This is a genomic window from Actinacidiphila rubida (assembly GCF_900110255.1).
In the GTDB taxonomy this organism is placed as follows: Bacteria; Actinomycetota; Actinomycetes; order Streptomycetales; family Streptomycetaceae; genus Actinacidiphila; species Actinacidiphila rubida.
Window position 1 is genome coordinate 288,358 of record NZ_FODD01000004.1, and the last position, 57,671, is coordinate 346,028.

Annotated in this window: 46 protein-coding genes (2 of these 46 only partly in view); 12 read left to right on the forward strand and 34 right to left on the reverse strand. The window is 73.5% G+C overall.

Annotated elements, in window-relative coordinates; genetic code table 11:
* The 5 genes from BMW99_RS39115 to BMW99_RS05805 form a co-directional block, all read right to left on the reverse strand.
* A protein-coding gene (locus BMW99_RS39115; RefSeq protein WP_141726075.1) for an FHA domain-containing protein crosses the window boundary here: on the reverse strand, positions 1-167 show its start. It extends 541 nt beyond the left edge of the window; only the first 167 of its 708 coding nucleotides appear in the window; its start codon is at positions 165-167; its stop codon lies beyond the left edge, outside the window.
* A 30-nt stretch (positions 168-197) separates the two neighbouring features.
* Complete coding sequence (locus BMW99_RS05790; RefSeq protein WP_069462961.1) at positions 198-1,931, reverse strand: IucA/IucC family protein; 1,734 nt, start codon at positions 1,929-1,931, stop codon at positions 198-200.
* Positions 1,932-2,063: 132 nt separating this feature from the next.
* Positions 2,064-2,777 (reverse strand): GNAT family N-acetyltransferase, encoded by a 714-nt coding sequence (locus tag BMW99_RS05795; protein ID WP_322899590.1) that lies wholly within the window; start codon positions 2,775-2,777, stop codon positions 2,064-2,066.
* 32 nt (positions 2,778-2,809) lie between these two features.
* Positions 2,810-4,915 (reverse strand): IucA/IucC family protein, encoded by a 2,106-nt coding sequence (locus BMW99_RS05800; RefSeq protein ID WP_079175944.1) that lies wholly within the window; start codon positions 4,913-4,915, stop codon positions 2,810-2,812.
* Positions 4,916-4,971: 56 nt separating this feature from the next.
* Positions 4,972-6,408: a diaminobutyrate--2-oxoglutarate transaminase family protein gene (locus BMW99_RS05805; protein ID WP_079175945.1), complete on the reverse strand. Its 1,437-nt coding sequence runs from the start codon at positions 6,406-6,408 to the stop codon at positions 4,972-4,974.
* 170 nt (positions 6,409-6,578) lie between these two features.
* On the opposite strand from BMW99_RS05805, the gene BMW99_RS05810 reads away from it, so the two are divergent.
* A complete protein-coding gene (locus BMW99_RS05810; RefSeq protein ID WP_069464782.1) occupies positions 6,579-7,751 on the forward strand; it encodes a trypsin-like serine peptidase in 1,173 nt (390 codons plus the stop codon).
* A 134-nt stretch (positions 7,752-7,885) separates the two neighbouring features.
* Here BMW99_RS05810 and hflX read toward each other — a convergent pair whose 3' ends face one another.
* The 5 genes from hflX to miaA form a co-directional block, all read right to left on the reverse strand.
* Positions 7,886-9,382 carry a GTPase HflX gene (gene hflX, locus BMW99_RS05815; protein WP_069464783.1) on the reverse strand — a complete coding sequence of 499 codons (1,497 nt, stop codon included), beginning with the start codon at positions 9,380-9,382 and terminating at the stop codon, positions 7,886-7,888.
* A 308-nt stretch (positions 9,383-9,690) separates the two neighbouring features.
* A complete protein-coding gene (locus tag BMW99_RS05820; RefSeq protein WP_075016341.1) occupies positions 9,691-11,883 on the reverse strand; it encodes a RelA/SpoT family protein in 2,193 nt (730 codons plus the stop codon).
* Between the two features lie 284 nt (positions 11,884-12,167).
* Entirely contained in the window at positions 12,168-13,082 is a 915-nt protein-coding gene (gene dapF, locus BMW99_RS05825; protein ID WP_069464784.1) for a diaminopimelate epimerase, read from the reverse strand.
* A 109-nt stretch (positions 13,083-13,191) separates the two neighbouring features.
* Positions 13,192-13,755 carry a hypothetical protein gene (locus BMW99_RS05830; RefSeq protein WP_075016376.1) on the reverse strand — a complete coding sequence of 188 codons (564 nt, stop codon included), beginning with the start codon at positions 13,753-13,755 and terminating at the stop codon, positions 13,192-13,194.
* Positions 13,756-13,859: 104 nt separating this feature from the next.
* Positions 13,860-14,774, reverse strand: a complete 915-nt coding sequence (gene miaA / locus BMW99_RS05835) for a tRNA (adenosine(37)-N6)-dimethylallyltransferase MiaA (RefSeq protein ID WP_069464786.1) — start codon at positions 14,772-14,774, stop codon at positions 13,860-13,862.
* A 253-nt stretch (positions 14,775-15,027) separates the two neighbouring features.
* On the opposite strand from miaA, the gene BMW99_RS05840 reads away from it, so the two are divergent.
* The gene (locus tag BMW99_RS05840) at positions 15,028-15,255 is read left to right on the forward strand and encodes an antitoxin (protein WP_069464787.1); all 228 of its coding nucleotides are present in this window, start codon (positions 15,028-15,030) and stop codon (positions 15,253-15,255) included.
* 172 nt (positions 15,256-15,427) lie between these two features.
* Here the strand turns inward: BMW99_RS05840 and BMW99_RS05845 are convergent, their stop codons facing one another.
* The 3 genes from BMW99_RS05845 to BMW99_RS05855 all read right to left on the reverse strand — a co-directional run bounded on the left by BMW99_RS05845 (position 15,428) and on the right by BMW99_RS05855 (position 18,700).
* Complete coding sequence (locus tag BMW99_RS05845) at positions 15,428-16,147, reverse strand: class III extradiol dioxygenase subunit B-like domain-containing protein (RefSeq protein WP_069464788.1); 720 nt, start codon at positions 16,145-16,147, stop codon at positions 15,428-15,430.
* 146 nt (positions 16,148-16,293) lie between these two features.
* Positions 16,294-17,790: a tRNA (N6-isopentenyl adenosine(37)-C2)-methylthiotransferase MiaB gene (gene miaB / locus BMW99_RS05850; protein WP_075016342.1), complete on the reverse strand. Its 1,497-nt coding sequence runs from the start codon at positions 17,788-17,790 to the stop codon at positions 16,294-16,296.
* A gap of 82 nt (positions 17,791-17,872) precedes the next feature.
* Positions 17,873-18,700, reverse strand: coding sequence for a slipin family protein (locus BMW99_RS05855; protein ID WP_079139024.1), 828 nt, complete (start codon positions 18,698-18,700; stop codon positions 17,873-17,875).
* An 86-nt stretch (positions 18,701-18,786) separates the two neighbouring features.
* Between BMW99_RS05855 and BMW99_RS05860 the strand changes: the two genes are divergently transcribed.
* A complete protein-coding gene (locus tag BMW99_RS05860) occupies positions 18,787-19,821 on the forward strand; it encodes a TAXI family TRAP transporter solute-binding subunit (RefSeq protein WP_079139025.1) in 1,035 nt (344 codons plus the stop codon).
* A gap of 49 nt (positions 19,822-19,870) precedes the next feature.
* On the opposite strand, the gene BMW99_RS05865 is transcribed toward BMW99_RS05860, so the two are convergent.
* Positions 19,871-21,298 (reverse strand): sensor histidine kinase, encoded by a 1,428-nt coding sequence (locus tag BMW99_RS05865; RefSeq protein ID WP_069467072.1) that lies wholly within the window; start codon positions 21,296-21,298, stop codon positions 19,871-19,873.
* A gap of 24 nt (positions 21,299-21,322) precedes the next feature.
* Entirely contained in the window at positions 21,323-22,075 is a 753-nt protein-coding gene (locus tag BMW99_RS05870) for a response regulator transcription factor (protein ID WP_069467073.1), read from the reverse strand.
* Positions 22,076-22,402: 327 nt separating this feature from the next.
* On the opposite strand from BMW99_RS05870, the gene BMW99_RS05875 reads away from it, so the two are divergent.
* From BMW99_RS05875 to BMW99_RS05890, 4 genes are all read left to right on the forward strand, one after another.
* On the forward strand, positions 22,403-24,145 hold the full coding sequence (locus tag BMW99_RS05875) for an FAD-dependent oxidoreductase (protein WP_075016343.1): 1,743 nt from the start codon (positions 22,403-22,405) through the stop codon (positions 24,143-24,145).
* A 189-nt stretch (positions 24,146-24,334) separates the two neighbouring features.
* The gene (locus BMW99_RS05880; RefSeq protein ID WP_075016344.1) at positions 24,335-24,724 is read left to right on the forward strand and encodes a BlaI/MecI/CopY family transcriptional regulator; all 390 of its coding nucleotides are present in this window, start codon (positions 24,335-24,337) and stop codon (positions 24,722-24,724) included.
* 3 nt (positions 24,725-24,727) lie between these two features.
* Complete coding sequence (locus BMW99_RS05885; RefSeq protein ID WP_079139168.1) at positions 24,728-25,666, forward strand: M56 family metallopeptidase; 939 nt, start codon at positions 24,728-24,730, stop codon at positions 25,664-25,666.
* Between the two features lie 202 nt (positions 25,667-25,868).
* Entirely contained in the window at positions 25,869-26,513 is a 645-nt protein-coding gene (locus BMW99_RS05890) for a hypothetical protein (protein WP_075016345.1), read from the forward strand.
* A gap of 48 nt (positions 26,514-26,561) precedes the next feature.
* On the opposite strand, the gene BMW99_RS05895 is transcribed toward BMW99_RS05890, so the two are convergent.
* Positions 26,562-27,071, reverse strand: coding sequence for a hypothetical protein (locus BMW99_RS05895; RefSeq protein WP_069467352.1), 510 nt, complete (start codon positions 27,069-27,071; stop codon positions 26,562-26,564).
* Between the two features lie 400 nt (positions 27,072-27,471).
* Here BMW99_RS05895 and BMW99_RS05900 point away from each other — a divergent pair, with 400 nt between their 5' ends.
* Together BMW99_RS05900 and BMW99_RS05905 are read left to right on the forward strand one after the other, a co-directional pair.
* Entirely contained in the window at positions 27,472-28,833 is a 1,362-nt protein-coding gene (locus tag BMW99_RS05900) for an MGDG synthase family glycosyltransferase (RefSeq protein ID WP_075016346.1), read from the forward strand.
* Positions 28,830-29,573 (forward strand): polysaccharide deacetylase family protein, encoded by a 744-nt coding sequence (locus tag BMW99_RS05905; protein WP_069466482.1) that lies wholly within the window; start codon positions 28,830-28,832, stop codon positions 29,571-29,573. Before BMW99_RS05900 ends, BMW99_RS05905 begins: the two co-directional genes overlap by 4 nt.
* Before the next feature lie 591 nt (positions 29,574-30,164).
* On the opposite strand, the gene recX is transcribed toward BMW99_RS05905, so the two are convergent.
* From recX to BMW99_RS05920, 3 genes are all read right to left on the reverse strand, one after another.
* Positions 30,165-30,737 (reverse strand): recombination regulator RecX, encoded by a 573-nt coding sequence (recX, locus tag BMW99_RS05910; protein WP_075016347.1) that lies wholly within the window; start codon positions 30,735-30,737, stop codon positions 30,165-30,167.
* Between the two features lie 4 nt (positions 30,738-30,741).
* A complete protein-coding gene (gene recA, locus BMW99_RS05915) occupies positions 30,742-31,869 on the reverse strand; it encodes a recombinase RecA (protein ID WP_069466481.1) in 1,128 nt (375 codons plus the stop codon).
* A 249-nt stretch (positions 31,870-32,118) separates the two neighbouring features.
* The gene (locus BMW99_RS05920; protein ID WP_069466480.1) at positions 32,119-32,658 is read right to left on the reverse strand and encodes an ArsR/SmtB family transcription factor; all 540 of its coding nucleotides are present in this window, start codon (positions 32,656-32,658) and stop codon (positions 32,119-32,121) included.
* A gap of 58 nt (positions 32,659-32,716) precedes the next feature.
* On the opposite strand from BMW99_RS05920, the gene BMW99_RS05925 reads away from it, so the two are divergent.
* Positions 32,717-33,658, forward strand: a complete 942-nt coding sequence (locus BMW99_RS05925; protein ID WP_069466479.1) for a S41 family peptidase — start codon at positions 32,717-32,719, stop codon at positions 33,656-33,658.
* On the opposite strand, the gene BMW99_RS05930 is transcribed toward BMW99_RS05925, so the two are convergent.
* From BMW99_RS05930 to BMW99_RS05950, 5 genes are all read right to left on the reverse strand, one after another.
* Entirely contained in the window at positions 33,639-34,754 is a 1,116-nt protein-coding gene (locus tag BMW99_RS05930) for an AI-2E family transporter (RefSeq protein WP_069466478.1), read from the reverse strand. The two genes, BMW99_RS05925 and BMW99_RS05930, sit on opposite strands and share 20 nt — an antisense overlap.
* A 129-nt stretch (positions 34,755-34,883) precedes the next feature.
* Positions 34,884-35,078 carry a DUF3046 domain-containing protein gene (locus BMW99_RS05935; RefSeq protein WP_069466477.1) on the reverse strand — a complete coding sequence of 65 codons (195 nt, stop codon included), beginning with the start codon at positions 35,076-35,078 and terminating at the stop codon, positions 34,884-34,886.
* A 102-nt stretch (positions 35,079-35,180) separates the two neighbouring features.
* Positions 35,181-35,501 carry an AzlD domain-containing protein gene (locus BMW99_RS05940; protein ID WP_069466476.1) on the reverse strand — a complete coding sequence of 107 codons (321 nt, stop codon included), beginning with the start codon at positions 35,499-35,501 and terminating at the stop codon, positions 35,181-35,183.
* On the reverse strand, positions 35,485-36,246 hold the full coding sequence (locus BMW99_RS05945) for an AzlC family ABC transporter permease (RefSeq protein ID WP_069466475.1): 762 nt from the start codon (positions 36,244-36,246) through the stop codon (positions 35,485-35,487). The genes BMW99_RS05940 and BMW99_RS05945 overlap by 17 nt, the downstream gene beginning before the upstream one ends.
* A complete protein-coding gene (locus tag BMW99_RS05950; protein WP_069466474.1) occupies positions 36,243-37,118 on the reverse strand; it encodes an AraC family transcriptional regulator in 876 nt (291 codons plus the stop codon). The genes BMW99_RS05945 and BMW99_RS05950 overlap by 4 nt, the downstream gene beginning before the upstream one ends.
* A 102-nt stretch (positions 37,119-37,220) precedes the next feature.
* On the opposite strand from BMW99_RS05950, the gene BMW99_RS05955 reads away from it, so the two are divergent.
* On the forward strand, positions 37,221-41,879 hold the full coding sequence (locus BMW99_RS05955; protein WP_075016348.1) for an ATP-dependent helicase: 4,659 nt from the start codon (positions 37,221-37,223) through the stop codon (positions 41,877-41,879).
* A 147-nt stretch (positions 41,880-42,026) separates the two neighbouring features.
* Positions 42,027-42,830: a DNA-formamidopyrimidine glycosylase family protein gene (locus tag BMW99_RS05960; RefSeq protein WP_069464258.1), complete on the forward strand. Its 804-nt coding sequence runs from the start codon at positions 42,027-42,029 to the stop codon at positions 42,828-42,830.
* Here the strand turns inward: BMW99_RS05960 and BMW99_RS39925 are convergent.
* The 10 genes from BMW99_RS39925 to BMW99_RS06010 all read right to left on the reverse strand — a co-directional run.
* Positions 42,800-43,249 (reverse strand): hypothetical protein, encoded by a 450-nt coding sequence (locus BMW99_RS39925; RefSeq protein ID WP_141726194.1) that lies wholly within the window; start codon positions 43,247-43,249, stop codon positions 42,800-42,802. The genes BMW99_RS05960 and BMW99_RS39925 overlap by 31 nt on opposite strands.
* A 95-nt stretch (positions 43,250-43,344) precedes the next feature.
* Positions 43,345-43,815: a Dps family protein gene (locus BMW99_RS05970; RefSeq protein ID WP_069464260.1), complete on the reverse strand. Its 471-nt coding sequence runs from the start codon at positions 43,813-43,815 to the stop codon at positions 43,345-43,347.
* A 288-nt stretch (positions 43,816-44,103) separates the two neighbouring features.
* The gene (locus BMW99_RS05975; protein ID WP_069464261.1) at positions 44,104-44,496 is read right to left on the reverse strand and encodes a helix-turn-helix domain-containing protein; all 393 of its coding nucleotides are present in this window, start codon (positions 44,494-44,496) and stop codon (positions 44,104-44,106) included.
* Positions 44,497-44,651: 155 nt separating this feature from the next.
* Complete coding sequence (locus BMW99_RS05980; RefSeq protein WP_069464262.1) at positions 44,652-45,188, reverse strand: CinA family protein; 537 nt, start codon at positions 45,186-45,188, stop codon at positions 44,652-44,654.
* Entirely contained in the window at positions 45,185-45,862 is a 678-nt protein-coding gene (gene pgsA / locus BMW99_RS05985) for a CDP-diacylglycerol--glycerol-3-phosphate 3-phosphatidyltransferase (RefSeq protein WP_069464263.1), read from the reverse strand. The genes BMW99_RS05980 and pgsA overlap by 4 nt, the downstream gene beginning before the upstream one ends.
* Complete coding sequence (rimO, locus tag BMW99_RS05990; protein WP_075016349.1) at positions 45,859-47,463, reverse strand: 30S ribosomal protein S12 methylthiotransferase RimO; 1,605 nt, start codon at positions 47,461-47,463, stop codon at positions 45,859-45,861. Before rimO ends, pgsA begins: the two co-directional genes overlap by 4 nt.
* A gap of 189 nt (positions 47,464-47,652) precedes the next feature.
* Entirely contained in the window at positions 47,653-48,471 is an 819-nt protein-coding gene (locus tag BMW99_RS05995; protein WP_069463111.1) for a helix-turn-helix domain-containing protein, read from the reverse strand.
* Positions 48,472-48,762: 291 nt separating this feature from the next.
* The gene (locus BMW99_RS06000) at positions 48,763-51,501 is read right to left on the reverse strand and encodes a DNA translocase FtsK (protein WP_069463114.1); all 2,739 of its coding nucleotides are present in this window, start codon (positions 51,499-51,501) and stop codon (positions 48,763-48,765) included.
* 169 nt (positions 51,502-51,670) lie between these two features.
* The gene (locus tag BMW99_RS06005) at positions 51,671-52,360 is read right to left on the reverse strand and encodes a response regulator (protein ID WP_069463110.1); all 690 of its coding nucleotides are present in this window, start codon (positions 52,358-52,360) and stop codon (positions 51,671-51,673) included.
* Positions 52,361-52,636: 276 nt separating this feature from the next.
* A protein-coding gene (locus tag BMW99_RS06010) for a HAMP domain-containing protein (RefSeq protein ID WP_176735453.1) crosses the window boundary here: on the reverse strand, positions 52,637-57,671 show its 3' portion. The gene runs 380 nt beyond the window's last position; only the last 5,035 of its 5,415 coding nucleotides appear in the window; its start codon lies beyond the right edge, outside the window — the gene reads right to left on this strand; its stop codon occupies positions 52,637-52,639.

Consider the following 57,671-nt stretch of genomic DNA (forward strand, 5'->3'; position numbering starts at 1 on the left):
TCGGCACCCCCGGTCGCGTGGCGCACCGGCCGCATGAGCGCGAACGGCACCAGGCAGCCCTGGCACACCAGTTGACCCGCGTGCGCACCCGTCGTGCCGCACTCGGGGCAGGGTCCTGCGCCCTCGTCCTCGCGCATCCCGCCCCGCACCTCTCCGTCGCCCGGCACTGGGGAGATCGTATCGGGGACGGCTCTGGATCAGGGCTGGTGCAGCGGGTTGGGGACGGTGCCGTGCACGGCGGCGTGCGGACGCTCGGCACGGTCGCGGTACCCGTCGAGGTGGAGGCGGTTGCGGTTCAGGCACAGCCGCTCGATCCGGGGGGTGAGCAGGTCGAACAGGGCGAAGCGTTCCTTGAGTTCGGGGAAGCGTTCCTGGTGGCGCAGGATCTCCTCCCGCACCAGCGTCCAGAAGTCGCCCTCGGGAACTCCGAGTTGCCGCTCGCAGATCGGGCCGAGATAGCGCAGCACTCCGACGAACAGGCCCGAGTGGATGAACTGCGTGAGGAATTCCGGCGGCTCGGTGAGCAGCACCTCGCGAACTTCGGCCGGCATGGAACGCAGTTCGGGCAGCGGTTCCGCGCTGACGTTGATGTCGTCGACGAAGTCCTTCACCGCGAGCCGCACCGGGATGTCGTTCTCGTCGAACACCACGATGGCGTTCTCGCCGTGCGGTGAGAAAACGGTTCCGTAGCGGTAGAGGAAATGCAGCAGCGGCGGCAGCAGGGCCGCGAACAGGTGGCGCAGCCAGATCCGCGGGGGCAGTCCGGACCGCTCGACGAGTTCGGCGGTGAACGCCCGCCCGGACGGGTCGGTGTGCAGCAGCGACGCCAGGGTGCGGGCCCGCTCGCCCGGGTCGAGGCACGGGCCGAGCGGCTCGCGCCAGATGCAGCCGAGCAGTTCGCGGTACTGGTACGGCACGGTCGGCAGGGCGTCGAACTGCGGGTGGGCGACGGTGACGGACGCGACCTCGCCCAGCAGGATGACCCGGGCCTCGTCCCGCAGGAAGCGGTCGTGGTCGCGCAGGCCGTGCACCCACGAGGTGACGGCGGGCGCCGCGAGGGTGCGCTCGGTGGGCAGACCGCGGTACACGAGGGTGTTCAGCACGGACAGCGGCAGCTTGACCGTCCGACGCTGCGGGCGGCTGCTGTTGAGAAAGGTGCGGATCGACTGCTGGGCCGTCCGCAGGTCGCTGTCGGTGGTCAGGTGGATGATGGTGGCGTCGGCGAGCGCGGGCGCGAACAGCGGGGCGACGATCTGCTCCCACTGCCAGGGGTGGACGGGCAGGAAGAGGTAGTCGTCGGGGTCGCGGTCCCGGTCGGCGACGGCGTGGCGGAACGCGTCGAGGGTGTCCGGGGCGAGCTCCTGCTCGTACAGGACCACGGGGGAGGCCAGTGTGGAGATGCCACGGTACGCGGCGAGGTCGCGGTGGACGGCGATCCAGGGCAGCCGGTGCTGTCTGCGGGCCTCGGGCGCCCAGCGGGCCGCGTCGGCGTCCGAGAACCCGATACGTCCCTTGTTGGCCACCAGCCAGGGGTGACCGGTCTGGTGCCCCTCCAGCTCGGCGTAGTCCAGGTCCGCCAGGGCGGCGGCCGGCAGCGCGCCGGCGTCCAGGCGCACGTCGGCGCGGAGCGTCGCGAGCAGTTCCCTGATCAGGTGCCCCGTGGTGTCCCCGCTCAGGCCGAGCACCGAGGCGTGGCCACGGGTGAGGAAGTCGAGTGGGTCACCGGTGGGGGTGATGCCCGCCGGGTCGACCTGCCAGCTGCCGTACGCACCGCGGCGGGCGCGGAAGCGGTAGACGGTGCCGTCGCCGAGGTCGACGCGGTAGGGGCGCGTGCCGTCGGCGGCCGTGCCGTCGGAGAGCGTGTCCTGCGGTTCCGGCTCGGGGGCGATCACCTCCTCGTACGCGAACTCGGCGAGCATCTTGGCGAGCATGCGGCGCGACGCGTGCTGCCAGGCGGCGGAGTCGTACGGGGGCGGGGCGATCACGGGGGCTCCTGCGAGGGGACGGGACGGGCGGTCAGGTGGGGAACCGGGTGGGCGCGCGTCGGAGGCCGGCGGCCCGGCTCACAGGCGCCGGCGCAGGGCGCGGTCGCGGATCATCAACGCGGCGCGCTTGTCCGGGAGTTCGAGTTCCAGGCTGAGACGGAAACCGGCGGCGAGGAACGCCGCCACCGAGGGGGTGTTGCGCAGGTCGGGCTCGGCGACGACCCGGGTGCAGCAGGGCCGGTTGTCCAGGACCAGGTCGGACACGGCGCGCAGCAGCGTGCCGCCCAGGCCGCGGGCGCGGTCGGCGACCGGGCCGATGAGCAGGTGCACGCCGGTGTCGTGCGGCCGGGCGGGGTAGTACCGCGCCAGCGGGTCGAGGTCGGCGCGGTAGATCTCCCAGTAGCTCATGGGGACGCCGTCGAGCACCCCGAGGCAGGGCACGCTCCGCCCGTCGCCCTCGAGTTGGGCGTCCAGGTGCTTGGCGGTGAGGTACGCCTCACCGGCCAGTTCCCAGAACTCCGCCACGGCCGGGTCGTTCATCCAGCGGGTGATCAGGTCCAGGTCCCTGTCCCGGTCGACGGGGAGGAGCTGGAAGCACCCGGCGGGGGTGTCGGCGGGCCGCCAGTCGCCGATGTGGTCGAGCAGCGCCGAGTGGTCGGCCGGATCGACGGCCCGCAGGCCGCCGCGGGCGTCGTCGGCGGAGCCGGCCGGCGCGGTCGCGAAGAGGGCGAGGACCTCGGCCGGCAGTTTCAGGTCGAGCGTGTCCTCGGTGCCGGGGTCTGCGGACGGCAACGGGTCTCCTTCCTCTCCAGGTCCGTTCGTGGTCAGCGGGCCAGCGGGTTGGGCACGGTGACGTACACCGACTGCGTGTCGACCGGCCCGACCAGCTCGTCCATGCCGTGCAGCCGGGTCAGCAGGTTGGCCTTGCAGCGCAGGTGCGTGCTGGTGAGCAGGCGTTCCGGCAGTCCGCTGCCGTGCCCGGTGGCCTGGCCGAGGAAGCGGCGGAACGCGGCGAGCAGCAGTTCCTCGTCGGCGAGCCCCTGGGCGCCGAACGCGCCGATCAGCCCGAAGACGTTGTTGATGCCGACGTAGTAGGCGAAGCGCTCGTCGGCGACGGCGTCGGGGACGAACGTGTCGCTGGCGGCGCCGATCCCGGGCAGCCGCCGGTTCAACTCTTCGCGCCGCGACTCCCGGTAGTAGTAGCCCTGGTTGTCGCGGTAGCGGCCGCCGCACGGCCAGCCCTCGGCGTCGAGCAGCACGAGGGTGTTCTGCTGGTGGGCCTCCAGCGCGATGCCGGCCTGCCCGTCGAGCCACAGCACCGGCCGGACCACCGCGTCGAGGTAGCGCAGGAACCACTCGGCGGCCACGGCGGCGGACGGTCGCCCGGTGCGCCGCGCGAGGCGCCCGACGGTGACGCCGAGCCGCGAGCGCAGCTCGGGCGCGGGCACTCCGGGCCACGGGCGCGGCGAGGTCAGCCCGGCCACGCAGTGCGCCTGGTCGCCGGGGCCGAACGGGCTGTGCCGGAGTACCGCGTCGAGCCCCTGCACGGGCGTGCCGTCCAGGTCGTCGACGCCGAGCCAGGCCGGGTCGCGCACGATGTCGAAGCCGGGGTGGGCGGCGCGCCACTCGGCGGCGAGGCCGGTGCGCAGCAGGCGGTGCACCTCGGTGCCGCGCACCAGCTCCTTGCGGAGGTTCTCCCGGCGGGAGTTGGTGATCCGCAGGCCGAGCGACAGCTTGAGCATCGCCGCCGTGCCGGGGCGGTGGACGGTGCGCACCGACGACGTCGGGAACCACGGCTCGCCCGCGGGTCCCAGGTCGTGCAGCAGCCCGGCGTCGAACAGCGCCCGCACGCCCGCGCGGTGGCGGATGTCCCTGGCCTGCCACGGATGAAGCGGCAGCGGCGCGGTGCCGTCCGGCAGCCGCAGGCCGGGTCCGGCGAACGCCGCGAGCAGGTCGGCGGCCGGCACGGCGCGGCCGCGGTCGGTCCAGGCGGAGTCGGTGGCGAGCACCCGGTGGTCGACGGCCAGCCAGTGCAGGGCGAAGGAGCCGCGCAGTTCGGGCGAGTAGGCGGCGCTCTCGCTCTCCGAGAGTCCCTCCCGGCCCTTGGGGGTGGGGTGCAGCGCGTGTCCGAGCAGCAGGGCCTGCTCGGAGTCGAGGAACGGCAGCTCGGGGTCGTCGGGCCCGGGGCGGTCGCGACGGTCGGCGAGGAAGACGGCGGTCCGCCGCACCGAGTCCGCCACGCGCGCGACCATGTCGGCGCCCTCCGCGGGCGCGGCGCCGTCGTCGCGGCCCTCCCGGGCCAGCAGCGCGGCGAGTTCGACGGAGGTCAGCGGACGCCCGGCGGGTCCGGTGGCGCCCGAGGCGCCGAAGTGCGCGGGACCGAAGCGATGCTGCCCGGTGGCCGACCAGTGCAGGACGACCGTCCGCAACTCGGCCCCTGATGCGGGAAGTTCGAGACGCAGCACCCCGTTCTCGGGGCGGCCCACGCCGGTCTCCCGCACCCAGCAGCGGAGCAGGTTCTCCGTCCCCGCGGCGTCCGCGAGCGCGTACGGCCCGGGGTCCGGGACCTGTCCACCGGCTGGGCCCGGAGCCGTCCCCTGCCCGGCCGCCGCGGCGCCGGACCGCTGCGGCGGCACACTGGGCTCGGCGTACGCGGTGGACTCGGCGTACGCGGCGGGCTCCGAGTATGCCGTGCACTCCGCGGGCTCCGCGCCGGACGGGCCGGCGGGGTCCGCCGCGTTCGCGTGCCGCGCCGACTCCGCAGCCGGGGACGCGACCTCCGGCGCGGATGAGGGCGAGGTCGCGGCCGGGGCAGGAGGGGCCGGGGGGTGCGCGGGAGCCGAGCCGGACGGCTGCACGGCGGGCTGCCCGTCGGCGCCCTCCGCCGGTCCGGTGGCGTCCGGGCGGGAGGGTGCTGCGGGTGTGGACATGCGGGGCGCTCCCCTGCTCGGTTCTGCGGAACGGCTGTTCTGGTCGGCCTCCGGGTTCACCCCGCACCTCCCGGGGCCTCGCGCGGCCCGGAGGCGGCGGCCGCCTCGATGGCCGCGCCCAGCCGGTCGAGCACGGCCTCGGCCTGCTCGTCGGTGATGGTCAGCGGCGGGAGCAGCCGCACCACGCTGGCGTGGCGCCCGCCGAGTTCGATGATCAGGCCCCGCCGCAGCGCCTCCTGCTGCACCCGGGCGGCGAGGAGCGGCGCGGCCGGGACAGCCCCGAACTCGTCGGGTTCGGCCGCGGTGTCGACGAGTTCGACGCCGATCATCAGACCGCGGCCGCGGACGTCGCCGACGCACGCGTGGTGTGCGGCCAGGCCGCGCAGCCGGCTCAGCATGCGCGCCCCGATCGTGGCGGCGCGCACCTGGAGCGCGTTCTCCCGGACGTGGCGCAGGGTCGCGGTGCCCGCGGCCATGGCCAGCTGGTTGCCGCGGAACGTCCCGGCGTGGGCCCCGGGACGCCACACGTCGAGGTCGTCGCGGTAGACGATCACGGCCAGCGGGAGGCTGCCGCCGATGGCCTTCGACATCACCATGACGTCCGGCACGATGCCGCTGCGCTCCACGGCCCAGAAGGTGCCCGTGCGGCCCACGCCGGTCTGCACCTCGTCGGCGATCAGCGGGATGCCGCGGGACGCGGTGATCTCGCGCATGCGCCGCATCCAGGAGTCCGGCGGTGGGATCACGCCGCCCTCCCCCTGCACGGGCTCGAGCAGCATCGCGGCGGGCGGCTGCACCCCGCCCTTGGGATCGTCGAGCAGGTGCGCGGTCCAGCGGGCGGAGAGCTCCGCGCCGCGCTCGCCGCCGGTGCCGAACGGGCAGCGGTAGTCGTACGGGTAGGGCAGCCGGGTGACGCGCACGTCGGCGTCGACGGTGGCCCGCATGTCGGTGTCACCGGTGGCGCCGAGGGCGGCCGCCGTCATGCCGTGATAGGCGCCGGAGAAGGCCAGCAGACCGCCGCGTCCGGTGGCGGTCCTGGCCAGCTTGATCGCCGCCTCCACCGCGTCGGTGCCCGCCGGGCCGCAGAACTGGATGCGGCCGTGCTCCGCGAGTTCGCGCGGCAGCGTCTCGAACAGGGCGGTGGTGAACGCGTCCTTGACGGGCGTGGCCATGTCGAGCACGTGCAACGGCGCCCCGGAGTCCAGGACGCGTCTGACGGCTTCGAGGACGACGGGGTGGTTGTGGCCGAGAGCGAGGGTGCCCGCGCCCGACAGGCAGTCCAGGTAGCGGCGCCCGTCGGCGCCCTCCACCGTCATCCCGCGGGCGCGGACCGGCACGACGGGCAGTGACCGCGCATAGGTGCGGGCCGCCGACTCCCGCTGGGCCTGCCTACGGAGGATCGCCTCCCCCGCACTCAAGTCGTCGGCCGCTGCCGCCAGTTGTCCCGGCGCGCTCGAAACCGCCACGTGCTCTCTCCTCCGGATCCGCGTCATGACACCTCGCCCCCGCACTTCGTCCCCCGTCCGTACTAACGACGGGGTGACGGACCGATCACGGTCAGTCGTCAGAACTTTCCGTGCGGAACCGCCACCGGAGCGCGACCGTCCCTGACTCCGTAGGACGCAGGGCACCGCCCGCGCTGACACCCCAGGGGGACACGTTCATGCCATCCATACGCAGGTCGCTGGCTTCCGCGGCGGCCGCGGTGCTCCTGGCGGGCGCCGCCACGGCGTGCGGCACCTCCGGCGGCGGCACGGACGCCAGGCCCCCGAGCGCGACGGCCGCGGCGCGGCAGACCACGCACGCGGCCGGGCTCCCCACGTCCTTCCCCACGAGCCTGAAGGACCTCAAGAAGTGGGAGCAGGCGTACAAGGACGGCGGCTGGCGCGACTGGAACCGCGCGACGTGGCTCCGCAAGGCCAAGGACTTCGTCAACCCGGTGATCAGCGGGCTGTGGAGCGGTGACCGCATGCGCGGCGCCGACCAGAACGACAAGCAGGTCCCGGCCGACGTACCCGCCGACCAGGGCATGACCGACCCCGCTCCCGCGCCGGTCGCCGCGCGCGCGGTGACCCCGCCCTACCACGTCAACGCCGCCGCCGTCGGCAAGCTGTTCTTCGACGGGCCGCAGGGGTCGATGGTGTGCTCGGCGACGGTGGTCCAGGACCCGGCCCACCCGGGCAAGTCGAACCTGGTGTGGACGGCGGGCCACTGCGTGCATGCCGGCAAGGACGGCGGCTGGTACCGCAACATCGCGTTCGTGCCGGCCTACAACGACGGCGGCCGCAGCGCCGACGCGCTCAAGGGCGCGTCCCGCGGCACGCTCGCGCCGTACGGGGTGTTCTGGGCGGACTGGGCGAGCACGTCGGACGAGTGGATCGCGCAGGGCTCGGAGAAGGGCGGCGGCGGATCGCCGTACGACTTCGCGGTGCTGCACGTGGTGCCGGAGAAGGGCGCGGGCGGCAAGTCGCTGCAGGAGACGGTCGGCGCGGCGATGCCGGTGTGGTTCGACGCCCCGGCGGTGTCCTCGATCCCGGTGATCGGCGCCTGGGGCTACCCCGCGGCTCCGCCCTACGACGGGCAGCGGATGTTCGCGTGCGCGGGCCGGCCGGGACGGCTGTCGCTGGACGCGCAGGAGCCCACCGAGTACCGGGTCGGCTGCACGATGACCGGCGGCGCGTCCGGCGGCGGGTGGTTCGCCACCCGGCCGGACGGCAAGACGGCCCTGGTCAGCAACACGTCGATCGGGCCGGTGACGAACACCTGGCTGGCCGGGCCGCGGCTGGGGTCCGAGGCCAAGAAGGTGTACGACCAGGTGAGCGGCAAGTTCCGCTGACCGGACGGCGGACGGGGCTGCCCACCGGGTGACGCGGCCAAGGGTGCGGCCAAAAGTGCGGCCAAGGTGCGGCCAAAGGTAAGGACCCGTCTCCATGGAGGCGGGTCCTTACCTTTGTGCCGTGTGCACCGTTGTCAGTGGCGTGCCGCGAGGGTGAACGGCGCCAGTTCGGCGGCCAGTTCCTCGTGCACCCGCACCTTCAGCAGCGTGCCGTCGCCGGTGTGCTCCTCGGAGAGCACCTCGCCGCCGGCGTGGACCCGGGACACCAGCCCGCCGTGGGTGTACGGCACGAGTGCCTCCACCTCGACGTCCGGCCGCGGGAGCTCCTCGTCGATGAGCTCCAGCAGGTCCTCGATGCCCTGGCCGCTGCGGGCCGAGACGGCGATGGCGTGCTTCTCGTTGCGCAGCAGCCGCTGCAGCACGAGCGGGTCGGCCGCGTCCGCCTTGTTGACCACGACGATCTCCGGCACGTCCAGCGCGCCGACGTCGCGGAACACCTCGCGGACGGCCGCGAGCTGCTCCTCGGGGGTCGGGTGCGAACCGTCGACCACGTGCAGGATGAGGTCGGCGTCGGCGACCTCCTCCATGGTGGAGCGGAACGCCTCGACCAGGTGGTGCGGCAGGTGCCGGACGAACCCGACGGTGTCGGCCAGCGTGTAGATCCGGCCCCCGGGCGTCTCGGCCCGGCGCACGGTCGGGTCGAGGGTGGCGAACAGGGCGTTCTCCACCAGCACGCCCGCCCCGGTCAGGCGGTTGAGCAGCGAGGACTTGCCCGCGTTGGTGTAACCGGCGATCGCCACCGACGGCACCTTGTTGCGCCGGCGTTCCTGGCGCTTGAGGTCGCGGCTGGTCTTCATGTCCGCGATCTCCCGGCGCATCTTGGCCATCTTCTCGCGGATGCGCCGCCGGTCGGTCTCGATCTTGGTCTCACCGGGACCACGGGTGGCCATACCGCCGCCCGAGGAGCCGGAGCCACCGCCACCCATCTGCCGGGACAGCGACTGGCCCCAGCCGCGCAGCCTCGGCAGCATGTACTGCATCTGGGCCAGCGAGACCTGCGCCTTGCCCTCACGGGACTTGGCGTGCTGGGCGAAGATGTCGAGGATCAGGGCGGTGCGGTCGACCACCTTGACCTTGACGACGTCCTCGAGGTGGATCAGCTGGCCGGGGCTCAGCTCGCCGTCGCAGACCACGGTGTCGGCACCGGTGTTCAGGACGATGTCCCGCAGCTCCTGCGCCTTGCCGGAGCCGATGTACGTGGCCGAGTCCGGCTTGTCGCGGCGCTGGATCACACCGTCCAGGACGAGGGCGCCCGCCGTCTCGGCGAGGGCCGCGAGCTCGGCCAGGGAGTTCTCGGCGTCGTCGACGGTTCCGGAGGTCCAGACACCGACGAGTACCACGCGCTCCAGTCGCAGCTGCCGGTACTCGACCTCGGTGACGTCCTCCAGCTCGGTGGAGAGGCCGGCGACGCGGCGCAGCGATGCACGGTCCTGCCGGTCCAGCTGGTCGCCGTCCCGATCGCCGTCGATCTCATGACTCCACACGCCCTCCTCTTCCATCAGGGCGTCGGCCCGAAGGCTCTCGGGGAGGCGCTGGCGGTCGTCCGAAGAGGATGAAGGGAAGGAGGTCATTGGATCCTTTGGTCGTTCGGTCAGAGTCGGGCGGCGCTCGCGCACCGTCACTGTCGATGGTCGCACGCCCGGGTGCCGCGGTCACCTGGTTTCCCCGGTGATCCGCGGGGAGCGGCCGCCCGTGAGGGCACTCCGCTCGCCGTCAGTCACAACGTCGCGGCAGGCTGTCGCATTCCCAGGCCGGAAGGCTGTCCGCCGGCCGGCGCGGACACCCGTCGGACCCGGCCGGAGACGGGCTTCGCGCCCGGTCCGGTTGGCTCTGCGCCCAGGCTCGCGCTCGGCACCAGCACGCCTTCAGTGGCTCGCGCTCAGTTGCGGGCGGCCGCCCCGCTGACCGCCAGCTGGGCCCGGTACACGTCGTAGACGCCGGGCACCGCGCGCATCGCGCGCATCAGGGCGGGCAGGGCCTCGGCGTCGGGCAGCTCGACGGTGTACGTGTGGCGGACTCGGTGCTCCTGAGGTGGCTCCACGGCCGCCGACACGATGCCGACGCCCTGGCCCGCGATGACCTCGGTGAGGTCCGCGAGCAGCCGCGGCCTGCTGAGCGCCTCGGCGAGCACGGTGGCCCGGTAGCCGCCCGCCGGCTGGTCCTCCCGCCACCGCACCGGCACCGGGGCCCGGCCGTCGGCGGCCATCCGCCCGGTGGAAGGGCACTCCACACGGTGCACGGCGACGGTGCCGCCGCGGATGACGAACCCGGTCACGCGGTCCGGCGGCACCGGCGTACAGCAGCGGGCGAGCCGCACCGCCGCGCCGGGCAGGTCCGCGACGGCCAGCGGGTCCGCGGCGGGCACGGCGCCGGCCGCGGGCACGGGCCGTACCGGGGGCACCCGGTCGGGCTGCTCGTCGCGCTCGGCCGCGGGGTGCTGGCTCAGCCACCGGGTGATCGCGATCCGGGCGGCGGGCGTCGTCGCGTGCTCCAGCCAGTCGCGGTCGGGGCCGGACGTGGCGCTGTCGTCCATCAGCAGCTGGAGGGTGTCGCCGTCGCGCAACGCCGTGCCGAGGGGCGCGAGCCGGCCGTTGACGCGGGCGCCGACGCAGGCGTGCCCCGCCTCGCCGTGCATGGCGTACGCGGCGTCGACGCAGGTCGCCCCGTCCGGCAGCCGGAGCGTGCCGGAGGCGTCCTCGCCCTGTGCGGTGACGACGGTGATCTCGCGGTCCTGGGCGAGGTCGTCGCGCAGCGCGGACCAGAAGGTGTCCGCGTCGGGGGCGGCCCGCTGCCAGTCGAGCAGCCGGGCGAGCCAGCCGGGCCTGGTGGGGTCGATGCCGCCGCCCCAGCCCTCGGACGTCGAACCGATTCCGCTCTCGCCGCGCTCGGCGTCCGCACCCGCTCCGGGTTCCGCGGCCGCGTGCGGGTCGCCCAGGCCGATCACACCGGTCTCGGCCACGTGGTGCATCCGGCGGGTGCGCACCAGGACCTCGGCGATCCGGCCGTCGCCGTCGGCGATGGCAGTGTGCAGCGACTGGTACAGGTTGAACTTCGGGGCGGCGATGAAGTCCTTGAACTCGGCGATCACCGGCGTGAAACAGGTGTGCAGCTCGCCGAGCACCGCGTAGCAGTCGGCGTTCTCGCCGACGAGCACCAGCAGGCGGCCGAAGTCGCAGCCGCTGAGCTGCTTGCCGCCGCGCTTGAGCAGCAGGCGGTGGACGGAGACGGCGTGCCGGGGCCGGATGGCGATCTCGGCGGTGATGCCCGCCTCCCGCAGGACGGTCCTGACCTGGCCGGCGATGCCGCCGAGGAGGTCGGAACCGGCGGCGTTCTCCTCGATCATCGCGCGGGTGCGCCGGTACTCCTCGGGGTGGAGCACGGCGAAGACCAGGTCCTCCAGCTCGCTCTTGAGCGCCTGGACACCGAGGCGTTCGGCGAGCGGGATGAGGACGTCGCGGGTGACGTGGGCGATCCTGGCCTGCTTCTCCGGCCGCATGACGCCGAGCGTGCGCATGTTGTGCAGCCGGTCGGCGAGTTTGATCGACATCACCCGCACGTCGTTGCCGGTCGCGACCAGCATCTTGCGGAACGTCTCCGGCTCGGCGGCGGCCCCGTAGTCGACCTTCTCCAGCTTCGTGACGCCGTCGACCAGGTAGCCGACCTCGGCGCCGAACTCCCGCTCCACCTGATCGAGCGTCACCTCGGTGTCCTCGACGGTGTCGTGCAGCAGAGAGGCCGTCAACGTCGTGGTCTCCGCGCCGAGTTCGGCCAGGATGAGGGTGACCGCGAGTGGGTGGGTGATGTACGGCTCACCGCTCTTGCGCGTCTGACCGCGGTGCGAGGACTCGGCCAGCACGTACGCCTTGCGCAGTTGTTCGATCGCGGCGGAGCCGGCCGCGGGATGCCGGCCGCGGTGCACCTTGATCAGGTGCTCGATGGCGTCGGGCAGTCTGCTGCCGCCGCCGACGCCCAGAAGCGCCACCCGGCCGAGGCGGCGCAGGTCGATGCGGCGCGTGCCGCGCCGCGGTTCCTCAGCGGTCCGCCCCGCGTCCACTGCGTTGTGTGCGCTCATCGGGCCCTCCGGCAGCGTGGACCGGCTGCGGGAGCCCTCCACGACCCGTGGGGCCGCGCCGGTGCTTGATGCTACCGAGCCCACCACGTGCGGCAGTCGAGCTCTCGCCGAGAGTGATCCCCATCACCCGTTCGAGGGACATCCGGTCGGGGATCATGAGCGCATACTTCCGGATTCGGCCACCCGCAAGCGGTCAGCGGCCGTCCGGACGACCTCCGGTGGCGGTGCTTCCGGGACGCCGGCGCGGCCGCCGCCGGTCCGGCGCGACGGCCCCCGGCGTCCGCTCAGCGCGGTCCGGACAGCCAGTGCGGGTCGATGGTTCCCTCGGCGACGATCACGGCCGGCCCGGTCATCTCGATCATGCCGTCCGTGTCCTCGGCGATGACGAGGCGGCCGCCCGGTACGTCGACGGTGTAGGTCACCCGGCGGCCGGTGACCGCGGGGTCGAGGCCGTCACGGCGGGCCGCGGCGACCATGACGGCGCAGGCGCCGGTGCCGCACGAGCGGGTCTCGCCCGAGCCACGCTCGTGGACGCGCAGGGCGACATGGAGCGGGCCCCGGTCCACCACGAACTCCACGTTGGTGCCGTCGGGGTAGGCCGACCGCGGGCTCACCGCGGGCGCCCGCAGCAGGTCCCCGGCCTCGCCGAGCCCGTCCACGAACGCGACGGCGTGCGGGTTGCCCATGCTGACGTGGACCGCCGGCCAGCTGCGGTCGCCGACCGCCACGACCACCGGGTCGCCGGGCAGCTCCGCGCGGCCCATCCGCACGGTGACGGCCCCGGGCTCGCCGTCGTCGCCCTCCTTGGCGATGTGCACCTGCCGCACTCCGGCGCGGGTGGCGACGGCGAGGTCGCCCGCCTCGGCCAGTCCGGCGTGCTGGAGGTAGCGGGCGAAGACCCGTACGCCGTTGCCGCACATCTCGGCGATGCTGCCGTCGCTGTTGCGGTAGTCCATGAACCATTCGGCCTCGGCCGCGAGTGCGGCGGCCTCGGGGTGAGCCGTAGAGCGGACCACGCGCAGCACTCCGTCGCCTCCGATGCCGGCACGGCGGTCGCACAGCCGGGCCACGTCGGAAGCGGACAGGTCGAGCAGACCGTCCGGGTCGGGGACGATCACGAAGTCGTTCTCGGTGCCGTGGCCCTTCAGGAAGGGCAGCGGCGAGGACGAGTCAGGGGTGCCGTGGTGCGCTTCAGTCACGTCTCGATCGTACGCGGCACGCACGGACCGCCGCGTACGGAGGCCCGTGGCCTGTGGATAACCCGCGGAGCCCCGGGGCGGCCCGGCGGGGCTGTGGTGACGGACGGCCTCAGCGCAGCCGCGCCACGCGCCAGACGGCGAGCAGCGCGAGCAGGACGATCACCAGCGTGTACCCGGTGACGTAGCGCCAGTCGGGCCGCGAGCCCGAACCCCGCGGCGGCAGGCCGGGCCAGGTCTGGCCCGCGCGGCGGGCGGCCATCAGCCCCCACCCGGCGGCGCACAGGCACAGCAGCAGCCCCAGCATGGCCACGACGGGCCCAGCGTCCCCGGATTCGAAGGCCAGGGGGAAGGCGAACATCAGCGAGCCGCCGACGGCGAGCGCGGTGATCGGGGCGAGCTGCCAGAAGCGGAGTCGTCGCGCCGGCCTCAGCTCACGGAAGGACTGGGCGTCCTCCATCGCCGTCAACGCCTCGGCGGGGTCGAGCGGTTCGAGTTCGTCGAGCGGGCCCAGCGTCTCCAGCCCGTCGTGGCCCAGCGGGCCGTGCGGCTCGTCCGCGTCCATGGCGCCGACCGGCTCCCTGGACGGGTGCGCGTCCGGGAAGCCCCGGTGCTCCCGCTCGGGCCCGGTCGCCGTCTCACGTCCCTGGGGGGTGTCGCGCGGGCCGGCTGCCATCGCCACGCGCCCTCCCAAGTCTCCGACACCGTAGCTAGATCCCGATGATGGCACGGCGCGGAGGCCGGGCCGGGACGACAGAGCCTCCCGATGCCATCACGTGATCAGGCTGTAACCGCTTCTTGGAGCAACCTCAGCACCTGCTCGGTGAGTTCCTGGCCCCTGGCGGCGAGCCAGTGGACGCGGGGGTCGCGGCGGAACCAGGAGTCCTGGCGGCGGGCGAAGCGCTTGGTGGCCCGCACCGTCTCGGCACGCGCCTGCTCCTCGGTGCACTCGCCGGCGAACGCGGACAGCACCTGCTGGTACCCCAGGGCCCGCGAGGCGGTGCGCCCTTCGCGCAGGCCGCGCTCTTCGAGCCCGCGGACCTCCGCCACCAGCCCGGCCTCCCACATGCGGTCCACCCGCAGGGCGATGCGCTCGTCGAGCACGGGCCGCGGCACGTCGACGCCGACCTGCACGGTGTCGTAGACCGACTCGTGGCCGGGCAGGCTCGCGGTGAAGGGTCGCCCGGTGATCTCGATGACCTCCAGGGCGCGCACGATGCGGCGGCCGTTGCTCGGCAGGATGGCCAGCGCGGCCTGCGGGTCGACGGCCGCGAGCCGGGCGTGCAGGGCCCCGGGGCCGCGGATCTCCAGCTCCTCCTCCAGGCGCGCGCGCACGGCCGCGTCGGTGCCGGGGAAGTCGAGTTGGTCGATCGCGGCGCGCACGTACAGGCCCGAACCGCCCACCAGGATCGGCACCTTGCCCGCTTCGTGCAGCCGCCCGATCTCGGCGCGGGCCAGGCGCTGGTAGTCGGCGACGTTGGCCGCCTCGGTGACGTCCCAGATGTCCAGCAGGTGGTGCGGGACGCCCCGGCGCTCGTCGGCGGTGAGCTTCGCGGTGCCGATGTCCATGCCGCGGTACAGCTGCATGGAGTCGGCGTTGATCACCTCGCCGTCCAGGGCGAGGGCGAGGTCGACGCCCAGGTCCGACTTCCCGGCGGCGGTGGGCCCGACGACAGCGATGACGCGCTTCTTCACGGAGTCAGTCTCGCAAACAAACGGGGCCGTACGCGCCCTGGACGATCATCCCGCACGGGGCGCGGGCGGCCCGGCGCCTGGGTCGGTCAGGGGCTGCTGGCCGTGGCGACGCGAAAACAGCGGGTCGCGGGTATGGTCGGAGTTGGGAAGGGCGCTTTGAGGTGGTTTCGCCCTGTTCAGATGGTCGATGCCGCCGGGTGCGACGGCGCATTCCGCCCCTTCCCGAGCCGTCATCTCCGAGGGAAGGTGCCAGATGAGCTTCATGGACACGCTCAAGGACAAGCTGGGCATGTCGAAGGCGAAGACCGACGACATGATGCGCCAGCACGGCGACAAGGTCGACCAGGGCATCGACAAGGCCGGGCAGGCCGTCGACTCCAAGACCGGCGGCAAGCACAGCGACCAGGTCCAGACCGGCGTGGACAAGACGAAGGACGCCGCGCACAAGTACGGCGAGCAGGACGGCGGCGGCCAGTCCTGATGCCCGCCTGACCTCAGAGCGCCACCTGAACCGGACGGCCGCGGACCTCCACCATCCGCGGCCTGTCCATGTCCGGCGCCCTTCCGTGCCGGGGCCCTATGACGGGGCCCCTTCCGTGACCGGGCCCCTTCCGTGACGGTGCCCGCGCCGGCCCGCCGCGCGGGCGGCGGCCTCAGGTCCAGGCGGCGACGAAGTAGCCGACGCCGTAGGGCGCCGAGTCGTGGAGCAGCTCGCCCGTCAGATGTGCGTCCTCCGCGGCGCCCGCGAGCACCTGCCAGGGCGCTCGGCCTCCGGCCTTGAGTTCCTGCGCCAGCGCGACGTCGAGGTCCGCCAGAATGCGTATGTCCGCCCCGGCCAGCGCGGCGGCCACGGCCGCGTCGAAGCCCTCGGCGCGCTCGTCCAGATAGCCGGGCGCCTTCAGGGAGCGGCAGGCGGTGCCGTCGCCCATCACCAGCAGCGCCACCCGTTCGGCGGACGCGGCCACCGCGCGGCCGGCCGCCGCGCACGTCTCCGGCGCCAGCTGCTCCCCCACTCCGAGGCCCTCCACGGGCGCCGCGCTCCATCCGCGCAGCAGCCACGCGGCCACGGCCAGGGAGGCCGGCAGCGGCGCGGCGTCCGCGTCCTGCGGCGTCGCCGGGCCGGCCGTCCCCAGAGTGACGTCGAGGTCGACGCCGAAGGGGCGGAAGGACCCGGACGTGCCGGGCGGGAAGACTCCCCGGCCCGGGCGCCGCGCGGGTCCGATCACGACGAGCCGTTCGGGCCGCGAGGCGGCGAGCACGCCGACCGCGTCCTGGCACGCCGCCCGGAGCCCGTCGAGTTCCGGCGCGGCTCCCGCGGCGACCTCGGGCACGAGCAGCGGCGGGCACGGGCACACGGCGGCGGCGACAAGCATGTGCGGAACCCTACCCGCGCCGCCCACGACGCCCGCGCCGACGCCCGGCCGACCTGGCGCCCAGGTGAACCGCGCTCGGTCGAGAAACGCGGCCCCCCGTCAGTCCGGGCAGCAGCACCGGGTCAGTCGAGGCCGCGGCACCGCGCTCAGTCCACGGAGCAGCCCGCGACCGGTGCCGGCACCGGCGCGGGGGCGCCGACGGTCGGCAGGCCCAGCATCACGCCGGCCGGCTTGGGAGGTGCGGCGTTGCGCCGCTCCCAGGCGTCACCGGCGCGGGTGCGGCGCACCGACAGCGCGGGCTTCTCGGCGAGCAGGTGGTGCGGGGCGGCGTAGGTGATCTCGACGGTCACCATGTCGCCCGGGCGGACGGGCTCCGCGGGACGCTCGAAGTGGACCAGGCGGTTGTCGGGAGCCCGGCCGGACAGGCGGTGCGTCGCGTCGTCCTTGCGGCCCTCGCCCTCGGCGACCAGCACCTCGAGGGTGCGGCCGACCTGCTTCTTGTTCTCCTCCCAGGAGATCTCCTCCTGGAGCGCCACCAGCCGCTCGTACCGCGCCTGGACGACGGCCTTGGGGATCTGGTCCTCCATGTCGGCGGCGGGCGTGCCGGGGCGCTTGCTGTACTGGAACGTGAACGCCTGCGTGAACCGCGCCTGCCGCACCACATGCAGCGTCTGCTCGAAGTCCTCCTCGGTCTCACCGGGGAAGCCGACGATGATGTCCGTGGTGATGGCCGCGTCGGGCATGGCGGCGCGGACCTTCTCGATGATGCCGAGGTAGCGGTCCTGGCGGTAGGAGCGCCGCATCGCCTTCAGGACGCGGTCGGAGCCGGACTGCAGGGGCATGTGCAGCTGGTGCATCACGGTGGGCGTCTCGGCCATGGCGGCGATCACGTCGTCGGTGAAGTCCCGCGGGTGCGGCGAGGTGAAGCGGATCCGCTCCAGCCCGTCGACCGCTCCGGTGGCCCGCAGCAGCTTGCTGAACGCCTCGCGGTCGCCGATGTCGGAGCCGTACGCGTTGACGTTCTGGCCGAGCAGCGTGACCTCGACGACGCCCTCGCCGACCAGCGCCTCGACCTCGGCGAGCACGTCGCCCGGCCGGCGGTCCTTCTCCTTGCCGCGCAGCGCGGGGACGATGCAGAACGTGCAGGTGTTGTTGCAGCCGACGGAGATCGCCACCCAGGCCGCGTAGGCGGACTCGCGGCGCGACGGGAGCGTGGAGGGGAACGTCTCCAGGGACTCGACGATCTCGACCTGCGCCTCCTCCGCGATCCTCGCCCGCTCGAGGAGCACCGGCAGCTGCCCGATGTTGTGGGTGCCGAAGACCACATCGACCCAGGGCGCGCGCTTGACGATGGTGTCGCGGTCCTTCTGCGCCAGGCAGCCGCCGACCGCGATCTGCATCCCGGGCCGGGCCGCCTTCTTGGGCACGAGCTGGCCGAGGTTGCCGTAGAGGCGGTTGTCGGCGTTCTCCCGCACCGCACAGGTGTTGAACACGACGACGTCCGCGCCGTCGGCCCCCTCGGGCGCGCGCACGTACCCGGCGTCCTCCAGGAGGCCGGAGAGGCGTTCGGAGTCGTGCACGTTCATCTGGCACCCATAGGTGCGGATCTCGTAGCTGCGAATGGGTGCGTCCTGCGCGGTCATGCCCTCCAGAGTAGGTGGTCGCGGGGACAGCCAAGGAACCCGTTCGGCGTACCGGCCGCCCCCTCCAGGTCCGCTGCCGGTGTCAGCGTTCGGGCTCCCCGTCGTGCGACTCCTCCCTGGACAGCAGCGCCGCCGGCGCGGGCGACGCCCCCACCGAGGGCTTCGCGCCGTGACCGTCGCCGCCGTGCCGGCCGCGGTTCTCCTCCGCGACGAACTCCTGGACCGCGCGGGCACTGTCCAGCAGCTGGGCCGGGAAGACGATCGTGCTGTTCTTCTCCGCCGCGATCTCGCCGAGGATCTGCAGGTTGCGGAGCTGGAGGGCCACCGGATGGTCGGCGATGACGTCCGCCGCCTCGGCCAGCCGGTCGGCGCTGAGCGCCTCGCCCTCGGCCGCGATGATCTTCGCGCGCTTCTCCCGCTCGGCCTCGGCCTGCCGTGCCATGGCCCGCTGCATCGTCACCGGCAGCTCGATGTCCTTCAGCTCGACCAGGGACACGAACACGCCCCACTGCTGGGTGGTGCGGTCGAGGATCTCCCGGATGGCGAGGTTGAGCGTCTGGGTGTCGGTCAGCACCTGGTCCAGGAGCGAGCGGCCGACGATGTTCCGTACGGTCGTCTGCGCGATCTGGCCGACCGCCGCGGAGACGTTCTCGATCTCCACGATGGACTTCACCGCGTCGACCCGCCGGTAGTAGGCCACCGCGGCCACCCCGATCGAGACGTTGTCCTGGGTGATCACCTGCTGCGACGGCACCGGCATGGTGACCGTGCGCAGGCTGACCTTCATCATGCGGTCGCTGATCGGGATCATGAGATGGAAGCCGGGCTTGCGGACCCCGTGCAGCCGCCCCAGCCGGAACACCACACCGCGCTCGTACTGCCGCACGACGGCGACTCCCAGATTCGGCATGTCCGCCTCCTCCTGTCGGCCCCCTCCTCCAGCATCGCTCCGCTCGGCCTTCCGCGGACCGGCGCGGCCTGGCAGGATCCCGCTCCATGAACGTCACCGGCCTGGGCGCACGCACACGCGGCCGGCTCCGCGCGCACGTGCACCGGGCCGGCGGGCGGCGGCGCGTGCTGCAGGCGGTCCTGGCCGGGGCGTCGGCGCTCGCGCTGCTGCTGTGGTGGCTGCTGCCGTCGCAGGGACCCTCGTACCCGCACCGGCCGCTCTCGCTGGCCACAGGCGTCGCCAACGGCGTCTACGAGACGTACGGGAAGCTGCTCAAGGCCGACCTGCGGACGGCATTGCCGGGCGTGCGGGTCGACCTGCTCCAGACCGAGGGGTCGGTCGACAACATCAAGCGGGTCGCCTCGGGCAAGGCGGACTTCACCATCGCCGCGGCCGACGCCGTGGCGAACTACCACGGGCCGGGGAAGGCCGATCTGCGGGCCTGCGCGCGGCTCTACGACGACTACATGCAGCTGGTGGTGCCGCGCGACTCCACCGTGACGTCGGCCCGCGACCTGCGCGGCAAGACCGTCGGCATCGGCCAGGCGGACTCGGGCGTCAGCCTGATCACACGGCGGCTGCTCACCGCGGCGGGCCTGGACGTCACCAAGGACGTGAAGGCCGTGCCCGTGGGCATCGACCAGGCGCCCGCGATGCTGCTCAGCGGCCGGCTCGACGCCTTCTTCTGGTCGGGCGGCCTGCCGACCGCCGCCATCGCGGCGATGGCCAACCCCGTGCCCAGGATCCGGCTGGTGCAGCTCGGTGACCTGGTGCCCAGGCTCCACACCATGGGCAGCCAGATGCAGTACTACCGGCAGGCGGTCATGCCGGCCGACGCCTACCCCAAGGTGCAGGACGGGCAGACGATCGCGACCATCGCCGTCGCGAACCTGCTGGTCACCACCGACCACGCGGACACCGGGCTGGTCGAGCGGCTGACCCGGGCGGTGATCGACAGCAGGGACGCGATCGGCAAGGAGGTGCACGCGGCCCAGCTGGTGGACCTGCGGACCGCGGTGTTCACCGATCCGCTGCCGCTGCACACGGGTGCGGAGCGCTACTACCGCTCGGTCAAGCCGTAGCGGACACGGCGGCCCCGGGGACGCGGCCGCGCTCCCGGCCCGGCGGTGCTCAGCCGGTGGGGACGGGCGCGGTGCGCGGGACCGTCAGGACGACCTCCAGGCCGTGCGGCTCGCGCTTGGTGTAGGAGATGGCCCCGCCGCCCTGGCTGAGCAGGGCGCGGGCGATGGACAGCCCGAGGCCCGAGCCGTGCACGTTCTGGTGGCGGGCGCTGCGCCAGAACCGGTCGCCGATGCGGTCGATCTCGTCGTCGGCGAGCCCGGGGCCGTGGTCCGCGACACGAACCGCCACCTGATCCAGGCCGCCGTCCACCGCGACCGTGACCGACTCCCCCACAGGGGTGAACTTGATCGCGTTGTCGAGCACCGCGTCCAGCGCGCTGGACAGCGCGACCTTGTCCGCCCAGGCCTCCACCGGGCTGTCGCCGGTCGCGACGCGGAACGTCAGCGTCACCCCCGCGTGTTCCGCGGCCGCCTCCCAGGCCGCGGCCCGGACGCGGGCCAGCTCGGCGATGTCGGTGACCGCCAGGTGGCTGCCGGAGCGCTCCGCGACGGCCAGGCCGAGCAGGTCGTCCAGCACCTGGGCGAGGCGGTGGCCCTCCTCCTTGACCGACTCGGCCTCGGTGTGGCCGGCCGGAAGTTCGAGGCCGAGCAGCTCGATCCGCAGCAGCAGCGCCGACAGCGGGTTGCGCAGCTGGTGGGAGGCGTCCGCGACGAAGGCGCGCTGCTGTTCCAGGACCGCCTCGACGTTGTCGGCCATCTCGTTGAACGAGCGGGCGAGCCGGCGCAGCTCCGGGGGGCCGCCGGCGGCCCCCACCCGGGAGGCCATCCGGCCGGTGGCGATGTCGTGCGTGACCCGGTCCAGCTTGGCGACGGGCAGCAGCACCCAGGCCGTCAGGCGGACCGCGAAGAGCATGGCGATCGCCATGGCCGCCAGCTCGCCGGCGATCAGCAGCAGCCAGCCGTGCAGGATCCTGCCCCGCAGGGCGCCGGTCGGGGACTCGGTGACGACCACCGCGACGACGTCGCCGTCCCGCACGATCGGGGAGGCGATGGCCAGTTCGCGGCTCTGCCAGGGCCACACCTGCTCCGGGTCGTGGGCGCGCCGGCCCAGCAGCGCGGAGTAGTAGGCGTCGAAGAGCTCGCCGTCGACCGGCATCCGCCAGCCCGCCGGAGCGGCGGCCATGGCCGTGCGGTCGCGGTAGAAGACGCCCGCGCTGATGCCGTAGAGCTGCTGATAGCGGTCGAGTTCGGTGCGCAGGGTGTGCAGCCGCTCGGCGTCCGCGCTGTCGACCTCGGTCCCCTCGCCGTGCGCGGTGACGAACTGCGCGAGCGCGGCGAAGCGCGTCGTGTCGTCGATCCGGTCGACGACGACGCGCTGCTGCTGGGCCGCCGCCTGGCTGGCGGCCAGCGGGAAGCCCAGCGCCAGCAGGACGCCGGCCATCAGCACGATGAGCAGCGGCAGCAGTCGGGTGCGCACGGCGGTGCCTCCGGACGGGCTCGGTCAGCCGACCGGTACGACGAGCCGGTATCCCACGCCCCGGACCGTCTCGATCATGGCCGGGGTGCGGAGCTTGGACCGCAGCGAGGCGACGTGCACCTCCAGGGTGCGCCCGGTGCCCTCCCAGGCGGTGCGCCACACCTCGCTGATGATCTGCTCGCGGCGGAACACGACGCCGGGGCGCTGCGCCAGCAGCGCCAGCAGGTCGAACTCCTTGCGCGTGAGGGCCACCGAGGCGCCGTCGACGGTCACCTGACGGGTCGGCAGGTCGATGGCCACGCCGCCGAGCCGCAGCGGGGCGCTGGCGGGGCCGTCGGCCTCGACGGCCGTCGCCGCGCCCGGCGCGGGCGCCGGGACGCCGTGCTGCCCGGCCGCGGCGGGCGGGCGCAGCGGCGGGCGCCGGCCGACGGCGTGGATACGGGCGAGCAGTTCGCCGGTGTCGTAGGGCTTGACGACGTAGTCGTCCGCGCCGAGGTTCAGGCCGTGGATGCGCGAGCGGACGTCGGCGCGCGCGGTGACCATGATCACCGGGGTGGTGGTGCGCCGCCTGATGCGGCTGCACACCTCGAAGCCGTCCTGGTCGGGCAGGCCCAGGTCCAGCAGCACGCAGTCGAATCCCGGGCCCTCGGCGGGCAGCAGCGCCTGGATGGCCTCCTCGCCGCTGCGGGCGTGCCGGACCTCGAAGCCGTGCCTGCCGAGCACGGCGGAAAGGGCGGCGGCGACCCGGTCGTCGTCCTCCACGAGCAGCAGTCGCATGCGTCACCTCCTCCTCATCAGGCTCGGTGCAGGACGGCCCGGCGCACCCGGGGGCTTCCGCATGTTCACGGAACTGTTCCCCGGCGACCGGGTCATGGTCGTGTCCGACCGAATCCACCCCGATCGGGGAGGGTGCGTCAAGGGCGTACCGGCACATGCGCCGGACCGTTACCGAGCCGGTACGCGTCGCAAGCGCCGGTGGTGTCCGCCGGGTGCGCCGGACGGAGTGCCTCCGCGCACCGCGCCGAGGGGGGACCGTCGCTTGACGTGGGCAGTCGCAGTGAGTTGCATACGCTTTGTGACCGCACTCCTTCCGGGGGCCGCTGCGTGGACCCGGTGATCGTCGCGGGGGCCGGCCCGGTGGGCCTGACCCTCGCTCTCGCGCTGGCCCGCCGCGACGTCCCCGTCATCGTGCTCGACGGAGCGGAGGCGCCGGACGGACCCGAAGGACTGCACCGCCCCCGCACCGCCGTACTCGGCCCGGACACCGCCGCCCTCCTGGAACGGCTCGGCTACGAGGGCCTGCGCCGGGACGGCGCCACCTGGGCCGCCTGGCGGACGCTGCGGCGCCGCACCGAACTGGAGCGGATCGAGTTCGGTCCCGAACCATCGGGCGCTCCCGTGCACATCGCCCAGCACCTGCTGGAACACGGCCTGCGCCAGGCCCTGTTGTCCTGCGGTTCGGTCCGGCTCGTGCCGGGCTGCCGCCTGGACGCCCTGGAGCAGGACCGGCAGGGGGTGAGCGTGCACACCCGCGGCACCGAGGAGACCTGGTGGCGCGGCAGCTTCCTCGTGGGCTGCGACGGCCCGCGCTCCACGGTCCGCAAGCTGCTCGGCGTGCGCTTCCCCGGCCGGACGGCCGTCGACCGGCAGGCGGTGGCGGTGCTGCGCACCGAACTCCCCGAGCCGGGCGTCGCGTTGCTGCACCGTGATCCGCCCGGGGCACCCGCCGGCCAGGAGATCACCGCCCGCCCGCTGCCGGACGGGCTGTGGCGGCTGGACTGGCTGCTGCCCTCCCAGCCACGGCAGTTGACCTCCGACGCCCTCGTCGAACGGCTGCGGTCCACCCTCACCGCCTGGTGCGGCCGCGTGGTGCCGTACGAGCTCGTGGGCTCCGCCGACCACCCGGTGCACCAGCGGCTGGCCCGGCGCTGGAGGGCCGGCCGGGTCTTCCTGGCCGGCGACTCGGCCCATCTGATGGGCGCACTGGGGGCGCAGAGCGTCGAGGAGGGGCTGCGCGACGCGGAGAACCTCTCCTGGAAACTGTCGCTGGCCTGGCACGACGGGGCCTCCCCGCTCCTGCTGGACAGCTACGAGTCCGAGCGCCGCGGCGCCGTGGGCGCCCGCCTGCGCGCCACCGACCAGGCGCTGCCCCTGGTCAGGGCGAGCGGCGCCTGGCAGACCGTGCGGCAGTCGCTGCTGTCGGGCTCGGCCCGCGGCCAGGCCGAGCTGCTGACCGACAGCCACCTGGGCCGCGGCGCGGCCGCCGCCACCTCGGTGTACGGGCGGTCGCCGCTTTCGCTGCCCGCGCCGCGCGGCGGCGGCAGGTCGGGGGCGTCGCCCCTGATCGCCGGATGCGCCACCCCGGCCGGCGGCATCGTCGAGGACGTGCCGGTGATCTCCCTGGAGGGCACGCCGGGACGGCTGCGCGACCGGCTCGGGCGCGGGCTCGTGGTGGTCCTCGTCGCTCCCGGCACGGGCGTCTGGGAGTCCCGGCACTGGCTGACGGCCGGGCTGATGCCGCGGCTGGCCTCGGCGGTGGCCGCGCTGCCGACCGACGCGGAGCTGGTCGTCGCGGAGACGTACCCGGGCGCCACGGCCCACAGCGTGCTGCTCGTCCGGCCCGACGGGCGCCTGGTGACGGTGATGGTGGGGTGCCGGCCGGCGGAGCTGTACTCCTACGCCGACCTGGCGCGCGGCGGCCCGCCGTCAGCGGTCGGGACGGTGGAGGACACCACCGTGCCCGGACCGGCCGGTCCGGATGACGCCGAGGACGAATCCGAGAGCGGCCCGGCGGCCGGCCGGGCGGGCGGCGCCGGCGGCCGGCGGGTCGGCGGGCGCACCCGGTAGGGCGGCGTCCGCGCACGTCGGCCGCCCGGCGCGCGGACCTGCCGCGCTCCCCGCCGATGACGCCCGTGCGCGGTCCCCCTGTGGTCGCGCAAGCGGGCGGCAGGTTGCGCGATGGTGGATTTTCTCCGACCAGTAGTAGCTTGAGCAGCGCGAAGAGAGCTCTGCTGGTGCGGGAGAAGGAGGTGTCGGGTGCCGGAGAGGAACGGGCGTGGGGAGGCCCGGCGACGGGCCCGGGGCGAGCTGGAGGGCGAGGTGCTGGCGGCCCTGTGGGCGGCGGGCGGGCCGGTGACGGCGGCCGTGGTCCAGGAGAGCGTGCCCGGCGCCGCGTACACGACGGTGCTGACGATCCTGACGCGGCTGTGCGACAAGGGCCTGGTGACCAGGCGCCGCGAGGGCCGCGGCCACGTGTACGCGCCCGTCGACGACCAGGCCGGGGTCGTGGCCGCGGGGATGCACTCGCTGCTGGACGAGGGCGGCGACCGCGCGGCGGTGCTGGCCCGGTTCGTGTCGGACCTGTCCGACGAGGACGAGCAGCTGCTGGAGCAGTTGCTGCACGGCGAGCTGCCCGACCGGGAGTGACACGTGTTCTGGCCGGCACCGATGTATCTGCCGCTGCTGGTGAGCGCGGTGCTCGCCGTGGTGGCGCCGTGGGCGGGACGCCGGATGGCGCCGCGCGCGGGGGCATGGGCGATGACGTGCGCCGCCGTGGTGGCGGCGGGTACCTGGCTCACCGAGCTGGCGATCCTGGCCTTCACCGCGGTGGGGCAGCTGCCACCGGTGGCCGCGCTCGGCCCCTGGTCGGTGCGGGTGCTCGCGGCCGAGGACCCGGTGGACCGGGAGTTCGCCGCGGTGTGCGCCGGCGTGGTGCTCGTCGTACTGGTCAGCGCCACCGTGGCGTCCTGGCGCCGGGGCCGCGCGCTGGTCGGCGCGTGGCGGGAGTGCCGCGGGCTGGCCGCCGGCGGTGACCTGGCCGTGGTGGAGGACCCGGTGCCCACCGCGTTCGCCGTCCTCGGCCTGCCGGGCCGGGTGGTGGTCTCGTCCGGGATGCTGCGGGTCCTGGACGCGCGGGAGCGCAGCGCGCTCCTCGCCCATGAGCGGGCCCATCTGCGCCACCGCCACCACCTGTTCACGCTGATCCTGCATCTGACGGCGGTGGTCGATCCGGCCCTGCGGCCACTGGAGCGGGCGGGCGCGTTCGCCGTCGAGCGCTGGGCGGACGAGGACGCCGGCGTGGTGGTCTCCGACCGGCCGCTGGTGGCCCGGGCGATAGCGCGCGCGGCTCTGGCGTCGAACCGGGCGCGGACGGCGTCCCTCGGGGCGACCGGCGGCCCGGTGCCGCAACGGGTGCGGGCGCTGCTGGCCCCGCCGGTCCCGCGCCGTACGGGCGCGGCCCTGGCCTTCGCCGCCCTGATCGCCGCGTGCGGCGTCAGCCTGGCCATCACGGCCCATGACACGGAGCGGCTGTTCGAGGCGGCGATGCACGCCCCGCGGGTCACCGGAGCGCGGCTTCCCCCGCGGTGACGGGCCCTCGGCCGGTGATCGCGCGGGCCGGACGGACGGCGGGGACGGCGGGACCGTGGTGGGCGGCGAGCTGTGGCGGACGGCGGGCGCTGGCGCGGCGGGCGGCGGCGCGGCGGGCGTTGGCGCGGGTGCGTCCCGTCGCTCGCGTGAACCGTGTCACGGTCAGGTATGACCGGAGGCGCCCCCGGGGACCGTGTCCGTTGTGAACGGAGGCTCTCTTCCCTGGCTGGCACTGCCCCTGGGGCACGGCCCCTGGATCGCCGCGGCCGCGGCGTTCGCCGTCACACCGGGCGCCCTGTGGCTGCTGGCACTGGTGCTGGAACGCCGCCTGATGGGCCCGCGCACCGAGTTCGTCGCGGTGCTGCTCGGCGATCCGCTGCTGGCTGTCGCGGTCGGGCTGGGGGTGTGGCGGATCGGCGCGGGGCGTCCGGGTGGGGCGGCGGGGCCGTGGTGGGCGCTGGCCTCCGGCGCGGGATGGCTGTGCTTCGGCCTGGTGCAGTGGCGCGGCGAGCAGCGGGCCGGGTACTTCACCCGCCAGCAGGCGTTCGCCCCGACCAAGGTCTGGCACCAGCTGGTGGTCTATCCCCTGCTCGGCTCCTGGCTGTGGGCGGCCGGGATCGGCGGCCTGCTGGCGCCGGGATCGGGCCCGGGGGCCGTCGCGGGCCGGGTCGGCATCGTGGCGTGCGTCGCGGTCTGGGCGCTGGTCAATGTCTACGACCGGCGGCGTCCGAAGCTGGGACATCCGCCCTACGACTGGCGCCGGCTCCGCCCGTTCCCCCAGCCCTGGCCGGCCTCCTCACTCACCCTGCGTGCCTACCGGGCGGCGGCCGGCGGCCGGCGGACGTGACCTCGCGGGCAGCGGCCGTGGCGCGGTGCGGCCGTCGGCCGCCCGGGCTCAGCGGGAGGGGAACCGGATGACGGACGCGACGAACACCGTCGGCCGGTCGGGGGTGCCGAGGTCCACCGTGATCGCGTGGGACGGTCGCGGGCTCGGGGAGGCCGAGGTCATGCCTGCCCAGTCGCCGCCGGCGGGGAAGGTCCAGGGGACCTTGGCGGCCAGTGCGGCGGGGATCGACACCGCGCGCAGGCCAGGGTGCAGGTCGGCGGGTCCGGCGCCGAGCTGCCGCAGGAACGCGGCGAGCCCGTCCCTCGTGGTGGTGAACTGCACGTAGAGGGTGTCCTTCGTCCAGGAGTTGGCCTCGTAGAAGGCGACGTTCTCCGCCTGGTCGGGGATCGGAACGCGGTAGACGGCCTGCTGCACGGGCGAGGGCGTCTCCTGGGTCAGCCCGGCCAGTTCGGTGCTGAGCTCGCGGGCGGCCGGCACGTTGTGGCTCTGGTCGGCCGCGACGGCGAAGTAGCCGGCCGACACGAGGACCAGGAGCAGGCCCGCGATGCGGCCGCGCATCCCCCTCGCCGTCCGGGGAGGGCGGACCGGGGGCGGTGCCGCCGATGGCTCGTTCTTTTCGGGGGTGTCCGGACCCTCCTCCGCTTCTACTTCTCGTAGTAGGTTGGCCGGGCACTCGATCCGGCCCGTCGCGCTCTCGGCGCGCATCCTCCACCTCCTTCCTGGGGCTTTCCCGGGGCTTTCCTGGGGCTTTCACGGGGTTCTACTCGGCCTCTTCCCGACCTCTCCTCGGGTCGACCGCTCCCCAATTTCTACATCATGTAGTAGCTTCGCCTCTCAGCGCCGCCGCATTCGAGCCATCGCCTCGGCCCGCCCGCGGGCCTGCTTCGGCCTGCGCGCGGTCCGCTCTGGCCCGGGGCCTGCCCGGCCGTCCCCGTTGCCGTCTGGAGGCTGATCGACCGTGCCCGACCGACCCGAACCGCTGCCGGGCACGGCACCCGCCCCCGCCACCACCCCGCGACGAAGCGCCCCGCAGCGGATCGCCGTCATCTCCGCGAGCGTCGGCGCCGGGCACGACGGGGCTGCCGCCGGGCTCGCCGACCGGCTCACCGCGCAGGGCTTCACGGTGGACCGGCAGGACTTCCTCGACGTGCTGCCCGCGGGCGCCGGCCGGCTGCTGTGCGGCAGCTACCACCGCCTGCTGACCTGGGCGCCGGAGGGCTACCAGCACCTCTACCGGGCGACCGACCGCGCCTCCCGGCCGGGCCTGGTGTGGCGGGCGCTGTTCCGCAGCGCCGAACGCCGCCTGCTGCGTGGCCTCGCGCCGGACACCTGCGCGGTCGTCTCCACGTACCCGGGCGCCAGCCAGGTGCTCGGCGCGCTGCGCCTGCGGGGCCGCCTGACCGTGCCCGCCCTGACCTACCTCACCGACTTCTCCGTCCATGCCCTGTGGATCGCTCCGGGGATCGACGCCCACCTGGCCGTCCACGCCGTGCCCGCGGCTCAGGCGCATGCCCAGGGCGCCGCCGGCGTCACGGTCGCCGGTCCGGTCACCGACGCGCGCTTCACCCCGGCCACGGACGGGCAGCGGCCCGCCGCACGCACCCGGTTCGGGCTTCCCGCGCAGGCGCCGCTGGCCCTGCTGGTGGCCGGTTCCTGGGGCGTCGGACCGGTGCGGCGGGCCGCCGCCGAGATACGGGCGACGGGGCTGGCCGTCCCGGTCGTGGTGTGCGGCCGCAACACCGCACTCGTCGAGGAGCTGAAGCAGGACGGCATCGCGTTCGCCTTCGGCTGGGTCGACGACATGCCCGGCCTGATGCACGCCTGCGACGTCCTGGTCCAGAACGCCGGCGGGCTGACCTCACTGGAGGCGTTCGCGGCCGGACTGCCGGTGGCGAGCTACCGCTGCATCCCCGGGCACGGCCGCACGAACGCCGAAGCGCTGGAGGAGGCCGGCCTGGCCGCGTGGATCCGCGGCCCGGAGGACCTGGCTCCCGTCCTCGCCGACCTGCTGCACGGCGCACGGGGCAGCGACCAGCGCGCGGCGGGGATCGCCCTGCACCGGTCCGCGCCGGGCCCGGTGCCCGCCGTCGCCGCCCGCACGGGACACCGGCCCGACGGGACCCCGCCCTCGCAGGGGCCCGGGGGTCCCCGGTGGCGCCGCCAGAACCGGCGCCGGGGCCGCGCACGCGTGGTGGCGGCCGTGGCCGCGGTGGTGGCCACCCTCACGCTGGGGATCGCCGCGCCGCTGGCCGACGCCTTCGGCCACGCCCCGGGAGGCATCATCGCCGTCACCCACTACCTGGACGGAGACCGGTCATGACGCCCGCCCGCACCGCCCTCGTCGCCTCCACCGCCGTCCTGCCCGCGCTCGCCGCGCTGCAGGCCGCACCGGTGATCTCCACCTTCGGGCCGCTCCGGAACAGGACCATGCCGCGCCTGTCCGGGCAGGGCCGCCCGGACCACGTCGCCCTCACCTTCGACGACGGTCCCGACCACCTGTCCACCCCGCACTTCCTGACCGCGCTGCAGCGCCGCGAGCTGAGCGCGACCTTCTTCCTCCTCGGCTCGATGCTGGCCCGCTCCCCCGGGCTGGCCAAGGAGATGGCGGACGCCGGCCACGAGATAGGCATCCACGGCTGGTACCACAGCCCGCTGCTCGTCCGCGGCCCGCGCGCCACGTACGACGACCTGGCCCGCGCCCGTGACGACCTGGCCCGCGTCACCGGCCGCCCGCCCGTGCTCTTCCGGCCCCCCTACGGCGTGATGACCACGGCGGCCCACCTTGCCTGCCGCCGCCTCGGCCTCACCCCGGTGCTGTGGACCTGCTGGGGCGAGGACTGGCGCAAGCGCGCCACGCCCCGGTCCGTCGAGGACACCGTCCTGCGGGACCTGCGCGGCGGTGGCACGATCCTTCTGCACGACTCCGACTGCACCTCCGCCACGGGCTCCTGGCGCACGACCCTGCGTGCCCTGCCCCGCATCCTCGACACGTGCCAGGAAAGGGGCTGGCAGGTCGGCCCGCTGCGTGAGCACGGGGTCCCTGGAATTCCGGCAAACTGAACTGGGTACGGTGGCCGCCGTGTTGTCCTGTCCGTCGCCGCCCTGCGGCGATTCGACTCGACTTCTCCACCAGGAGGTCGCCCGGAAGGTGATCTGCTGGGGCACACTCGCGGCGAGACTTCCGCGACGATGACCGACGTCAGGAGACACCCGGTGTCACGCCATGGCTCTCACTCCGCGCCGCCGACCGGGCCGCGCGTCCCAGGACCGGCGGACGGGTCGCCCGGCCGTGCGCGGCCGCAGCGGCGCGCGCAGGGTCCCGCCGGACGGGACCCTCGTCCCGTCGATGAGGGCGGCGTCCGCGCGGTGGCGATCCGCGCCGCCGAGCTGTCCGCGTGCTGCGTGACGTCGTTCGTGGCGAGCCTGCTGCTGGTGGTGGCCCTCGGCGCCGTGGCCTTCCTCATCTACACGATGTCCAAGTAGCCACACCCTGCGGCGGGTGGGCGGGGCCGGGCCAGGCCGATTCGCGCCGAGACGGGCCGCGCCCGATGGGCCCGAGTGTGCGGGGCCGGGTCGGCCGGGACGTGATCGACGCCGACCGCGCGCCGGCCCGCCCTCCTTCTCAGCCCCGGCCGTCCGGAGGCGGCGACACTATTCCCAGAGCCATGGCTCGCCCTCCTCTTCGCCCTCGGTGGCGGCCTCCTGGGCCAGGGCATCGCGCACGACTCTGAGGGCCAGTCCCTCGGAGTACCCCTTGCGGGCGAGCATGCCGGCCAGGCGTCTGATGCGCTTGTCGCGTTCCAGGCCCCGGGTGGACCGGAGCCGGCGCCCGACCAGCTCGCGGGCCGTCGCCTCCTCCTGCTCGGAGTCGAGCAGCTCGACCGCCTCGGTCACCAGCTCGGCGTCCACACCGCGATGGTGGAGTTCCCGTGCGAGGGCACGGCGGGCCAGTCCACGTCCCCGGTGGCGGGACTCCACCCAGGCGTTGGCGAAGGCCTGGTCGTCGATCAGGCCCACGTCCTCGAAGCGCTCGAGGACGTGCTGGGCCACGTCGTCCGGGATCTCCCGCTTCCGCATGGCGTCCGCGAGTTGCCTGCGGGTGCGGGGGGTTCCGGTGAGTAGGCGCAGGCACAGGGCCCGTGCCTGCTCCTCCGGGTCGAGCGGCGGCTCTTGCGAGGCCCTCGACTCGGAAGAGCCGCCGCGTCCTTGGGAGTTGCGCACCATGGTGTCAGCCCTTGGCGGCTGTGGCCTTGGTCGCCTTCTTCGGAGCCGGGACCTCGGCCTTGGCGGCGGCGTCGACGGGAGCGGCGGGATCGGCGGCCGCGTCGGCGGCCGGCTGGGCGGCGGGGGCCTCGGGCTTCGGCACGCCCACGCCCAGCTTCTCCTTGATGCGCTTCTCGATCTCGTCCGCCAGGTCGGGGTTGTCCTTGAGGAAGTTCCGGACGTTCTCCTTGCCCTGGCCGAGCTGGTCGCCCTCGTAGGTGTACCAGGCACCGGACTTACGGACGAAGCCGTGCTCGACGCCCATGTCGATCAGGCCGCCCTCGCGGCTGATGCCGTGGCCGTAGAGGATGTCGAACTCGGCCTGCTTGAAGGGCGGCGCGACCTTGTTCTTGACGACCTTGACGCGGGTGCGGTTGCCGACCGCGTCGGTGCCGTCCTTGAGGGTCTCGATCCGGCGGATGTCGAGCCGGACGGAGGCGTAGAACTTCAGCGCGCGGCCACCGGTGGTGGTCTCGGGCGAGCCGAACATCACACCGATCTTCTCGCGGAGCTGGTTGATGAAGATCGCGGTGGTCTTCGACTGGTTGAGCGCACTGGTGATCTTGCGCAGGGCCTGGCTCATCAGGCGGGCCTGCAGACCCACGTGCGAGTCGCCCATCTCGCCCTCGATCTCGGCCCGCGGCACGAGGGCTGCCACGGAGTCGATCACGATGAGGTCGAGGGCACCGGAGCGGACCAGCATGTCCACGATCTCCAGCGCCTGCTCACCGGTGTCCGGCTGCGACAGGATGAGGTTGTCCGTGTCGACACCGAGGGCCTTGGCGTAGTCGGGGTCCAGCGCGTGCTCGGCGTCCACGAAGGCCACCGTGCCGCCGGCCCGCTGGGCGTTGGCCACCGCGTGCAGCGTGAGGGTGGTCTTGCCGGAGGACTCCGGGCCGTAGACCTCCACCACACGGCCGCGCGGGAGGCCGCCGACGCCGAGCGCGACGTCCAGGGCGGTCGACCCGGTGGGAATGACCTCGATGGGCTCATTCGGCCGGTCGCCGAGGCGCATGACCGCGCCCTTGCCGAACTGCCGTTCAATCTGTGCGAGCGCGGCGTCGAGCGCCTTCTCGCGGTCGTTTCCTGCCATGGGTTCCACCCGGGATGTCTGGTTCGATCGCTTCACGTCCACGACGCTAGCGCCTGCCACTGACAATGCGCCCGGACGTCCCCCCGACCTGTGGATAACTCCGGCGTCGAGTACCGGGGGACGTGCCGGGAAAGCCGTGCACCGACCCCGGTCGCGCACTGCCGCCGGGACGGATTTTCCCGCCCGACACTTCCATCAGAATGGATGTTCGATTTTCGTGTCAAGCGACCCGCCGACGGCCGCGCCGACTCAGACCGGACCGCCCGCCTCCGGCCTGGCCCGCTCGTACATCGCGACCAGCACGCCGTGCACGGCGTCGTCGGCCGCCCCTTCCTCGGCCTCGTCCACCAGCCGGGCCAGGGTCTCGCCGAGCACGCGGGCCTGCTCCGGCGTCAGCCGCAGATGCCGGAGCGTCACCACGGTCTCCGCCGCCGAGCGGTCCAGTTCCTGGGCGAACGCGCCGAACATCGCGACCGTGCCGGCGCCCGCCGGTTCGGCGATCAGCATCCTGCGGGCGGTGCGCTGGTAGTGCTGCTCCGTCCCGCCCCGCACCTGCCGGGTCTCGGCGACGTACACCAGACCCGCCTCGCGCAGGACCTTCAGGTGGTGGGCCACGTTGCCCTTGCCCACCTCGAGCTGGGCGGCGAGCCCGCTGATGGTGGCCGGGCGGTGGCCGAGGGCGAACAGCAGCCGCTGGCGGAGCGGGTGGGCCAGTGCGGCGAACTGCTGGGGCGAGCCGACCTCCTGGACGTCCTGGGGCGGCTGCGGGCGCGGAGTCTCGTCGGGCATGGATTAAGTGTCCAATCCTCTTGACGCTTTCGCAAGACCGGTGCTCTACTCCTCTGCCATGACGACCACCACGCAGTCCGGGTCCGCCCTCGCCGCCGCCGTCGACGAGACGATCGGCCTGCTCACCGAGAACTACGTCTTCCCCGAGATCGCCGGGCAGATCGCCGCGGTGCTCCGACGGCGGCTCGCCGACGGGGCCTACGCCGTGGACGACGCCGGGGAACTCGCCCGGCTCGTCACCGACGACCTGCAGTCGGTCAACGGCGACCTGCACCTGCGACTGCTCTTCCACGCCGACGAGGTCCCCTCCGGACAGGGCGAGGCGACGCTCGCGGGGTTGCGCGAGGAGTTCGACTCCTCACTCGGCGGCGCGCCCCGCGTGGAGATGCTGGACGGCCGGGTGGCCGTCCTGGAACTGGGGCCGGTGATCTTCCCGATCGAGTGGGCGGCCGAGCCGCTGGGCGCGGCGCTGAACCTGGTCGCTCCGGCGCGGGCGCTGATCCTGGACCTGCGGCGCTGCCGCGGCGGGGTGCCGGAGACGGTCGCGCTGGTGTGCAGTTACCTGCTGGACGAGCGCACGCACCTGAACACGCAGGTCTGGAAGCGCGGCGAGGTCCAGGAGCAGTCGTGGAGTGCGACCCACGTGCCCGGCGCCCGATTCGGCGGCACGAAGCCGCTGTACGTGCTCACCTCTCCGGCCACCTTCTCCGGCGGCGAGGAGCTGGCCTACGACCTGCAGCAACTGGGCCGCGCGGTCGTCGTGGGGGAGTGCACCGGCGGCGGCGCGCACCCCCGCGAGGGCTGGACCGTGCACCCGCACCTGGAGGCGACGATCCCGGTCGGCCGCTCGGTCAACCCCGTCTCCGGCGCCAACTGGGAGGGCACCGGGGTGCAGCCGGACGTCGCGGTCCCCGCCGCGGACGCCCTGACCCGCGCGCACGAACTGGCCCTGGAGAAGCTGGCGGCCGAGGCCGCCGAGGTCACAGCCGCCGATCGGTGACCTCGTAACGCCGCACGTAGGAGGAGAAGAAGCCCTGGAGGGTGGCGGTGGCCGGGATGGCGACGAGGGCGCCCACCGCGCCCAGCAGCGCGGTGCCCGCCACCACCGAGCCGAATGCGACGGCCGGGTGAATGTCGACGGTTCGCGCGGTGATCCGCGGCTGCAGCACGTAGTTCTCGAACTGCTGGTAGATCACGACGAAGCACAGGACCCACAGCGCGTCCCAGGGGTCCTCGGTGAAGGCGATGAGGACGGGCAGGGCGCCGGCCAGGTAGGTGCCGATCGTGGGCACGAACTGCGAGACGACGCCCACCCAGACCGCCAGCGCGGGCGCGTAGGGCACGTCGAGCACCTGCAGCAGGATGTAGTGGGCCACGCCGGAGATGAGCGCCATCAGGGCCCGGGAGTACAGGTAGCCGCCGGTCTTGGCGACCGCGAGGTCCCAGGCCCTGAGCACCTCGGCCTGGCGGGCCGGCGGCAGCATCGAGCACAGGGTGCGCCGCAGCCGGGGCCCGTCCGCGGCCAGGTAGTACGTGAACAGCAGCACCGTGAACAGCTGGAAGACGGTCCCGAAGATGGTCGTGGAGATGCCCCACGCGTTGCTCGCGCCGTTGGCGAGGTAGGTGCGCACCCAGTTGGAGTGCAGCAGCTTGTCCTGGAGGTTCCCGGTCTTCAGGTGGGTGTGGAAGTGGCGGTTGCTCCACATGGCCACGTCGTCCACGTAGTGCGGGAGATTGTCGGCGATCGTCCTGATCTGGTCGACGAGCAGCGTGCCGAGGGCGAGGAGGAAGCCGGCGGCCGCGGCGAAGACCACGAGCAGGACGATGCCGGTGGCCAGACCGCGGCGGACGCGCCGGCGGGCCATCCAGTCCACGGCGGGCTCGATGGCCACGGCGCAGAAGAACGAGACCAGGACGTTGACCAGCAGGCCGACGAGGCGCGAGAACACCCAGTGGGCGAACTGGTAGCAGGCGACCAGGGCGAGGACGAGGACGACGGCCCGCGGCAGCCACCGCGGCACGGAAACGGCCGACCGGAGCCCCCCGTCCCCGGACGCGGCGGGGTCCGGTTCCGGGGTGTCGTCGTGGTCGGCCACACGGTCAGTCTGGAACGAGGCGGACTTTTAGTCCTGATTTCTCCCCGTTTGCACTATCGGCCGGGTGCCCAACATTCCCGGGCCCCGATCCCCCGCCGGCTCTCGCCCGGCCCTCCCCGCTCGCCGGTCTCAACGGTGCGAGGCGGGCACGTCCATGGCCGCGCACACCGCACGCCACACGTCCTTCGCCTCCCAGCCGTCGTCCAGTGCCTGAAGCACCGTACGGCCGCCCAACTGGGACATCACATGGTCGCGGGCGAAGGAGTCGGCGTAGGTCTCGCCGAAGTGGGCGCGCATCCGCTCCCAGAAAATCGTCAGACGCATAGATGCCAGTATCGCGCGGCACGGGCGGGTAGCAGCCGCCCGCCCTTGAGGGTGGTCCTTACCCGTCCCGGCTGCCTGCGCCCAGCCCACCCAGCGGCCCCGTCACGCCACCGCGCGCACCGCCGCGGTGACCAGCACGCCCGCCGCGACCACGACGAGGAACGGCGCCCGCAGCAGGAGCGCCACCGCGGCGGCGGCGAGTCCGGCGGAGCGGGCGTCGACCGCCAGGTGCCGCGTGGTGGTCCCGAAGGTCTGCAGCGCGGTCAGGGCGGCCAGCAGGGCGATCGGCACCAGGGCCGCCAGGCGCCTGACCAGCGGGCGTTCCAGCAGCCCGGCCGGGATCGACAGCCCGAGGAGTTTCACCCCGTAGCAGCCCAGGGCCGTGATCGCGAGGGCGATCCACGCGTCAGCGCCGGTGGTCACGGGTCGCTCCCTCCTCTGCCGCCTGTCCTCGGCGGCGGTTCCTTCGGCATGCGGCGAGGGCCAGGGGCGCGGCCAGCGCGGAGACCAGGACGGGCACGCCCGCGGGGAGCAGCGGCAGGAACGCCAGCGCCAGCAGGACGGCGGAGGCGGCGGCCGTCCGCTCCGTCCGGTCCTTGACCATGGGAGCCAGCAGCGCGAGGAACACCGCGGGTCCGGCCGCGTCCAGACCCCATGCCGCCGGGTCGCCGAGGGCCGAGGCGCCCAGCGCGCCGGCGAGCGTGGTCACGTTCCACAGCAGGTAGAGGCTCGCCCCGGTGACGGTGAAGCCGAGCCTGGCGTCGTCCCGGCCACGTTGCGACAGGGCCACCGCGGAGGTCTCGTCGATCACCCACTGCGCGGCCAGCGGGCGCACGGCTCGGGGGAACGCGAGGAGTGGGGAGAGCCGGAGCCCGTAGAAGGCGTTGCGGGTCCCCAGGAACAGCGCCCCGGCGGCCGCCGCGAACGGGTTGCCACCCGATCCGAGCGCGCCGACCAGGGCGAACTGGGAGGCGCCGGTGAAGACGAGCAGGGACATGGCGCAGGTCTGCACGAGGGAGAACCCGGCCCCCGCCGAGGTCACGCCGAAGGCGAATCCGGACAGGCCGACGGCCACGCCGACACCGAGGGCGTCGCGGACGACGGCGCGGCGGCCGGCCTCCGGGGCCTCGGGCGCGGGGCTGGGTGCGGGTATCGGTGGTGCGGTCACCCGGCCGACGGTAGGGCCGCCGCACGCGGAAGGTCTTGTACGTTCTTGCGCTCGCGCTGGTAGGCGCCCGGCGGGACTCCGACGATGCGGCTGAAATGCCGGTTGAGGTGCGGCTGGTCGGTGAAGCCGACGGCCGCCGCGGTGTCGGCCGGGCTGGCCCCGGCGTCCAGCAGGCGGCGCGCGGCACTCACCCGCTCACCGGTCAGCCAGGCGTGCGGGGGCAGTCCGTAGGCCTTCTTGAACGACCGCAGGAGGGCAAAGGGGCTGACGCCCGTCTCCGCGGCGAGCTGCTCCAGGCTGGGCGGCTCGACGAGTGAGGCGGCGAGCAGGTCGCGGGCCTGGGCGGCGGCGCGCGGACCGCCGCCCGCACCCTGCCCGTCCGGTTCCGCCGCGGCGACGGCCGTGCCGTGCCGTGCGAGCAGGCGGGCCAGGACGAGGCGCAGGAGGGTGTCGGCGGCGAGGGGGTTGTCGTGTTCGGCGGCCCGGTGCACGTCGGCGATCATCCGGGCGGTGGCCGGGTCGTCGAGCACGGTGGCGCTGAAGGCCGGGGTTCCGCGCAGCGCCGAGGTCTCCGCGGCGACGGAGGCGACGACCGAACGGGCAGGGTAGAGGACCCGGTAGCTCCAGCCGTCCTCGCTGCCCGCGTAGGCGGTGTGCGGTGTCTCGGGATTGAGGAGGACCACTCCCCCGGCCCCCGCGTGCCGGTCGCCGCCGGGCAGCCCGACGGCCTCCACACCGCTGGTGACCGCGGCGACCACGTAGCCGTCGTGCGCGTGCCTGGAGAACGTGTGGCGGATGTAGCGGGCGTGCAGCAGATCGACGCCGGGGAGGCCGGGGTGCTCCCAGTGCCGTGCCTGTTCGCGCGGGGCCATGGCCCATTCTGACCGCACGGTGGCGTGTCCGCGCCAGGGGTTATCCACAGGCTGGACGGTCTCGCCAGCGCGGTGTCGGTGCGGCGAGGCAGGATGGGAGCCATGTCCGATCAGTCCCGTCACAGCAGCCTCAAGGCGTTCTCCCCGGCCACCCGCGCGTGGTTCACCGGGGCGTTCCGCGAGCCCACCGCCGCCCAGGCCGGCGCGTGGTCGGCCATCGCGGAGGGCTCCGACGTGCTGGTCGTGGCACCGACCGGATCGGGCAAGACCCTGGCCGCGTTCCTGGCAGCGCTGGACCGGCTGGCCAGCGTTCCCCCGCCCGCCGAGACCAAGCGGCGCTGCCGCGTGCTGTACGTGTCTCCGCTCAAGGCCCTCGCGGTCGACGTCGAACGCAACCTGCGCAGCCCCCTCGCCGGGCTGCGGCAGGAGTCCGTTCGCCTGGGCCTGCCGGAGCCCGAGGTGCGGGTCGGCATCCGGTCAGGGGACACGCCGCCCGCCGAGCGGCGGGCACTCGTCACGCGGCCGCCGGACATCCTCATCACCACGCCCGAGTCGCTGTTCCTGATGCTCACCTCGGCCGCCCGCGAGGCCCTGAGCGGCGTCGAGACGGTGATCCTCGACGAGGTGCACGCGGTGGCGGGCACCAAGCGCGGAGCCCATCTGGCCCTGACGCTTGAGCGCCTCGACGAGGTGCTGGACCGGCCCGCGCGACGGATCGGCCTGTCCGCGACGGTGCGCCCGGTGGACGAGATCGCCCGCTACCTGTCGCCGCAGCGGCGGGTGACGATCGTGCAGCCGCCGTCGCAGAAGGAGTTCGACCTGTCGGTGGTCGTGCCCGTGGAGGACATGGGCGAGCTGGGCGGTTCGCCGGCGGCGGACGCGGCGGAGCACACCGGGCCCGCGGCCGGGCCCGCGGAGCGTCCGTCGATCTGGCCGCATGTCGAGGAGCGGATCGCGGACCTGGTGCAGGCCCACCGGTCGACGATCGTCTTCGCCAACTCGCGGCGGCTGGCGGAGCGGCTGTGCAACCGGCTCAACGAGATCGGGCAGGAACGGGCCGAGGGCGAACCCCTGCCCGAGGCCCACACGCCCGCCCAGCTCATGGCCCAGTCGGGGGCGGCCCGCGGCGCCGCCCCGGTGCTGGCCCGCGCCCACCACGGCTCGGTGTCCAAGGAGCAGCGGGCGCTGGTCGAGGAGGACCTGAAGGCGGGCCGGCTGCCGGCTGTGGTCGCGACCTCCAGCCTGGAGCTGGGCATCGACATGGGCGCGGTCGACCTCGTGGTCCAGGTCGAGTCACCCCCGTCGGTCGCGTCGGGGCTGCAGCGCGTGGGCCGGGCGGGCCACCAGGTCGGCGCGGTCTCCACCGGCGTGGTCTTCCCGAAGTACCGGGGCGACCTGGTGCAGTCGGCGGTCGTCACCGAGCGGATGCGGGAGGGCGGCATCGAGGCCCTGCGGGTGCCGGCCAACCCGCTCGACGTGCTGGCCCAGCAGATCGTCGCGATGACGGCACTCGACTCCTGGGACGTGGACGAGCTGCTCGCCGTGGTCCGCCGCGCGGCGCCGTTCGCCTCGCTGCCGCACTCGGCCTACGTGGCGGTGCTGGACATGCTGGCGGGCCGCTACCCGTCGGACGCCTTCGCCGAGCTGCGCCCGCGCCTGGTATGGGACCGGGTGGCGAACACCCTGACCGGCCGGCCCGGCGCCCAGCGGCTGGCGGTGACCTCCGGCGGCACCATCCCGGACCGCGGCCTGTTCGGCGTCTTCCTCGCCGGCGCAGACCCCAAGAAGGGCGGCGGCCGGGTCGGTGAGCTGGACGAGGAGATGGTCTACGAGTCGCGGGTGGGCGACGTGTTCACCCTCGGCACGACCTCATGGCGGATCGAGGACATCACCCGGGACCGGGTGCTGGTCTCCCCGGCCCCCGGCGTGCCGGGCCGCCTGCCGTTCTGGAAGGGCGACCAGCTGGGCCGGCCGCTGGAGCTCGGCAGGGCCGTGGGCGGGTGGCTGCGCGAGGTCGGCGCGATGCCTCCCGAGGCGGCCAGGGAGCGGCTGACGGAAGCAGGCCTGGACGCCTGGGCCATCGACAACGTGCTGGCCTACCTGACCGAGCAGCGGCAGGCCTGCGGGCACGTGCCGGACGACCGCACCATCGTGGTGGAGCGGTTCAGGGACGAGCTCGGCGACTGGCGGGTGATCATCCACTCGCCGTTCGGGGCCCAGGTGCACGCCCCCTGGGCGCTGGCGCTCGGCGCCCGCCTCCAGGAACGCTACGGGCTCGACGCCCAGGCGATGCACGCCGACGACGGCATCGTGCTGCGACTGCCCGACGCGGACCTGATGGGGCTGGACCTGCTCGACACCGACCCGCTGTCGCACGGCGCCGAGTACGACCCCGAGCAGTCGCCGGTGGGCGCGGCCGACGTGGCGTTCGACAAGGGCGAGATCGAGCAGCTGGTGACCGATCAGGTCGGCGGCTCGGCGCTGTTCGCCGCACGCTTCCGCGAGTGCGCCGCCCGCGCGCTGCTCCTCCCCCGGCGCAGCCCCGGCAAGCGCACGCCGCTGTGGCAGCAGCGGCAGCGTGCCTCGCAACTGCTCCAGGTGGCCTCGGAGTTCGGGTCCTTCCCGATCGTCCTCGAGGCGGTGCGCGAGTGCCTGCAGGACGTCTTCGACGTGCCGGGCCTGGTGGAGCTGATGGGCGACATCGAGGCGCGCCGGGTGAAGCTGGTGGAGGTCACCACGCACGAGCCGTCACCGTTCGCCCGCTCCCTGCTCTTCGGTTACGTGGCGCAGTTCCTCTACGAAGGGGACTCTCCGCTGGCGGAGCGCCGTGCGGCGGCCCTGTCGCTGGACTCGCGGCTCCTCGCGGAGCTGCTGGGCCAGGCGGAGCTGCGCGAGCTGCTGGACGCGGACGTGCTGGCGGAGCTGGACCAGGAGCTGCAGTGGCTCACCGAGGACCGGCGGGTCAAGGACGCCGAGGGCGTCGCGGACCTGTTGCGCGTGCTGGGGCCACTGACCACGGCGGAGCTGGTCGAGCGGGGAGGCACCGGCGCGTGGGCCGCCGGACTGGAGCAGGCACGGCGGGCGATCCGGGTGCGGATCGGCGGCGAGGAGCACTGGGCGGCCGTGGAGGACGCCGGACGCCTGCGGGACGCGCTGGGCACCGCGCTGCCCGTGGGCGTACCGGTGGCGTTCACCGAACCGGTCAAGGACCCGCTCGGCGACCTGCTCGCCCGGTACGCCCGCACGCACGGGCCTTTCACCAGCGGAGAGGTCGCCGGCCGGTTCGGGCTGGGTGCGGCGGTCGCCGACGGCACGCTGCACCGGCTGAGCGCGGCGGGGCGGCTGGTGCAGGGCGAGTTCCGGCCGGGGGCGGCCGGCCAGGAGTGGTGCGACGCGGCGGTGCTGCGCCGGCTGCGCCGCCGCAGCCTGGCGGCGCTGCGGCAGGAACTGGAGCCGGTGCCGCCCGCGACGCTCGGCGTGTTCCTGCCCCAGTGGCAGCACGTCGGCACCCACAGCCTGCGCGGGATGGACGGCCTGGCGCGCGCGGTGGAGCAGTTGCAGGGCGCGGCGGTGCCCGCGTCCGCCCTGGAGAAGCTGGTGCTGCCGTCCCGGGTCACCGGCTACACCCCGGCGATGCTCGACGAGCTGACGTCCTCGGGCGAGGTGCTCTGGGCGGGAGCGGGCGGGCTGCCGGGCAAGGACGGCTGGGTCTCGCTGTTCCTCGCGGACAGCGCGCCGCTGCTGATCCCCGATCCGCAGCCGCTGGAGCTGTCGCCGCTGCACCAGGCCGTGCTTTCGGCGCTGGACGGTGGGTACGGGCTGTTCTTCCGCCAGATCGCGGAACAGGTGCGGGCCGCGGGCGTGGAGGCGACGGACCCGCAGCTCGCCGACGCGGTGTGGGAGCTGGCCTGGTCGGGGCGGCTGACCAACGACACGCTGGCGCCGCTGCGGGCCCTGCTCGGTTCGGGCCGGACCGCGGGATCCACCGCGCACCGGGCACCGAAGTCCGTGCCGCGCGGCCGCTACAGCTCGCTGGCCGCCCGCGCCCCGCGGGCGACCGCGTCGCGGAGCGGCCCGCCGACGGCCGCCGGCCGGTGGTCGCTCGTGCCGGCCGCGGAACCCGACCCCACGCTGCGGGCCCACGCGCTGACCCACACGCTGCTGGACCGGCACGGCGTGGTCACACGCGGCGCCGTGGCCGCCGAGGGCGTCGCGGGAGGCTTCTCGGCGGCCTACCGGGTGCTGTCCGCGTTCGAGGAGACCGGGCAGGCCCGGCGGGGCTACGTGGTGGAGGGGCTCGGGGCGGCCCAGTTCGCGATGGACGGCGCCGTGGACCGGCTGCGGGCCCTCAGCACGTCCAGGGAGCGCGAGGAGGACCACCAGGGCAGGTCCCGCACCGTGGTCCTCGCGGCGGCCGACCCGGCCAATCCCTACGGCGCCGCGCTGCCCTGGCCGGAGCAGCCGGAGGGCGTCACCCACAAGCCGGGGCGCAAGGCCGGCGCCCTGGTGGTGATCAGCGACGGGGAACTGGCCGTCTACGTGGAGCGGGGCGGGAAGACCTTGCTGGCCTGGCCCGGGGACGCGATACGCCTGCAGGCCGCGGCGGACGCCCTCGCCCTGGCGGTCAGGGAGGGTGCGCTGGGCCGGCTGACGGTGGAGCGCACGAACGGCGAGCCCGCGCTGACCTCGTCGCTCGGCCAGGCACTGGAAGCCGCCGGCTTCCACGCCACTCCGCGCGGGCTGCGGCTGCGCGACGGATAGCCCGCCGAGCCGTCCGGTCCGACCGGCGCTCCGCCCCGGTGCGGCCTGTCGCTCGGGCTCCGCCCGGGAACACCGTCCGGCTCGGCCGGAATCCTGGCGGACCGCCGGCGGGGCCGGCTCCTGCGGCGGGTGGGCGATGATGGACGGGTGCCCGAAGGAGACACGGTCTGGCTGACCGCCCACCGACTGCACGCCGCGCTGGCCGGCCGGCCGCTGCTGCGGGCGGATCTGCGGGTGCCGCAGCTCGCGACGGTGGACCTGTCCGGGCGGCAGATGCTGGAGGTCGTCCCCCGGGGCAAGCACCTGATGGCGCGGCTGGAGGGCGGCCTGACCCTCCACTCGCACCTGCGGATGGACGGTGCGTGGCACCTGTACGCCCCCGGGGAGCGCTGGCGGGGCGGCCAGGCGCACCAGGTGCGGGCGGTGCTGGAGAACGAGGCGAGGACGGCCGTCGGCTACCGGCTGCCGGTGCTGGAGCTGCTGCCCACCGACGAGGAGGACGGGGTCGTCGGTCACCTGGGTCCCGATCTGCTGGGTCCCGACTGGGAGCCGGCCAGGGCGCTGGCCGCACTGGGCGCCGAGCCGGGCCGGCCGGTCGGCGCAGCGCTGCTGGATCAGCGCAATCTCGCGGGGATCGGCAACGTCTATGTCTCGGAGCTGTGCTTTCTGCGCGGGATCACGCCGTGGACACCGTTCGGGGAGATCGCGGCGCCGCAGAAGCTCGTGGTGCTGGCGAAGCGGCTGCTGGAGGCGAACAAGGCCCGGCCGGGGCACATCACGACCGGGAACACCCGGCGGGGGCGGACGAACTGGGTCTACGGCAGGGAGCACCAACCGTGCCTGCGCTGCGGCACGCCCGTGCGCCGGGCCGAACACGGCGAGGACGGCCGGGAGCGGGTCGCCTACTGGTGCCCGCGCTGTCAGCGCGGCCCCGCGCCCTCCGGCGGCTGAACGGCTCCGGCACCGTCTGCGCCGGCCGTCAGGGCGCCCCCGGGCACGATCTCGGGTGCGATCTCGGGCACGAACCCCACCTCGAACGCAGGCGCCGCCTCCGGATCCGGCCCGGCCCCCTCATCAGGCCCGAGCCCCTCTTCGGCCTCGGCCCCGGTCCCGGTCTCAGCCGCGCGGCGGTGCCAGGGTCCGGCATGGCCGCCGGGCCCGTCGCGGGATATTCGCGGGTGGACCGGCACCGCGTGCAGCGGTATGAGCCCGAGGCTCCAGCCGGTGAGGACCGCGCCCTCGCCGAGCCCGGGCCGGGCGCCCGGCACGAGGGTGAGGCGCACCGCCGCCCACCACCAGGCGAGCCCGCAGCCCACCGTCAGTCCCCGCCGTACCAGCCGCCTGACGCGCACCGCACTGCGTGCACGCATCGCCGCCTCCTTGTGCCCCGAGAAGGTCGCACCACGCGGTTCAGCTCGCCGGCCCCGGCCGCACGCGAGGTGCGGGCGCGGGCGCGGGCCGGCCGTCAGACGTTCTCGGCCTGGAACATCCAGTGGAACTTCTCCAGGTCCGCGGCGATGCCGATGAGGATGTCCTGGGTGACGGGGTCGGGTTCGTCGGTGACGGCGATGCGTTCCCGCATCCGGGTGATGCTCGCGTCCAGGGCGGCGACCATGATCTCCACGACCTCGCCGTCCTTGACCCAGCCGTCGGTCACGGTGTCGATGCCGGAGGTCTTGGCGACGGTGCCGGCCCGCCCGTCCGGCGTGACGCCGATCGCGGAGGCGCGTTCCGCCACCGTGTCGGAGGCCAGCCGCGCGCTGTCGACCACCTCGTCGAGCTGGAGGTGGATGGACCGGAAGCGCGGGCCGATGACGTTCCAGTGCACCTGCTTGGCCAGCAGGGAGAGGTCGATCAGATCCACCAGGGAGCCCTGAAGGGCCTCTCCGACGGTCTTGCGGGCGGATTCCGGAAGCGGGCTCTTCACGACGCTCATGCGCTTGTCTCCTCGCGGGTCGGCCGCCGGCCGCGGACCGCACTCCGCGGGGTGCGGAGGTGAGGCGACGGCCGGTCTCGTCCTGCTCTGGCACAGTTCGATCTTCGCTGACCTTCCTCGCCTACCCTGCCCCGGACCCGTACACATGGCAAAAGCAGGCACAGGCCAGGAATTCACGGACAGATACGGAGCGAGGTCGGGCCAGGACCGCGGAACGGAAAACGCGGCGGCCCCCGAACCGGGAATCCCGGTTTTCAGGGGCCGCCGCGACAGCAGGGGCGCAGCTGGTCAGGCAGCCACGACGTCGACCGCTTCCGCGGACTTCTTGGGCGCCTTGATCGTGATGCGCTCGTCGGGGGTGGACGACACGGAGGTGACGGACGTGACCGAACCCAGCACCGGGCGCATCGGCGACGCGGAAGTGTCGGCGGCCGCGGACTGCGAGAGTTCGGCAAGCGACAGATCGTCGCTGACCTCGCGCATCACCTCGGACATCGGCACGCTGAGCGCCTCACAGATCGCCGAGAGCAGTTCGGAGGACGCCTCCTTCTGCCCCCGCTCGACCTCCGAGAGGTACCCGAGCGAGACCCGGGCCGACGAGGAGACCTCACGCAGAGTACGGCCCTGGCGCTGGCGCTGCCGACGCAGCACGTCACCAAGCAGGCGACGGAGCAGGATCATCGGTGGCTCCCTCCTCGGACCGCGAAACCGCATCCTTCTCGCCCCACCGTACCGCCTCGGGCACCGGCCGTGCGGGGAGCGAAGACGTGTTCACTCAGGGCTGCAAACATCACTTCCCCCCGTCTTCTTCCCTAAGCACCGCTCTCGGACTCCTGTCAGGAGCCTTGTCCTGGGCCCTGTGACGGCCTCGGACCCGCAACCGTACTCCTTCTCAGCTCCACCGTGAGCAGATCCAGAACGGCCGCCACGGAAGCGGTACGGATCGCGGTACGGTCCCCGCTCAGGCGCAGCGCCGCGACCTCGGTCCGGTCCGGGCCCGCGACGGCGACGAACACCGTGCCGACGGGCTGCCCGTCCTGCGGGTCGGGCCCGGCCACCCCGGTGGTCGAGGCGCCCCAGTCCGCGGTCAGGCGGTCCCTGACGCCCTCGGCCATCTCCCGGGCGACCTGAGGGTCGACCGCGCCCCGGGCGGCCAGCAGCCCGGCGTCGACACCGAGCAGTTCGTGCTTCAGTTCGGTGGCGTACGCCGTCACCGAACCGCGGAAGCTCTTCGAGGCGCCGGGCACCGACGCGATCCGGGCGGCCACCAGGCCGCCGGTCAGGGACTCCGCCACGGCCAGCGTCCAGCCGCCCGTCTCCAGCAGCCGCAGCACCTCGGCGGCGTCCGCCGCCTCCCCCTGGCCGACGCTCATATCCCCTGTCCCTGTCCCTGCTGCCGTCCCTGCTGCTTCCCTCGCGCCCGCGCCTCGGCCGCGAGGCCGGCCCGCCGCAGCACGACGGCCTGGCGCACGTAGTCCAGACCGGTGGCCACGGTCAGCACCACCGCGGCGCCCATCAGGCAGGCCCGGATCGTGGCCAGCGGCCCGGTGAGCACCAGGATGTACATGCCGACGGCCACGCCCTGGGTGAGCGTCTTGAGCTTGCCGCCGCGGCTGGCCGGGATGACCCCGTGCCGGATCACCCAGAACCGCATCAGCGTGATGCCGACCTCGCGCACCAGGATGACGATGGTGACCCACCACGGCAGGTCCCCGAGCGCGGACAGGCCGACCAGGGCGGCGCCCATGATCGCCTTGTCCGCGATGGGATCGGCGATCTTGCCGAAGTCGGTGACCAGGCCGTAGCGGCGCGCGAGTTCGCCGTCGAACAGGTCGGTGATCATGGCGACGGCGAACGCCGCCCAGGCGAAGGACCGCCACGCCGGGTCGTGGCCGTCGCCGTGGACCAGCAGCAGCACGAAGCCGGGGACGAGCACCAGCCGGGTCATGGTGAGCAGGTTCGCCACGTTCCACAGCCCGGCCTTGGACTCCTCGGGATCGCCGAGGTGGTCGGGCGCGGACGGAGGCGAGGCGGGGGCTTCTGTCATCTGGCCACCGCCTCCGCGGGCTGGGCCGGCACCGCCGCCCCGACCGGCTCGGCGGCGTCGTCGGCGGCCACGGGCACCTGCGGCCCGCCCTCCTCGACGGCCAGCGGCTCGGCGATCAGGTCCACGCCTTCGGTGCCGGTGACGCGGGCGGTGACGAACGCCCCGGGGGCCGGCTCCCACCAGCCGCCCTCCACCGTCAGCACGACCTGGCCGTCGGTCTCCGGCGCCTGGTGGTCGGCGCGGCCGACGACCTCGCCGGTCTCCTCGTCCACGGACTCGACGAGCACCCGCACGGTGCTGCCCACGCGCTCCTCCGCGCGCTGCGCGGTCAGTTCCTCGGCGAGGCGCGAGACCCGCGCCAGCCGGGCGGCCACCACGTCGTCGTCGAGCTTGCCGTCGTAGGTCGCCGCCTCGGTGCCGTCCTCGTCGGAGTACCCGAAGACGCCGATGGCGTCGAGCCGTGCGGACGTCAGGAACCGCTCCAGCTCGGCGAGATCCTCCTCGGTCTCGCCGGGGAAGCCGACGATGAAGTTGGACCGCACGCCGGCCTCCGGGGCCTTGGAGCGGATCGTGTCCAGGAGGTCGAGGAAGCGGTCGGTGTCGCCGAACCGCCGCATCGCGCGGAGCACTGCCGGCGCCGAGTGCTGGAAGGACAGGTCGAAGTAGGGCACGACGCCCGGCGTCGAGGTCAGCACGTCGATCAGGCCGGGCCGCATCTCGGCCGGCTGGAGGTAGCTGACCCGCACGCGTTCGATGCCGTCGGCCGCCGCGAGTTCGGGCAGCAGCGTCTCCAGCAGCCGGATGTCGCCGAGGTCCTTGCCGTAGGAGGTGTTGTTCTCGCTGACGAGCATGACCTCGCGGACGCCCTGCTCGGCGAGCCAGCGGGTCTCGCCCAGGACGTCGGAGGGGCGGCGGGAGATGAACGACCCGCGGAAGGACGGGATCGCGCAGAACGTGCACCGGCGGTCGCAGCCGGAGGCCAGCTTCACCGAGGCGACCGGTCCGGCGTCGAGCCGGCGGCGCAGCGGCGCGCGCGGCCCGGAGGCGGGGGCGACGCCGTCGGGCAGGTCGGCGGGCGCCTGGGTGAACTCCGTGGCCGTCGCACCGCCGTCCGCCGCGGCCTCGTCGGCCTGGCCGTGGCCGGGCAGCGCCACACCCGCGGCGCCCTGACGCTGGGCCGGGCTGATCGGCAGCAGCTTGCGCCGGTCGCGCGGGGTGTGGGGGGCGTGCACTCCGCCGCTGAGGATCGTCTGCAGGCGGTCGGAGATGTCGGCGTAGTCGTCGAAGCCAAGCACGCCGTCGGCCTCGGGCAGGGCGTCCGCGAGCTCCTTGCCGTACCGCTCGGCCATGCAGCCGACCGCGACCACGGCCTGGGTGCGGCCCTGGTTCTTGAGGTCGTTGGCCTCGAGCAGGGCGTCGACCGAGTCCTTCTTGGCGGCGTCGACGAAGCCGCAGGTGTTCACGACGGCGACGTCGGCTTCGGAGGCGTCGTCGACGAGCTGCCAGCCGTCCGCCGCCAGCCGGCCGGCGAGTTCCTCGGAGTCCACCTCATTGCGGGCGCAGCCGAGCGTGACAAGAGCGACGGTACGGGGTTCTGGCATGCTGCCCAGAGTACCGGGTGCCTGGTCACCGCCCCGGGCGCCGCGGGCCCCCGCTGCCGCCCCCGGGGCCGGTCCTCGGCCCCTGTCCGGCGGCGGCGCTCCGGCGGCAGTGCGGCAGATCACGCCGGCACGGTCGCCCGGCGCCCGCGTGCGGGGCGCCCGTGCGGCGTCTCAGCAGCACTGTCGTGCTCAGCCCTGGGTGGGATCCCCGGGCGTGTAGGTGAGGCGGACGACCTGGCCGTCGTTGCCGGCGGCACCCAGGTCCTTGCCGTTGACGAACATCTGCACGGCGCCCGCGTTGCCGATGACCAGCTTGATCTTCTTGTCGTCGGTCCAGGTCATCGACTGCCCCTTGCGCAGCGAGTCCTGGTACAGCTGCTTGCCGTTGCTGTCGGTGGCCTGGATCCAGCTGGTGCCCCCCGCGGCGGTCACCTTGACCGTCACCTTGCCGGGCGGGGCCGCGGCGATCGCGCTGTTGGTGGGCTGCGGGGCCTTGGGCACGCCGCCGTTGCTCTGCGGCGTGTGGCTGGGGGTGGTGCGGCCGGCGGTCGGGGTCGTGCTGGAACCCGCGGTGGACTTGCCGCCGTCCCCGCCGCCGCTGAAGGCGGTGTAGCCGACGAACCCGATGACGGCGACGATCGCGGCGATCATCGCGGCCGTCCAGTTGGGCCTGCGGGGTTCGGTGGACCTGATCTTGCCGCGGTCGGCCTGGTAGACCGGCGGCACCGTCACGGTCGCGGTGGCCGTGCCGTGCTCGGCGGCGTACTGGTCGACCAGCGGTTCGGGGTCGAGGCCGACGGCGCGGGCGAACGATCGGACGTGCCCGCGCGCGTACACGTCGCCACCGCACCGGGAGAAGTCGTCCTGCTCGATCGCCTGCACGATCGGGACGCGCACCCGGGTGACGGTGCTGACCTCGTCGACGGTGAGCCCGGAGTCGAGGCGGGCCTGGGCGAGGGCGCGACCGACCGAAGGCCGGTCGTCGGAGGGCGAGTTGCCGATGGACACGAGGGCGCCTTTCGAGCGTGCAGCCACCTGCTGGAAGTTCAGTCTAGGGGCGGTACAAAACGCGGGAGCAAGCGGACGGCCGTTTTTGTCCGCCACACGGGCTGAGGCTTCACCGCAGGGCAGAGGCGGGGGTCGTCCCCTGTATCAACTTGACGTACGAGCCGGAGAAACGGTTGCCCCAGAACTTGCCCCGCGTCTCCGATCGGCACACATGATGCCTGATCCTCGGACCATCGTTCCGGCCATGGTTCCCCCGGAGGGCGGTGTCCGGCGGGCCGTCAGGTCCACCGGTCAGAGGGGACCCCCGCCGCGGATGACGGCGAGCACCCCGTCGATCTCGTCGGCCTTCACCAGGACGTCGCGCGCCTTGGAGCCCTCGCTGGGGCCCACGATGTTGCGCGACTCCATCAGGTCCATCAGGCGGCCCGCCTTGGCGAAGCCCACCCGCAGCTTGCGCTGCAGCATGGAGGTGGAGCCGAACTGCGTGGAGACCACCAGCTCCGCGGCCTGGCACAGCAGGTCCAGGTCGTCGCCGATCTCCTCGTCGATCTCCTTCTTCGGGACGCTGCCCACCGTGACGTCGGTCCGGTAGGTCGGCGTGAGTTGCGCCTTGCAGTGGTCGACGACCTTGGCGATCTCGTCCTCGGTGACGAACGCGCCCTGCAGGCGGATCGGCTTGTTGGCGCCCATCGGCAGGAACAGGCCGTCGCCCTTGCCGATGAGCTTCTCGGCGCCGGCCTGGTCGAGGATCACGCGGCTGTCGGCGAGCGAGGAGGTCGCGAAGGCCAGCCGGGACGGCACGTTGGCCTTGATCAGGCCGGTGACGACGTCCACGCTGGGGCGCTGGGTGGCCAGCACCAGGTGGATGCCGGCGGCGCGGGCGAGCTGCGTGATGCGGACGATGGAGTCCTCCACGTCCCTGGGCGCGACCATCATCAGGTCGGCGAGCTCGTCCACGATCACCAGCAGGTACGGGTACGGCGCCAGCTCGCGCTCGCTGCCCTCGGGCGTCCTGGCCTTGCCGGAGCGGACCGCGGCGTTGAAGTCGTCGATGTGCCGGAAGCCGTACGCGGCGAGGTCGTCATAGCGCAGGTCCATCTCGCGCACCACCCACTGCAGGGCCTCCGCGGCCCGCTTGGGGTTGGTGATGATGGGCGTGACGAGGTGCGGAATGCCTTCGTACGCGGTGAGTTCGACGCGCTTGGGATCGACGAGCACCATGCGCACCTCGTCGGGGGTGGCGCGGGCCATCACCGAGGTGATCAGGCAGTTGATGCAGGACGACTTGCCGGAGCCGGTGGCGCCGGCCACCAGGACGTGCGGCATCTTCGCGAGGTTGGCCATCACGTAGCCGCCCTCGACGTCCTTGCCGAGCGCGACGGTCATCGGGTGGTCCTCGCCCGCGGCGTCGGCCGAGCGCAGCACGTCGCCGAGGTTGACCATCTCGCGGTCGCTGTTGGGGATCTCGATGCCGACCGCGGACTTGCCGGGGATCGGGCTGATGATCCGCACGTCCGGGCTGGCGACGGAGTAGGCGATGTTCTTGGCCAGCGCGGTGATCCGCTCGACCTTGACCGCGGCGCCCAGCTCGACCTCGTACCGGGTGACCGTCGGGCCGCGGGTGAAGCCGGTGACGTCCGCGTCGACCTTGAACTCCTTGAACACCTGCTTGAGCGAGGCGACGACGGCGTCGTTGGCCGCGCTGCGGCTGCGGCCGGGCCCGCCGCGGGTCAGCAGGTCGAGCGAGGGCAGCGCGTACGTGATGTCGCCGGACAGCTGCAGCTGCTCGGCGCGCGGCGGCAGCGGCTGCGAGGCCGGTTCGGGCGCGGCCTTCGTGAGGTCCGGGACGGAGCCCTCCGCGGCCGCGGTGGCCCCGCCGTCCGCGGGGTCCTCGCCGCGGGCGGGGGGCACCTGCTTCCTGATCCGGCTGGTGAGGTCCGCGACCAGCGGCGAGGGCTGCACGCCGTGCAGCACCGCGCCGTCCAGCGCGGCGGCCGCCGCCGCGGCCACGTCCACCGCGTCCGGCCCGCCGTCCCCGTCGGACGCCTCGGCGCGGCGCCGGGGCCGGCGGCGCGGCTTGGGCTCGGCGTCGCCCTCCAGGGCGCCGTCGCGGTCGACGTCGTACGGATCCGCGCGGGATCCCGCCGGCGGCTTGGTGAGGCGCAGCGGCAGGCGGCGCACCGGCGACTCGTCGTCGGCGGTGCGCTGGTCGTCGGCCGCGTCCTCGTCGAAGAAGTCCTCCAGCGGCACCGCCTCGGGCTCGGTGACGCCCGCGTACAGGCCGAGCCGGGTGCCGGCCGCGCGCAGCCGCTGCGGGATCGCGTTCACCGGGGTGGCGGTGACGACGAGCAGTCCGAAGGCGGTGAACAGCAGCAGCAGCGGGACGGCCAGCGGCCCGCCGACGGTGTAGCGCAGCGGCGAGGCGGCGGCCCAGCCGATGAGGCCGCCGGCGTCCCGCAGTGCCTGGGCGCCCTCGCTGCGGCTGGGCGAGCCGCACGCCAGGTGGATCAGCCCGAGCGCGCCGATCACCAGCGCGGACAGGCCGATGACGATGCGTCCGTTGGCCTCGGGCTGTTCGGGGTGGCGCATCAGCCGGACGGCGACGGCACCGAGCAGGAACGGCACGAGCAGGTCGAGGCGGCCGAACGCGCCGGTCACCAGCGTCTGGACCAGGTCGCCGACCGGGCCGTGCAGGTTCGACCAGGTGCCGGCGGCCACCACCAGCGTCAGGCCGAGCAGCAGCAGCGCCAGACCGTCCTTGCGGTGGGCCGGGTCCAGTCCCTTCGCACCGCGCCCTATCCCGCGGAAGACGGCGCCCACCGTGTGGGCGAGGCCCAGCCACAGCGCGCGCACCAGGCGGTAGAGGCCGCTGGTGGGCGAAGGGGCGGGCCTGGGTGCGGGCTTGGTGGCCGCCTTCTTCGCCGGCGCCCTGGGGGCAGCGCTCTTCGCCGCGGGCTGCTTCGCCGCGGTCTTCTTGGCCGCAGGCTTCGCCGGGGCTTTCTTGGCGGTGCCGGACGTACGGGAGGCCATGGTGGTGAGGTTACCGCCCTTGTGATCGGGGAACACGCCTGGCCATGCATACGCCCGTTCGTGTCGGCCCGCGCCGACAGGGGATTGACGCCGCGTCAACCCAGGTCGACGAGACGGTGGCGGACCGGCCGCGGCACCTGGCCGCGGCCGACTGCTCCGCCCGTCCGGTCTACTCGGGGCCCTGCTGCTTGACGATGCCGTCGCGGCCCGCGCCGTGCGGCTCCAGCGCGTCCAGCGCCCGCCGCAGGCCGGTGAGTTTGCGCTCCAGGTGGGCGGCGGTGGCCACCGCCGCCGCGTCCGCCGACTCGTCGAGCTGCTTGCTCAGCGCCTCGGCCTGCTCCTCGACGGCGGCCAGCCGCGCGGACAGTTCCGCGAGCAGACCGGCCGACTCCCTGCTCCCGTTGGAACCGCCGCCCGGCGCGCCCTGCTCCAACTGGAGCCGCAGCAGCGCCGCCTGTTCCCGGAGCTGGCAGTTCTTCATGTACAGGTCCACGAAGACCGACACCTTGGCCCGCAGCACCCACGGGTCGAAGGGCTTGGAGATGTAGTCGACCGCACCGGCCGCGTAGCCGCGGAACGTGTGGTGCGGGCCGTGGTTGATCGCGGTGAGGAAGATGATCGGGATGTCCCGCGTCCGCTCCCGCCGCTTGATGTGCGCCGCGGTCTCGAAGCCGTCCATGCCCGGCATCTGCACGTCGAGCAGGATCACCGCGAAGTCGTCGGTGAGCAGCGCCTTGAGCGCTTCCTCCCCGGACGATGCCCGTACCAGTGTCTGATCGAGCGCCGAGAGGATCGCCTCCAGCGCCAGAAGATTCTCCGGCCGGTCATCGACCAGGAGGATCTTGGCCTTCTGCACCACGGCCCGCCCTCCTCGCCCCGGTACTGCTCCGGTCGCCGCCCCCGCGGACAGCTCTGTCATGCCGCCCGTCCTTGTGCCGGTCATGGTAGCCGCACCCCGCCGTTCGCCACACCCTGTCACCGCCAGGTCACTCAACACGTACCGGAAACGCAGGCGGAGACCAGAAGGTTCCCCGCATCCGGCACCCTCACACCTCACCAGACACACGAGTCGGCAAAAGTTCGTACCGCAGTCGTGTGCCCGGCGTCAAAACCGGCACTCCGTGATCGGCGCGCGTCAGCGCGCGTGCATCCACTGTTCCATGAGAGTCAGCAGATGATCGGTGTCGACAGGCTTCGTCACATAATCCGACGCTCCTGACTCGATCGCCTTCTCACGATCTCCCTTCATCGCCTTCGCGGTGAGCGCGATGATGGGCAGACCGGCGAACTGCGGCATCTTGCGAATCGCCGTGGTCGTCGCGTATCCGTCCATCTCCGGCATCATGATGTCCATCAGCACGACGGCGATGTCGTCGTACTGCTCCAGCACCTCGATGCCCTCCCGCCCGTTCTCCGCGTAGAGCACCGTCAGGCCGTGCTGCTCCAGGACGCTGGTGAGCGCGAAGACGTTGCGGATGTCGTCGTCGACGATGAGCACCTTCTCGCCGCTGAAGCCCCCGGAGAAGCCGGTGTAGGCGTCCGAGTGGACGTCCTCGATCCACGGCTCCGAGGCGGGCAGCTGCCCGTTGGACTGCGGCCTGCCGTTGTTCTGGGCGCTGTTGACCGCCGGCTCCGGCGCGGGCTGCGCGGAGCGCCTGCGCAGCCGGGCCAGGCTGCTGCCCGGGCTGCGGGTCCTGCCGCCCTGCTGATCGCCCTCGCCCTGCCCGAGGGAGGGCGCCTGGGGCGCCGCGGGCGGCACGTCGCCGAGCGTCATGGGCAGGTACAGCGTGAACGTCGAGCCGCGGCCGGTCTGGCTGTCCGCGTGGATCTCGCCGCCCAGCAGCCGGGCGATCTCGCGGCTGATGGACAGGCCCAGGCCGGTGCCACCGTACTTGCGGCTGGTGGTGCCGTCGGCCTGCTTGAACGCCTCGAAGATGACCCGCATCTTGCTGGCGGCGATGCCGATGCCGGTGTCGGTGACCGAGAACGCGATGAGCGGCTGGTCCGGTTCCCGCAGGTTGCCGGCCTCCAGCAGCTGCTCGCGGATGGACTGCGGAACCTCCGCGCCGGCCGGCCGGATCACCAGCTCCACCGACCCGCTGTCGGTGAACTTCACCGCGTTGGACAGCAGGTTGCGCAGCACCTGCAGCAACCGCTGCTCGTCGGTGTGCAGGGTGACCGGGAGTTCGGGCGACACGCGCACCGAGAAGTCCAGGCCCTTCTCCGCGGTCAGCGGCCGGAACGTCGCCTCGACGTAGTCGACGAGCTGCACCAGCGCGATCCGGGTCGGCGAGACGTCCATCTTGCCGGCCTCGACCTTCGACAGGTCCAGGATGTCGTTGATCAGCTGCAGCAGGTCGGAGCCGGCGCCGTGGATGGTCTCGGCGAACTCGACCTGCTTCGGCGACAGGTTGCGGTCGGCGTTGTCGGCGAGCAGCTTGGCCAGGATCAGCAGCGAGTTGAGCGGCGTGCGCAGCTCGTGCGACATGTTGGCCAGGAACTCCGACTTGTAGCGCATCGACACCGCGAGCTGCTCGGCGCGCTCCTCCAGGACCTGCCGGGCCTCCTCGATCTCGGTGTTCTTCACCTCGATGTCGCGGTTCTGCCGTGCCAGCAGTTCGGCCTTGTCCTCGAGTTCGGCGTTGGACAGCTCCAGCGCCCGCTGCCGGTTCTCCAACTCGGCCGAACGCTCCTGGAGTTGCTCGGTGAGCTCCTGCGACTGCTTGAGGAGGTACTCGGTCTTGGTGTTGACCGAGATGGTGTTGACGCTGATCGCGATGATGTCCGTGATCTGGTTGAGGAAGTCCTTCTGGATCTGCGTGAACGGCTGGAACGCGGCCAGTTCGATCACGCCCAGCACCCGGCCCTCGAACAGCACCGGCAGCACGATCACATGGGACGGCGGTGCCTCGCCCAGCCCGGAGGTGATCTTCAGGTAGCCCGGCGGCACCTGCTCGACGAGGATCGAGCGCTTCTCCACCGCCGCCTGCCCGATCAGGCCCTCGCCCGGCATGAACACGGTCTGCATCGTGCGCCGGGAGAAGCCGTAGCTGCCGACGAGTCCCAGCTCGTAGTCCTCGCCCGGTTCGCTGGTGTCCTCGGCGAGGAAGAACGCGCCGTGCTGCGCGGACACCACCGGCGTCAGCTCGCTCATGATCAGCGCGGCGACGTCGCGCAGGTCGCGGCGGCCCTGCATGAGGCCGGAGATGCGCGCCAGGTTGCCCTTGAGCCAGTCCTGCTCCTTGTTGGCGAGCGTGGTCTCGCGCAGGCGGACGATCATCGTGTTGATGTAGTCCTGCAGCTCCAGGATCTCGCCCGCGGCGTCGACGTCGATCCGCAGGTTGAGGTCGCCGCGGGTCACCGCGGTGGCGACCTGCGCGATGTTGCGCACCTGGCTGGTCAGGTTGTTGGCCATGAGGTTGACGGACTCCGTCAGGTCCTTCCAGATGCCGGAGACGCCCGGCACGCGGGCCTGGCCGCCCAGCCGGCCCTCGGTGCCCACCTCGCGGGCCACCCGGGTCACCTCGTCACCGAAGGCGGACAGCTGCCCGACCATGGTGTTGATGGTGGTCTTCAGCTCCAGGATCTCCCCGCGGGCGTCCACGTCGATCTTCTTCGACAGGTCGCCGCGCGCGACCGCGGTCGTCACCTGGGCGATCTGCCGCACCTGGCCGGTGAGGTTGGACGCCATGCCGTTCACGGACTCCGTGAGGTCCTTCCACGTGCCCGCGACGCCAGGCACCCGCGCCTGGCCGCCGAGGATGCCCTCGGTCCCCACCTCCCGTGCCACTCGGGTGACTTCGTCACCGAACGCCGACAGCGTGTCCACCATCGTGTTGATGGTGTTCTTCAGTTCCAGGATCTCGCCGCGCGCGTCGACGTCGATCTTCTTCGTCAGGTCGCCGTTGGCGACCGCGGTGGCGACCGACGAGATGGACCGCACCTGGCTGGTCAGGTTGGAGGCCATGCCGTTGACGGACTCGGTGAGGTCCTTCCAGATGCCGGAGACGTCCCGCACCCGGGCCTGACCGCCCAACTGGCCCTCGGTGCCCACCTCTCGGGCGACACGGGTCACCTCGTCACCGAACGCCGACAGCGTGTCCACCATCGTGTTCACGGTCGTCACCAGCGCGAGGATCTCGCCCTTCGCGTCGACGGTGATCTTGCGGGACAGGTCGCCGTTGGCGACCGCGCCCGTGACGTCGGCGATGTTGCGGACCTGGCTGGTCAGGTTGTTCGCCATGAAGTTGACGGACTGGGTGAGGTCCTTCCACGTGCCGCTGACGCCCTTGACCTCGGCCTGGCCGCCGAGGATGCCCTCGGTGCCCACCTCGCGGGCCACCCGGGTGACCTCCTCGGCGAACGAGGACAGCTGGTCGACCATCGTGTTCAGGGTGTTCTTCAGCTCGAGGATCTCGCCCTTGGCGTCCACGTCGATCTTCTGCGACAGGTCACCGCGCGCGACCGCGGTGGCGACCTGCGCGATGTTGCGGACCTGCGCGGTGAGGTTCCCGGCCATGAAGTTCACCGAGTCCGTCAGGTCGCGCCACACGCCGGCGACACCCGGCACCTGCGCCTGGCCGCCCAGCCGCCCGTCGGTGCCCACCTCGCGGGCCACCCGGGTCACCTGCTCGGCGAACGACGACAGCTGGTCGACCATCGTGTTGATGGTGTTCTTCAGCTCCAGGATCTCGCCGCGCGCGTCGACGTCGATCTTCTGCGACAGGTCACCGCGCGCGACCGCGGTGGTGACCTGGGCGATCTGCCGCACCTGGGACGTCAGGTTGCCGGCCATGAAGTTGACGGAGTCCGTCAGGTCCTTCCAGGTGCCGCTGACGCCGTCCACCCGGGCCTGGCCGCCCAGCCGGCCCTCGGTGCCCACGTCGGTGGCCATCCGCGTCACCTGCGCGGAGAACGAGCCCAGCTGGTCCACCATGCGGTTCACGGTGTTCTTCAGCTCCAGCATCTCGCCGGAGACGTCCACCGTGACCTTCTGCGTCAGGTCGCCGTTGGCGACCGCCGTCGTCACCTGCGCGATGTTGCGGACCTGGCCGGTGAGGTTGCGGAACGCGGTGTTGACGGAGTCCGTCAGGTCCTTCCACGTCCCCGCCGCGCCCGGCACCTGCGCCTGGCCGCCCAGCTGGCCCTCCACGCCGACCTCGCGGGCCACCCGCGTCACCTCGGCGCCGAACGCCGACAGTTGGTCGACCATGGTGTTGACGGTGTTCTTCAGCTCCAGCATCTCGCCGGAGACGTCCACCGTGACCTTCTGGGACAGGTCGCCGTTGGCGACCGCCGTCGTCACCTGCGCGATGTCGCGCACCTGAGCGGTGAGGTTGCGGAACGCGGTGTTGACGGAGTCCGTGAGGTCCTTCCACGTTCCCGCCGCGCCCGGCACCTGCGCCTGACCGCCCAACTGGCCCTCGGCACCGACCTCGCCGGCGACACGGGTCACCTCGTCGGCGAAGATCCGCAGCGTCTCGGTCATCGCGTTGATGGTCTCGGCGAGCTGCGCCACCTCCCCGCGCGCCCCGATGGTGATCTTCTGCGTCAGGTCGCCGTTGGCGACCGCCGTCGTCACCTGCGCGATGTCACGCACCTGAGCGGTGAGGTTCCCGGCCATGAGGTTGACCGAATCCGTCAGGTCCTTCCACACGCCGGCGACGCCCGGCACCCGGGCCTGGCCGCCCAGCTCGCCCTCGGTGCCCACCTCGCGGGCCACCCGGGTCACCTCGGAGGAGAACGACGACAGCTGGTCGACCATCGTGTTGACGGTGTTCTTCAGCTCCAGCATCTCGCCGGCCACGTGCACGGTGACCTTGCGGGACAGGTCGCCCTTGGCCACGGCCGTCGTCACCAGCGCGATGTCGCGCACCTGCGCGGTCAGCCGGTAGGCCATGGTGTTCACGGAATCCGTCAGGTCCTTCCACGAACCCGACACCCCCCGCACCTTCGCCTGGCCGCCGAGCTTGCCCTCGGTGCCGACCTCGCTGGCCACCCGGGTCACCTCGTCGGTGAACGCGGACAGCTGGTCGACCAGGCCGTTGACCGTGCGGCCCACCTTCAGGAACTCGCCGCGCAGCGGATGCGCCGACCCGTCGGCGTTCTGCGCGCGCAGGTCCATGCGCTGCTCCAGGTCGCCCTCGGCGACCGCCGACAGCACCCGGCCC

What these genes read in the sequence shown, in the direction of transcription:
- BMW99_RS05790 (WP_069462961.1), bottom strand. Translation starts at nt 1,931, where the DNA reads ATGCTCGCCAAGATGCTCGCCGAGTTCGCGTACGAGGAGGTGATCGCC.
- BMW99_RS05800 (WP_079175944.1), bottom strand. Translation starts at nt 4,915, where the DNA reads ATGTCCACACCCGCAGCACCCTCCCGCCCGGACGCCACCGGACCGGCG.
- BMW99_RS05805 (WP_079175945.1), bottom strand. Translation starts at nt 6,408, where the DNA reads ATGACGCGGATCCGGAGGAGAGAGCACGTGGCGGTTTCGAGCGCGCCG.
- BMW99_RS05810 (WP_069464782.1), top strand. Translation starts at nt 6,579, where the DNA reads ATGCCATCCATACGCAGGTCGCTGGCTTCCGCGGCGGCCGCGGTGCTC.
- hflX (WP_069464783.1), bottom strand. Translation starts at nt 9,382, where the DNA reads ATGACCTCCTTCCCTTCATCCTCTTCGGACGACCGCCAGCGCCTCCCC.
- BMW99_RS05820 (WP_075016341.1), bottom strand. Translation starts at nt 11,883, where the DNA reads ATGAGCGCACACAACGCAGTGGACGCGGGGCGGACCGCTGAGGAACCG.
- BMW99_RS05830 (WP_075016376.1), bottom strand. Translation starts at nt 13,755, where the DNA reads ATGGCAGCCGGCCCGCGCGACACCCCCCAGGGACGTGAGACGGCGACC.
- BMW99_RS05840 (WP_069464787.1), top strand. Translation starts at nt 15,028, where the DNA reads ATGAGCTTCATGGACACGCTCAAGGACAAGCTGGGCATGTCGAAGGCG.
- BMW99_RS05845 (WP_069464788.1), bottom strand. Translation starts at nt 16,147, where the DNA reads ATGCTTGTCGCCGCCGCCGTGTGCCCGTGCCCGCCGCTGCTCGTGCCC.
- miaB (WP_075016342.1), bottom strand. Translation starts at nt 17,790, where the DNA reads ATGACCGCGCAGGACGCACCCATTCGCAGCTACGAGATCCGCACCTAT.
- BMW99_RS05855 (WP_079139024.1), bottom strand. Translation starts at nt 18,700, where the DNA reads ATGCCGAATCTGGGAGTCGCCGTCGTGCGGCAGTACGAGCGCGGTGTG.
- BMW99_RS05860 (WP_079139025.1), top strand. Translation starts at nt 18,787, where the DNA reads ATGAACGTCACCGGCCTGGGCGCACGCACACGCGGCCGGCTCCGCGCG.
- BMW99_RS05870 (WP_069467073.1), bottom strand. Translation starts at nt 22,075, where the DNA reads ATGCGACTGCTGCTCGTGGAGGACGACGACCGGGTCGCCGCCGCCCTT.
- BMW99_RS05895 (WP_069467352.1), bottom strand. Translation starts at nt 27,071, where the DNA reads ATGCGCGGCCGCATCGCGGGCCTGCTCCTGGTCCTCGTGTCGGCCGGC.
- BMW99_RS05905 (WP_069466482.1), top strand. Translation starts at nt 28,830, where the DNA reads ATGACGCCCGCCCGCACCGCCCTCGTCGCCTCCACCGCCGTCCTGCCC.
- recX (WP_075016347.1), bottom strand. Translation starts at nt 30,737, where the DNA reads ATGGTGCGCAACTCCCAAGGACGCGGCGGCTCTTCCGAGTCGAGGGCC.
- recA (WP_069466481.1), bottom strand. Translation starts at nt 31,869, where the DNA reads ATGGCAGGAAACGACCGCGAGAAGGCGCTCGACGCCGCGCTCGCACAG.
- BMW99_RS05920 (WP_069466480.1), bottom strand. Translation starts at nt 32,658, where the DNA reads ATGCCCGACGAGACTCCGCGCCCGCAGCCGCCCCAGGACGTCCAGGAG.
- BMW99_RS05925 (WP_069466479.1), top strand. Translation starts at nt 32,717, where the DNA reads ATGACGACCACCACGCAGTCCGGGTCCGCCCTCGCCGCCGCCGTCGAC.
- BMW99_RS05935 (WP_069466477.1), bottom strand. Translation starts at nt 35,078, where the DNA reads ATGCGTCTGACGATTTTCTGGGAGCGGATGCGCGCCCACTTCGGCGAG.
- BMW99_RS05950 (WP_069466474.1), bottom strand. Translation starts at nt 37,118, where the DNA reads ATGGCCCCGCGCGAACAGGCACGGCACTGGGAGCACCCCGGCCTCCCC.
- BMW99_RS05955 (WP_075016348.1), top strand. Translation starts at nt 37,221, where the DNA reads ATGTCCGATCAGTCCCGTCACAGCAGCCTCAAGGCGTTCTCCCCGGCC.
- BMW99_RS39925 (WP_141726194.1), bottom strand. Translation starts at nt 43,249, where the DNA reads ATGCGTGCACGCAGTGCGGTGCGCGTCAGGCGGCTGGTACGGCGGGGA.
- BMW99_RS05970 (WP_069464260.1), bottom strand. Translation starts at nt 43,815, where the DNA reads ATGAGCGTCGTGAAGAGCCCGCTTCCGGAATCCGCCCGCAAGACCGTC.
- BMW99_RS05975 (WP_069464261.1), bottom strand. Translation starts at nt 44,496, where the DNA reads ATGATCCTGCTCCGTCGCCTGCTTGGTGACGTGCTGCGTCGGCAGCGC.
- BMW99_RS05980 (WP_069464262.1), bottom strand. Translation starts at nt 45,188, where the DNA reads ATGAGCGTCGGCCAGGGGGAGGCGGCGGACGCCGCCGAGGTGCTGCGG.
- pgsA (WP_069464263.1), bottom strand. Translation starts at nt 45,862, where the DNA reads ATGACAGAAGCCCCCGCCTCGCCTCCGTCCGCGCCCGACCACCTCGGC.
- rimO (WP_075016349.1), bottom strand. Translation starts at nt 47,463, where the DNA reads ATGCCAGAACCCCGTACCGTCGCTCTTGTCACGCTCGGCTGCGCCCGC.
- BMW99_RS06000 (WP_069463114.1), bottom strand. Translation starts at nt 51,501, where the DNA reads ATGGCCTCCCGTACGTCCGGCACCGCCAAGAAAGCCCCGGCGAAGCCT.